Origin of the sequence: Pseudomonas sp. HPB0071, from assembly GCF_000478505.2 — a bacterium.
GTDB lineage: Bacteria > Pseudomonadota > Gammaproteobacteria > Pseudomonadales > Pseudomonadaceae > Chryseomonas > Chryseomonas luteola.
In genome coordinates, this window is record NZ_KI517367.1 from 249,528 (window position 1) to 299,392 (window position 49,865).

The 49,865-nt window shown below is 54.3% G+C and carries 43 protein-coding genes, 1 other RNA gene and 2 pseudogenes; 21 read left to right on the forward strand and 25 right to left on the reverse strand.

The genetic code is table 11. From position 1 onward, the window contains the following. The first annotated feature begins 166 nt into the window (after positions 1–166). The gene (locus tag HMPREF1487_RS27665; protein WP_162842011.1) at positions 167–334 is read left to right on the forward strand and encodes a PA1571 family protein; all 168 of its coding nucleotides are present in this window, start codon (positions 167–169) and stop codon (positions 332–334) included. Here the strand turns inward: HMPREF1487_RS27665 and pdxB are convergent, their stop codons facing one another. Then, positions 335–1,474, reverse strand: a complete 1,140-nt coding sequence (gene pdxB / locus HMPREF1487_RS01315; protein WP_010794790.1) for a 4-phosphoerythronate dehydrogenase PdxB — start codon at positions 1,472–1,474, stop codon at positions 335–337. A gap of 50 nt (positions 1,475–1,524) precedes the next feature. On the opposite strand from pdxB, the gene HMPREF1487_RS01320 reads away from it, so the two are divergent. After that, on the forward strand, positions 1,525–2,967 hold the full coding sequence (locus tag HMPREF1487_RS01320; protein ID WP_010794791.1) for an MATE family efflux transporter: 1,443 nt from the start codon (positions 1,525–1,527) through the stop codon (positions 2,965–2,967). 1 nt (position 2,968) lies between these two features. Here HMPREF1487_RS01320 and tusA read toward each other — a convergent pair whose 3' ends face one another. Further along, on the reverse strand, positions 2,969–3,208 hold the full coding sequence (gene tusA / locus HMPREF1487_RS01325) for a sulfurtransferase TusA (RefSeq protein WP_010794792.1): 240 nt from the start codon (positions 3,206–3,208) through the stop codon (positions 2,969–2,971). Between the two features lie 86 nt (positions 3,209–3,294). After that, on the reverse strand, positions 3,295–4,350 hold the full coding sequence (rlmM, locus tag HMPREF1487_RS01330; RefSeq protein ID WP_010794793.1) for a 23S rRNA (cytidine(2498)-2'-O)-methyltransferase RlmM: 1,056 nt from the start codon (positions 4,348–4,350) through the stop codon (positions 3,295–3,297). Positions 4,351–4,692: 342 nt separating this feature from the next. Here rlmM and acnA point away from each other — a divergent pair, with 342 nt between their 5' ends. Beyond that, entirely contained in the window at positions 4,693–7,431 is a 2,739-nt protein-coding gene (gene acnA, locus HMPREF1487_RS01335; RefSeq protein WP_010794794.1) for an aconitate hydratase AcnA, read from the forward strand. 38 nt (positions 7,432–7,469) lie between these two features. Here acnA and HMPREF1487_RS01340 read toward each other — a convergent pair whose 3' ends face one another. Next, entirely contained in the window at positions 7,470–8,126 is a 657-nt protein-coding gene (locus tag HMPREF1487_RS01340) for an alpha/beta family hydrolase (protein ID WP_010794795.1), read from the reverse strand. Between the two features lie 185 nt (positions 8,127–8,311). On the opposite strand from HMPREF1487_RS01340, the gene hemN reads away from it, so the two are divergent. Both hemN and fnr read left to right on the forward strand, forming a co-directional pair. Further along, a complete protein-coding gene (gene hemN, locus HMPREF1487_RS01345; protein ID WP_010794796.1) occupies positions 8,312–9,694 on the forward strand; it encodes an oxygen-independent coproporphyrinogen III oxidase in 1,383 nt (460 codons plus the stop codon). 74 nt (positions 9,695–9,768) lie between these two features. Beyond that, on the forward strand, positions 9,769–10,506 hold the full coding sequence (gene fnr, locus HMPREF1487_RS01350) for a fumarate/nitrate reduction transcriptional regulator Fnr (RefSeq protein ID WP_026003866.1): 738 nt from the start codon (positions 9,769–9,771) through the stop codon (positions 10,504–10,506). A 61-nt stretch (positions 10,507–10,567) separates the two neighbouring features. Here fnr and HMPREF1487_RS01355 read toward each other — a convergent pair whose 3' ends face one another. From HMPREF1487_RS01355 to smc, 17 genes and pseudogenes are all read right to left on the reverse strand, one after another. Beyond that, a complete protein-coding gene (locus HMPREF1487_RS01355) occupies positions 10,568–13,027 on the reverse strand; it encodes a TonB-dependent siderophore receptor (protein WP_010794798.1) in 2,460 nt (819 codons plus the stop codon). Between the two features lie 109 nt (positions 13,028–13,136). Continuing rightward, on the reverse strand, positions 13,137–14,111 hold the full coding sequence (locus tag HMPREF1487_RS01360) for a FecR domain-containing protein (protein ID WP_010794799.1): 975 nt from the start codon (positions 14,109–14,111) through the stop codon (positions 13,137–13,139). Positions 14,112–14,114: 3 nt separating this feature from the next. Further along, the gene (locus HMPREF1487_RS01365) at positions 14,115–14,627 is read right to left on the reverse strand and encodes a sigma-70 family RNA polymerase sigma factor (protein ID WP_010794800.1); all 513 of its coding nucleotides are present in this window, start codon (positions 14,625–14,627) and stop codon (positions 14,115–14,117) included. 95 nt (positions 14,628–14,722) lie between these two features. Continuing rightward, a complete protein-coding gene (gene recR, locus HMPREF1487_RS01370; protein ID WP_026003868.1) occupies positions 14,723–15,322 on the reverse strand; it encodes a recombination mediator RecR in 600 nt (199 codons plus the stop codon). Positions 15,323–15,435: 113 nt separating this feature from the next. Next, a complete protein-coding gene (locus tag HMPREF1487_RS01375; protein ID WP_010794802.1) occupies positions 15,436–15,762 on the reverse strand; it encodes a YbaB/EbfC family nucleoid-associated protein in 327 nt (108 codons plus the stop codon). 32 nt (positions 15,763–15,794) lie between these two features. Continuing rightward, positions 15,795–17,810 carry a DNA polymerase III subunit gamma/tau gene (gene dnaX / locus HMPREF1487_RS01380; protein ID WP_010794803.1) on the reverse strand — a complete coding sequence of 672 codons (2,016 nt, stop codon included), beginning with the start codon at positions 17,808–17,810 and terminating at the stop codon, positions 15,795–15,797. A 214-nt stretch (positions 17,811–18,024) separates the two neighbouring features. Continuing rightward, on the reverse strand, positions 18,025–19,764 hold the full coding sequence (locus HMPREF1487_RS01385) for an IlvD/Edd family dehydratase (RefSeq protein ID WP_010794804.1): 1,740 nt from the start codon (positions 19,762–19,764) through the stop codon (positions 18,025–18,027). A 97-nt stretch (positions 19,765–19,861) separates the two neighbouring features. Further along, complete coding sequence (gene araH / locus HMPREF1487_RS01390) at positions 19,862–20,830, reverse strand: L-arabinose ABC transporter permease AraH (RefSeq protein WP_010794805.1); 969 nt, start codon at positions 20,828–20,830, stop codon at positions 19,862–19,864. Positions 20,831–20,890: 60 nt separating this feature from the next. Next, positions 20,891–22,411, reverse strand: coding sequence for an L-arabinose ABC transporter ATP-binding protein AraG (gene araG, locus HMPREF1487_RS01395; RefSeq protein ID WP_010794806.1), 1,521 nt, complete (start codon positions 22,409–22,411; stop codon positions 20,891–20,893). Between the two features lie 81 nt (positions 22,412–22,492). After that, a complete protein-coding gene (locus tag HMPREF1487_RS01400; RefSeq protein WP_010794807.1) occupies positions 22,493–23,506 on the reverse strand; it encodes a substrate-binding domain-containing protein in 1,014 nt (337 codons plus the stop codon). 189 nt (positions 23,507–23,695) lie between these two features. Next, a pseudogene (locus HMPREF1487_RS01405) lies at positions 23,696–24,561 on the reverse strand (SMP-30/gluconolactonase/LRE family protein). A 39-nt stretch (positions 24,562–24,600) separates the two neighbouring features. Beyond that, entirely contained in the window at positions 24,601–25,296 is a 696-nt protein-coding gene (locus HMPREF1487_RS01410; protein WP_010794810.1) for a FadR/GntR family transcriptional regulator, read from the reverse strand. Between the two features lie 212 nt (positions 25,297–25,508). Then, positions 25,509–25,700 carry a hypothetical protein gene (locus HMPREF1487_RS01415; protein ID WP_010794811.1) on the reverse strand — a complete coding sequence of 64 codons (192 nt, stop codon included), beginning with the start codon at positions 25,698–25,700 and terminating at the stop codon, positions 25,509–25,511. A gap of 341 nt (positions 25,701–26,041) precedes the next feature. Next, positions 26,042–26,138: signal recognition particle sRNA small type (gene ffs, locus HMPREF1487_RS26640), an RNA gene on the reverse strand. A gap of 135 nt (positions 26,139–26,273) precedes the next feature. Continuing rightward, entirely contained in the window at positions 26,274–28,661 is a 2,388-nt protein-coding gene (gene ligA / locus HMPREF1487_RS01420; protein WP_010794812.1) for an NAD-dependent DNA ligase LigA, read from the reverse strand. Between the two features lie 100 nt (positions 28,662–28,761). Next, entirely contained in the window at positions 28,762–29,628 is an 867-nt protein-coding gene (gene zipA, locus HMPREF1487_RS01425) for a cell division protein ZipA (RefSeq protein WP_010794813.1), read from the reverse strand. A gap of 128 nt (positions 29,629–29,756) precedes the next feature. Next, positions 29,757–33,245, reverse strand: a complete 3,489-nt coding sequence (smc, locus tag HMPREF1487_RS01430; RefSeq protein ID WP_010794814.1) for a chromosome segregation protein SMC — start codon at positions 33,243–33,245, stop codon at positions 29,757–29,759. Between the two features lie 83 nt (positions 33,246–33,328). Here smc and HMPREF1487_RS01435 point away from each other — a divergent pair, with 83 nt between their 5' ends. Continuing rightward, on the forward strand, positions 33,329–34,165 hold the full coding sequence (locus HMPREF1487_RS01435) for an ion transporter (RefSeq protein WP_010794815.1): 837 nt from the start codon (positions 33,329–33,331) through the stop codon (positions 34,163–34,165). Positions 34,166–34,221: 56 nt separating this feature from the next. Continuing rightward, entirely contained in the window at positions 34,222–35,214 is a 993-nt protein-coding gene (locus tag HMPREF1487_RS01440) for a sulfate ABC transporter substrate-binding protein (protein ID WP_037030361.1), read from the forward strand. A gap of 58 nt (positions 35,215–35,272) precedes the next feature. Here HMPREF1487_RS01440 and nfuA read toward each other — a convergent pair whose 3' ends face one another. After that, the gene (gene nfuA / locus HMPREF1487_RS01445) at positions 35,273–35,857 is read right to left on the reverse strand and encodes a Fe-S biogenesis protein NfuA (RefSeq protein WP_010794817.1); all 585 of its coding nucleotides are present in this window, start codon (positions 35,855–35,857) and stop codon (positions 35,273–35,275) included. Between the two features lie 219 nt (positions 35,858–36,076). Here nfuA and HMPREF1487_RS01450 point away from each other — a divergent pair, with 219 nt between their 5' ends. After that, positions 36,077–36,616, forward strand: a complete 540-nt coding sequence (locus HMPREF1487_RS01450; protein WP_010794818.1) for a ferritin-like domain-containing protein — start codon at positions 36,077–36,079, stop codon at positions 36,614–36,616. 54 nt (positions 36,617–36,670) lie between these two features. Here HMPREF1487_RS01450 and HMPREF1487_RS01455 read toward each other — a convergent pair whose 3' ends face one another. After that, on the reverse strand, positions 36,671–37,624 hold the full coding sequence (locus HMPREF1487_RS01455; RefSeq protein ID WP_010794819.1) for a GGDEF domain-containing protein: 954 nt from the start codon (positions 37,622–37,624) through the stop codon (positions 36,671–36,673). A gap of 3 nt (positions 37,625–37,627) precedes the next feature. Continuing rightward, positions 37,628–38,590: a response regulator gene (locus HMPREF1487_RS01460; protein WP_037029572.1), complete on the reverse strand. Its 963-nt coding sequence runs from the start codon at positions 38,588–38,590 to the stop codon at positions 37,628–37,630. A 173-nt stretch (positions 38,591–38,763) separates the two neighbouring features. Between HMPREF1487_RS01460 and metH the strand changes: the two genes are divergently transcribed. Continuing rightward, positions 38,764–42,474, forward strand: a complete 3,711-nt coding sequence (metH, locus tag HMPREF1487_RS01465) for a methionine synthase (protein ID WP_010794821.1) — start codon at positions 38,764–38,766, stop codon at positions 42,472–42,474. A gap of 70 nt (positions 42,475–42,544) precedes the next feature. Next, complete coding sequence (locus tag HMPREF1487_RS01470) at positions 42,545–42,868, forward strand: DUF5629 family protein (protein WP_010794822.1); 324 nt, start codon at positions 42,545–42,547, stop codon at positions 42,866–42,868. A 9-nt stretch (positions 42,869–42,877) separates the two neighbouring features. Here the strand turns inward: HMPREF1487_RS01470 and HMPREF1487_RS28230 are convergent. Further along, positions 42,878–43,841, reverse strand: a pseudogene (locus HMPREF1487_RS28230) (integron integrase). A 531-nt stretch (positions 43,842–44,372) separates the two neighbouring features. Between HMPREF1487_RS28230 and HMPREF1487_RS01485 the strand changes: the two are divergent. From HMPREF1487_RS01485 to HMPREF1487_RS01535, 11 genes are all read left to right on the forward strand, one after another. Continuing rightward, positions 44,373–44,807, forward strand: coding sequence for a hypothetical protein (locus HMPREF1487_RS01485; protein ID WP_256205435.1), 435 nt, complete (start codon positions 44,373–44,375; stop codon positions 44,805–44,807). A gap of 83 nt (positions 44,808–44,890) precedes the next feature. Next, positions 44,891–45,307: a hypothetical protein gene (locus tag HMPREF1487_RS01490; protein WP_010794827.1), complete on the forward strand. Its 417-nt coding sequence runs from the start codon at positions 44,891–44,893 to the stop codon at positions 45,305–45,307. A 78-nt stretch (positions 45,308–45,385) separates the two neighbouring features. Then, on the forward strand, positions 45,386–45,778 hold the full coding sequence (locus HMPREF1487_RS01495) for a hypothetical protein (RefSeq protein ID WP_010794828.1): 393 nt from the start codon (positions 45,386–45,388) through the stop codon (positions 45,776–45,778). Positions 45,779–45,856: 78 nt separating this feature from the next. Further along, positions 45,857–46,210: a hypothetical protein gene (locus HMPREF1487_RS01500; RefSeq protein ID WP_010794829.1), complete on the forward strand. Its 354-nt coding sequence runs from the start codon at positions 45,857–45,859 to the stop codon at positions 46,208–46,210. 203 nt (positions 46,211–46,413) lie between these two features. After that, positions 46,414–46,668, forward strand: coding sequence for a hypothetical protein (locus HMPREF1487_RS26645; RefSeq protein WP_073449301.1), 255 nt, complete (start codon positions 46,414–46,416; stop codon positions 46,666–46,668). A 75-nt stretch (positions 46,669–46,743) separates the two neighbouring features. After that, positions 46,744–47,010, forward strand: a complete 267-nt coding sequence (locus tag HMPREF1487_RS01505; protein ID WP_010794830.1) for a hypothetical protein — start codon at positions 46,744–46,746, stop codon at positions 47,008–47,010. A gap of 73 nt (positions 47,011–47,083) precedes the next feature. Next, entirely contained in the window at positions 47,084–47,395 is a 312-nt protein-coding gene (locus tag HMPREF1487_RS01510) for a hypothetical protein (protein WP_010794831.1), read from the forward strand. Positions 47,396–47,489: 94 nt separating this feature from the next. Continuing rightward, a complete protein-coding gene (locus HMPREF1487_RS01515) occupies positions 47,490–47,945 on the forward strand; it encodes a hypothetical protein (RefSeq protein ID WP_010794832.1) in 456 nt (151 codons plus the stop codon). A 38-nt stretch (positions 47,946–47,983) separates the two neighbouring features. Then, positions 47,984–48,307 carry a barstar family protein gene (locus tag HMPREF1487_RS01520; RefSeq protein ID WP_268867259.1) on the forward strand — a complete coding sequence of 108 codons (324 nt, stop codon included), beginning with the start codon at positions 47,984–47,986 and terminating at the stop codon, positions 48,305–48,307. 152 nt (positions 48,308–48,459) lie between these two features. Next, complete coding sequence (locus tag HMPREF1487_RS01525) at positions 48,460–48,930, forward strand: hypothetical protein (protein WP_010794833.1); 471 nt, start codon at positions 48,460–48,462, stop codon at positions 48,928–48,930. Between the two features lie 562 nt (positions 48,931–49,492). Beyond that, complete coding sequence (locus HMPREF1487_RS01535; protein WP_010794835.1) at positions 49,493–49,798, forward strand: hypothetical protein; 306 nt, start codon at positions 49,493–49,495, stop codon at positions 49,796–49,798. The last annotated feature ends 67 nt before the right edge of the window (positions 49,799–49,865 follow it).

Here is a 49,865-nt window from a genome sequence, read left to right on the forward strand (position 1 = left end):
GGCGTACTCGGCGTCGGCGAAGGTCATCTGCTTCATGGAAAAACTCGGCTGGCGGGATCGGCGTATTTCACCAGATTCGGGAAGTCTTTTTCAGACCTTCCCTAGGTTGTCATATCTTCTTAACCTGTCTTGGCTAGGTTGGACTCATATGGCAAAGGAGACTGAAATGACCGTTCAGAACACTTCTCAGCACACAACCTCCGATCATGCTCAACGCCTGGGTGGCGCCCTCATCGATGAAAAGGGTCGCGAGATCCCGATTACCGAGGCCATGATTCAAAAGGCATGTCGTGAGCCAGACGACTCTCTCAAGACGCCTACATGCCCTGAGTAATCACAGACGTGTAGCGCCTAATGCCTCTACGATTCGGGAAGTTGCCGGGCTTGCATCGGTATAAACGCGAAGTCCGGTAATTTCCCGACGCTGGGGATAATGCTTTCTAAGTAGATCAAACCCGTTACGCCGCGCTTGAGTACCACCTTTGAGTGATAATCGAAAGGCGGCGTCATCATTGCGCGGATCATAAACGGCCCGACACAAAAGTCTCAGTGCCTGTTCAGGCGTAGCACTGGCCGAAAGCTCGATCTTTGATAGCCACTGTTCAGGTAGAAAGTCCTCCAAGGCTTTTTCTGGCCTCTGTTCCTGCCAGGCGCAAAAGGCAGCGTAAATCATTGCAGTACCGCGCCACTTGCCTTCAAGGCTATGGCCAGCAATATGAGGTGTCGCCAGGCGGCATCGCTTGGCCAGCTCTACATCGACCTCAGGCTCACTCTCCCAAACATCCAGAACAACCTCCAGATCGGCACCTTCAACCAAGCATTCACGAAGTGCCTTGTTGTCGATAACTTCTCCGCGGCATGCATTGATCAGCCATGTTCCAGCCTTCAACCCAGCCAGGCGCTCAGCATCAAAAAGGTGATACGTCGCGTCAGGCCCGGAACGTACCAGCGGTGCGTGCAGGGAAATGACATCACATTTCTCCATCACGGTTTCAAGCGAGACAAAATCATCTGGCGCGGAGAGCGCACGTGGTGGATCACACACCAGAACATTCAGGTTCAACCCTTTCAGCACCTCCACCAGACGGCCACCAACCTGTCCGGCGCCTACAACCCCATAGGTGCGCTCACTCAGCGAGACTCCGCGGGCGTCGCTCAAGGCAAGAAGCGCACCCAGAACGTAATCGACAACGCCGCGTGCATTGCACCCCGGCGCACTGCTCCAGGCAATGCCAGCCGATTCCAGATAATCAATGTCCAGATGGTCCGTACCGATGGTGCACGTTCCCACAAAGCGGACCGGTGAGCCCTCCAGCAATGCCCGAGTGACCGGTGTTATGGACCGTACGATGAGAATATCAGCTTCGCCCACGGCAGCCCTGTCCATGGCACGGCCCGGCATTCGCCTGATCGATCCAAAGGCACCAAAGAATTCATCCAGAAGGGGAATATTTTCGTCTGCAAGGATGCGCATCTTGAACTCCAATCAGCGAGACATGCATTTTATCAGGCTCAAGAGGTGTGATGGATTTCTCGGCATCCGAAAAGCGTCGTACACTGTCCAACTTTTCCTTACCTGATAATCTCGTGGACACAAGACCTACCCGGCGGCAGCGGATCCGTCATGAGCTAACGGCCCTGCTCGCACTGGCAGCGCCTATTATCATTGCTCAGTTATCGCACTCTGCCATGGGGTTCGTCGATGCCGTCATGGCCGGGCGTGTCGGTCCGTTGGACCTGGCAGCCGTTGCGCTAGGCAATTCCGTCTGGGTGCCGGTCTTTCTTCTGATGACCGGAACGCTGCTGGCCACTACGCCAAACGTGGCGCAGCATCATGGCGCCAGGCAACCGGAGAAGATTGGTCCGCTTGTTCGACAGGCGCTCTGGTTGGCCGTGGTCATCGGCTTGATAGCCAGCGCTCTTTTATGCTCAGCGAAGCCTTTACTGATTGCCATGCATGTCAGTCCGGAGCTGATTCAGCCAACCATGACCTATCTGCATGGCATCGCCATGGGTATCCCCGCGGTTGCACTGTATTACGTGCTGCGCTGCTTCAGCGACGGGCTTGGACGCACCCGGCCCAGCATGATCATTGGTCTGGTTGGTCTGACACTCAACGTTCCGCTAAATGATCTGTTCATCCATGGTCGCCTTGGCTTGCCAGCGATGGGCGGTCCAGGTTGCGGATTTGCCAGTGGCGTGGCGATGTGGTTGATGTTCCTGGGCATGTTCGCATGGGTGCGACGCGCCAAGATCTACCAGGCATGCGGTATCTTCAGCCGCTTCGACGCTCCCCAATGGCCAGTGATTCGTCGCCTGCTCTCTGTGGGTGCGCCTATTGGAATCGCGGTATTTGCGGAGTCCAGCATCTTCTCGGTCATTGCCCTGTTGATCGGTGAGCTAGGCGCAACGGTGGTAGCAGGCCATCAGATTGCTCTCAACTTTGCCTCACTCACCTTCATGATCCCCTTGTCGATCGGCATGGCCATCACTGTACGGGTTGGACAGTCCCTAGGACGCGGCGAGCCTCGGCAAGCGCGGTTTTCGGCAGGCACGGGAGTGGCCGTTGGCCTATCCTGGGCCTGTATTTCTGCCAGTATCATGCTGCTTTTCCGCGCACCGATCGCAACGCTTTATACACAGGACCCGGCTGTGGTGAGCCTGGCGGCATCGCTGATTGTATTTGCCGCTCTCTTCCAGTTTTCAGATGCGGTACAGGTGACAGCGGCCGGGGGACTCAGGGGGTATCAGGATACACGGGCCACAATGGTGATCACACTGCTCGCCTATTGGGGTATCGGTCTGCCAGTAGGTTATGTACTAGGCCTGACCGATTGGATTGGGCAGGCCCGCGGACCGGCGGGCCTTTGGCAAGGTCTGGTGGTGGGGCTTACCTGTGCAGCGGTATTGCTTGCCATACGCCTTGCACGTAGCGCACGCCGCAGGATAAGAAATGCAGCCCACTAGGTTATTCGACTTTCTTGCGTATCCAATAAAGGTACTTGCCGCCCTCTTCCTCCTTCTGCACCAGCTCATGTCCTAGAAACATGCAGAATTTGGGGATGTCCCGCTGCGTAGAGGGATCAGTTGCAATGACCTTGAGCAGGCTACCACCTGCCATGTCTCGCACCTTGTTATGCAGCATCATGACAGGCTCAGGGCAATTCAGCCCGCTGGCGTCAAGTGTCGCGTCAACGGTAAGAGTCATGCTTTTCTCCATTCGGTAGCAGCCGTGCCTTTGACATAGGTACTGGCTGCATCAGTACGTTTCGAACCGTAAATGTTCTACTTTGGTTATTTCAAGCGACGGAGGTGACAGGTGACCTCTTCGCGATCGTGGTAGAGCTGTTTGCAAGCGATCGCAACCGACATTCCTTTGCTATCGAAATAGCTTCTCAATCGATCCAGAATGCGCCTGACTTCAGCATAGCGCTGCTTCATTGGCAGCTTCAGATTTACGACTGCCTCCTTGCACCAGCGCTCGCCGATCCAACTTTCCATGAGCGCGGCCGTACGAGCCGGCTTCTCAACGATATCGCATACCATCCAGTCGACTTCCTTACGTGGACGAAAGGCATAGCCATCGACCTGCAGGTGCTCGATAAGGCCTGACTCCATCAGGGACTCTGCCATCGGACCGTTATCCACGGCGATCACGAGCATATCCCGGTTGACCAGTTGCCATGTCCAGCCCCCAGGTGCTGCCCCCAGGTCTACGGCGTGCATACCCGAGGCAAGGCGCTCATCCCACTGCGCACGAGGAATAAACTGATGCCAGGCCTCTTCCAGTTTAAGCGTAGAGCGGCTGGGCGCTTCACGGGGAAACTTGAGTCGGGGTATACCCATCGGCCAAAACGCAGCGTTACGTGGCTCGGCCACGCCAATGAACACATCCGTTCCTGTTCGAAAGGTCAATTGCAGCCGTGGCAAGGCAGGGTCTTCCTTGAGACGGCCCGCCTTGGTCAGTGCAGCCCTCAGGGGCTTTTCGAATTTCTTGCAGAATGTCGACAGCGCTTTGCCGTCGTTAGTATCCAATACCTCGAACCACAGGCTCCCGCAGACCGGATAGCTCTGTAGCTCCTGCAGGATGGCTCCTACACGGTCCTGCTCAGGTAACGTGACAAAGCCTGTGCCTCGCGCCCATTGGCGCGGAAAGATCAGGTCGGCAAAGCGCAGGCGCTTCATGAGGCGATCCGCACCCTCTGCCTCACTGCAAATGAATTCGGCAAAGGCGCTGGCTGGCTTGCCCCGCGCGTAGCCTGAAATTTCCAGCTGTGCAGCCAGATCGCTAAGCTCGGCACACACCTCGCCTTCAAAACCAGGTCGGCAATGTAACAACAACGTATTCATCAAAACTCCAGCCCTGTAATGCGCCTTGCAATAAGCCGCGCACTATACCCGAGCCAGGCGGATTGAGCGGAACAGGGAACGTAAAAGCCGTCAATCGGTCCAGTATTGGAGAACAAGCGCAAGACGACGCTTGGTCGACAGGCTGGCGCCGGATGTCCGCCGCTGTTGATACCGATCAGGCCCCATTGATGCTCGGCTCAAAATCTTCGTACCGAGAGGCAGTGTTGGCAGGCTTTTCGGTATTTCCTCGGAGTGGGCCTGAGCCGGGATTAGCGAAGGTCACGTCGTCTTGCACAAGGCCGAACCGTCGTGCCGTCCCAAGCCGAGAGGAGATTCATCGTCATGCCTGCACTGGATAGTCTGAAATGTCGTCGTACCCTAGAGGTCGATGGCCGTACGTATCACTACTATAGCCTTCCCGAAGCCGCCAAGAGCCTGGGTGATATTTCGCGCTTGCCTGTATCGCTAAAGGTCCTGCTCGAAAATCTGCTGCGCTGGGAAGACAATAAAACCGTTTACCGTGAAGACCTGCAGGCACTGGTTGACTGGCTCAAGGAACGCACCTCCGACCGCGAGATTCAATACCGTCCGGCGCGCGTTCTGATGCAGGACTTTACCGGGGTACCCGCAGTCGTGGACTTGGCAGCCATGCGTGATGCCATGGCCAAGGCAGGAGGCGATCCTGAAAAAATCAATCCCCTCTCTCCTGTCGATCTAGTGATTGACCACTCGGTAATGGTCGACCGTTACGCCTCCGAACACGCCTATGAGGAAAACGTAGCCATTGAAATGCAGCGCAACGGTGAACGTTACGAATTCTTGCGCTGGGGTCAACAAGCTTTCGACAACTTCAGCGTAGTGCCACCGGGCACCGGCATCTGTCACCAGGTAAACCTTGAATACCTGGGCCGTACAGTTTGGACTCGCGAAGAAAACGGCGAGACTTACGCTTTCCCGGATACCCTGGTAGGCACCGACTCGCATACGACGATGATCAACGGCCTGGGTGTACTAGGCTGGGGCGTAGGCGGCATTGAAGCTGAGGCCGCCATGCTGGGCCAGCCGGTATCCATGCTCATACCTGAGGTCATCGGCTTCAAGCTGACAGGCAAGCTGCGCGAAGGCATTACCGCTACTGACTTGGTGTTGACCGTAACCCAGATGCTACGCAAGAAAGGCGTAGTGGGTAAGTTCGTTGAGTTCTATGGAGACGGCTTGGCTGATCTGCCACTGGCGGACCGCGCTACCATCGGCAATATGGCTCCGGAATACGGCGCCACTTGCGGCTTCTTTCCGGTTGACCAGGTCACTGTGGACTTTCTGCGCTTCTCGGGCCGCCCCGAAGAAACAGTCAAGCTGGTTGAGGCCTACGCCAAAGCTCAGGGTATGTGGCGTGAGGCCGGTGACGAACCAAGCTTCACCGACACCCTGCATCTGGACTTGGGCGATGTCGAATCCAGCCTGGCAGGCCCCAAGCGTCCGCAGGATCGCGTTTCGCTATCCAAGGTCAGCGAAGCATTCGATCAATTCATGAATCTGCAACTCAAGCCTACTGCGCCTAAGGGTAATGGACATCCCGTTACACCCGGTGGGCTGGACGACTCGATTAAAGGCGAACCCAAGGCGGACGGCATTGAGTATGAACTTGATGGCCAGAAATACCGCTTACAAAACGGCGCAGTTGTAATTGCCGCCATTACCTCCTGTACCAACACCTCCAACCCCAGCGTCATGATGGCTGCCGGTCTACTGGCGAAAAAAGCCGTTGAAAAAGGGCTGGAGCGCAAACCCTGGGTCAAGAGTTCATTGGCGCCTGGCTCCAAGGTCGTAACCGAATACTATAAGGCTGCTGGCCTTATGACTTCGCTAGACAAGTTGGGCTTTAACCTTGTGGGATACGGTTGCACCACCTGCATCGGCAATTCCGGGCCGCTGCTCGAACCAATTGAAAAAGCAATTCAGGAAGGCGATCTGACCGTGGCATCAGTGCTCTCGGGCAACCGCAACTTCGAAGGCCGCGTACATCCCTTTGTCAAAACGAACTGGCTGGCTTCACCACCACTGGTAGTCGCTTATGCCTTGGCAGGCAGCGTCAAGGTTGATCTGTCTAAAGATCCTTTGGGTACAGACAAGAACGGCCAACCGGTCTATCTGAAGGATATCTGGCCCACCCAACAGGAAGTGGCTGACGCCATCGAGAAAGTCAACTCGGCGATGTTCCGCAAGGAATACGCAGCGGTCTTCGAGGGCGATGAGAACTGGAAGGCCATTCAGGTTCCAGCTTCCAAAACCTATACTTGGAGAAACGATTCGACCTATATCCAGAATCCCTCCTTCTTCGAGAACATTGGCGGCAACCCACCTCGTGTATCAGATATTCATGATGCGCGAATTCTCGCCTTACTGGGCGACTCAGTCACAACAGACCATATCTCCCCGGCTGGTAACATCAAAAAGGATAGCCCGGCGGGTCGCTACCTTACCGAACATGGTGTTGCCTATGAGGACTTCAACTCGTACGGCTCCCGCCGTGGCAACCATGAAGTCATGATGCGCGGCACTTTTGCTAACATTCGTATCCGTAACGAAATGCTGGGTGGCGAGGAAGGTGGCAATACGCTGCATGTTCCAACCGGCGAGAAAATGGCCATCTATGACGCTGCCATGCGGTATCAGATAGATAGCACTCCACTGGTCATTATTGCAGGCAAGGAATATGGCACAGGCTCATCCCGTGACTGGGCAGCCAAGGGAACCAACCTGCTCGGTGTCAAGGCAGTGATTACCGAAAGCTTCGAGCGTATCCACCGCTCCAACCTGGTAGGCATGGGCGTCCTTCCGCTTCAGTTCCAGAACGGAGTGGATCGCAAGTCGCTAGGTCTAACCGGTAAGGAGAAAATCAGCATTTTCGGACTGGATGGCGTCGAACTGCGGCCACGTATGCCTCTGACCATGGAAATCACTCGTGAAGATGGCAGCATGGAAACGGTAGAGCTTCTCTGCCGAATCGATACCCTCAACGAAGTGGAATACTTCAAGGCGGGTGGCATTCTGCACTATGTATTGCGCAGCCTGATGTAAGCGCTCCCACAAAAAAGCCCGCCGCAGTGCGGGCTTTTTTATGCCCGATGGGCGGTCAAAAAGCGCACTATCGATAACGCACTCTTCTCAATGCTTTGTGAATGACTCAAGCCTGAGCGTTTGAGTGGCTTAAGGTCATGGTTGGCTGTCGGTACCCACTCGATTCGGACCTGGTCAGACAGTGTGTAATGCTCAACCGTCTCCCGATCTCCCAGAGCATCACGCTCGCCCTGGATGATCAACGTAGGCGTTTGCAGATCAACGAGATGGTCGACCCGCGGCTTTTCCGGGCGGCCTGCCGCATAGAATGGATACCCCAGGCATACCAATGCGCTGACCCGCGCCTCATCAACGACCAGGCTGGCCATTCGGCCTCCCATTGATTTGCCGCCAATGGCAAGCGGTCCTGGGGTTGTTTGCCTGACCAGATCAATGACCTGCTTCCAGGTAGCAAGCAACTGCGCCTTAGGAGAAGGAGGCCTTTTCTTTCCTGAGATTCGTCGCTCAGCCATATAAGGAAATTCAAATCGTACTACTTCGATACGCTGGGCTACCAGCGCCTCGGTCATTTGATCCATGAACGGACTGTCCATGGGTGCCCCTGCTCCATGCGCCAGAACAAGCGTGGCAATTTTTTGATCACACCTGCTCCAAAGAAGCGAAACTTCCTTCTGATTGACGTGGTTGTCTTGCACGAATCCTCCTAACGAATCTAATGACACTATTTATGGGCTGGTATTACATACAAAATTAGCTCAACAGAATCCATCGTACCTTTTATCGCCTCTCTAGCCTTCACGTTATTGCTATTGATGTAGGTCAAGATGCCACTACCTACTTGCTTCTAGACTTTGCTTTATAGTTTTACGGGAGTATGGTCATGCTCGACGCCATCGATTGGAAACCAGAATTAATCCAGCGCTACGACATGGCAGGGCCTCGCTATACCTCTTATCCAACTGCAGTGCAGTTTCATGATCAGATAGGCGCGTTCGATCTGATGCATGCACTAAGGGATAGCCGCACTGCCAAGCGGCCGCTGTCGCTGTATGTCCATGTACCCTTCTGCGCACATATTTGCTACTACTGCGCCTGTAATAAAGTCATTACCAAGGACCGCAGCCGGAGCGTGCCTTATCTGGCCAGCCTGACAAGGGAAATTCAGCTGATCAGTCGTCATGTAGGCGCAGACCAGAGGGTAGAGCAATTGCATTTTGGCGGCGGCACGCCGACCTTTCTCAACCCTGAACAGCTACGGCAGCTGATGTCCGAGCTGCGTCAGCGCTTCAGCCTGCTGGATGATGACTCTGGAGATTATTCGATCGAGATCGATCCACGCGAAGCGGACTGGGCCACGATGGGCCTGTTGCGTGAGCTGGGTTTCAACCGGGTCAGCCTCGGTGTCCAAGACATCGATACGAATGTGCAGTTGGCTGTGAATCGCCTGCAAAGCCTCAACGAGACGCGGGCCATCATCGATGCGGCCCGTACGCTCAGTTATCGCTCAATCAATATCGACCTGATTTATGGACTCCCCCGCCAAACGCCGGAAAGCTTCGCCAAAACCGTCGAGGCAGTAATTGATCTGCAACCGCATCGCTTGTCTGTATTCAATTACGCACACCTCCCCACCCGTTTTCCACCACAGCGGCGGATTGAGGCCGCTGAGCTGCCAAGCCCCGCACAAAAGCTGGAGATGCTCCAAAGGACAACTGAGCAGCTAATGGCTGCCGGTTATCGTTACATCGGGATGGACCACTTCGCCCTGCCCGACGACGAATTGGCAATTGCTCAGGAAGATGGTTCATTGCAGCGTAACTTTCAGGGCTATACGACCCATGGCCATTGTGACTTGATTGGGCTGGGGGTATCGGCCATTAGCCAGATAAATGAGCTTTACTCTCAAAACGCAGTGGATATTTCCGAATACCAGACTAGTCTGGATAACGGTCAACTTGCTGTACGCCGGGGTTTGCACTGTGAACGGGACGACTTGATTCGTCGCGCGGTAATCCAGCAGCTAATTTGTCACTTCCAGCTCGACTTTGCTGAAACAGGCCGAGCACTGGGAATTGATTTCAAGGATTACTTTGCCGATGTCATGCCTGACCTTGAGCGTATGGCAACTGATGAGCTTATTCGCCTGGATGAAAAAGGCATTGATATCTTGCCGGCCGGGAGGTTACTCGTGCGATCAGTTTGTATGTTGTTTGATCGTTATTTGCCCCAACAGAACACACAACGGTTTTCACGGGTCATCTAATAAATTCACTAACAGCTTTCATCATTATGCGTGCAGTAATACCCTTGGCTTACTAATGGAATAAATCGAAAGCCATGTCCGAGACTTTGAAAATGCGTGTCACCTCGCCGCAAGCCCACTGTAAAGATTGCAGCCTGGCACCCTTATGCTTGCCATTGTCGTTGAACCTTGAGGATCTGGATGAGCTTGATCGGATCGTCAAGCGCGGCCGTCCACTCAAGAAAGGCGACTATCTGTTCCGACAGGGTGACAGTTTTGGCTCCGTCTTTGCCGTCCGTTCAGGTGCGCTTAAAACCTTTAGCGTGACCGATAACGGTGAAGAGCAAATTACCGGCTTTCACCTACCCAGCGAGCTGGTTGGCTTGTCCGGTATGGATACGGAGCTGCATCCGGTTTCTGCACAGGCGCTGGAAACCACATCGGTATGCGAGATCCCCTTCGAGCATCTTGATGAGCTGGCCGATCAGCTTCCCCAGCTGCGTCGCCAGCTGATGCGTGTGATGAGCCGCGAGATTCGGGATGATCAGCAGATGATGCTGCTCTTGTCCAAAAAAAGCGCAGACGAGCGTATCGCGACGTTTCTTGTGAATCTGTCTGCACGTTTCCGCGCTCGTGGCTTCTCCGCCCAGCAGTTCCGCCTGTCCATGTCCCGTAATGAGATCGGTAACTATCTGGGCCTTGCAGTGGAGACAGTTTCTCGTGTATTCACGCGCTTCCAGCAGAGCGGCATCATCGAGGCCGAAGGCAAGGAAGTGCATATCCTCGACTCGATTCAGCTCTGCGCCCTGGCGGGCGGCCAGCTGGAAGGTTGAAACAAAACGGGCGGCCCTGAAGCCGCCCGTTTTGCTTGAAAAGCTTTATCGCTTTTGATCGTTAGAATTTGTAACTGACCGTGGCGGTGACGTTACGCTCTTCGCCGTAATAGCAATACAACAGGCTATTACATGCAGCGACGTATTTTTTATCGGTTAGGTTATTGGCGTTGACACGTACATCTACACCTTTGAGTCCCACATTACTCAAGTCATAACCCACTGACGCATCAAACAGGGTGTATCCAGGAACGCGTTCGGTATTAGCTGGATCTGCCCAACTCTTACTAACTGCCCGTACCCCCGCTCCCAGGCTCAAGCCCTGGAGCGATCCCTCCTTGAATGAGTAGTCTCCCCAGACAGATGCCATATGACGAGGGGCCACGTTAGGCGTATTGCCTTCTGTACCGTCATCCGACTTAATGTATTCGACATCAGCAAACGTATAGCTCCCTAGTACACGGAAGCTATCAGTCACCTGCATGTGAGCTTCCAACTCTACGCCTTGGGAGCGTACCTTTCCTACCGGGCGATAATATTGTTCATTCGCCAGTTTAGTTGCCAGGTTTTCTTGGGTAATGTGGAAGACTGATGCCGTAAAGATATTGTCCGTACCCGGCGGCTGATACTTGATACCAGCCTCCCACTGCTTGCCCTCAGTAGCCTTGAGCGGATCGCCGTTCTGGTCAGTAAAAGAGTTGGGATTGAAAGACTCTGAATAGCTAATGTAGGGCGCGATACCATTGTCGAAAAGATACAGTCCACCCACCCGCGGAGTAACCTTATTCTCCTTGTAAGTGTTTTTGCCTGCACCGTATAGCTCATCCTCGGAAGAGGTCTCTACCCAATCCTTGCGCAGACCGAGTGAAAACCGCCATTTATCCAGGTCAATCAAGTCCTGCATGTACAGGCCAGTCTGCTCCATCCGACGCAGATCGCTGGTTTGCCATGTTTCCGTGACGCCCGGATTACCATAGACAGGGTCGAACGCATCAATGTTAGAAGCGGACCCGCCTGCGTAGTCGACCTTGGCCTTACGACGCTGATAATCCAACCCCATCAAAAGCGTATGTTTGGCTGACCCGGTATTAAATTCAGCCTGTGCCATGTTATCTACAATCCAGGCATGCAGACGCTCCTTGCCTTCAGTGGTTGCGCGCGCCAACTCGTTGGATCCTATGCTGGCCCAACCCGCAGCATAAGCCTGCCGCATATCCACCTTGCCATCCAGATAGCGGAAGTTCTGTCGTGCCGACCAGACATCATTGAAACGATGCTCAAACTGATAACCCACCATCTGCTGGGTACGTTCGAACTTGTCGAAATCGGAGTCGCCCTCAAAGAAATGCTTTGAGATGTATTGTCCATTGTGGCGATAGAGTGTGCCGTCTGCCGGGAGACCGCCGTGGTAACCGCCTTCGGGGTCATGTTGCATATACGCCTGCAGGGTTAGCGTTGTATTTTCATCAAAGTCGATGGCTACCGTGGGCGCAATCGCGTAGCGCTTCTCCTCGTTGTGATCAAACTGCGTATCGGACTTGTCCGCCAGACCTACCAGCCGATAGGCAATCGTCTGGTCTTCGTTGACCGGCCCACTAAAATCGAACCCCATACCCCGCTGGCCCTGGGTACCCACCGTGGCCTGGATTTCATGATAGGGCTCATATAGTGGCTTCTTGCTGGTAAGCGCTACTAGGCCGCCAGGATTACTCCGTCCGTAGAGCACCGAAGACGGGCCTTTCAGGATATCAATGCGCTCAAGGAAATACGGATCTACCTGCATGCTGCTATAGGTACCGCTATCTCCCATGGTCTTGAGACCATCAAGATAGATGTTATCTACCGAGCCGTCATTGAAACCACGCATGGCAACATAGTCATACCGGTGAGTTGCACCATATGGGTTGGTCATGACACCTGGGGTATAACGCAACGCCTGAGAAACTGTTTGCGAGCCCTGATCATCGATCTGGTCGCGCGTTACCACGGATACCGATTGAGAGGTCTCCAGGATCGACTTACTTGTCTTGGTTGCAATCTGGCTATGGGTGGCGTTATAGCCTTCCATGGTTCCAAGCGCATTGCCCAGTGCGAAATCAGTAACGGTAGTCGCAGAAAGCTCGGAAACATCACTGCCAACGCTTGCTGTTCCAGCCGCCAGCGAATAGCTGCCGTTACCGGTGCTGACGATCTGCAAGCCGCTTCCTTTTAGCAGCGCTGCAAAACCTTCTTCAACACTGTACTGCCCCTTGAGACCTGGGCTCTGCTTGCCCTCCGTCAGTGCGCCATCGGCAGATAGCATGACATTCGCTTCGCCAGCAAAACGACTCAATGCCGTCGACAGCGGGCCAGCCGGTATATCGTAACTGCGTACTGCCTGGGCCGCGGCAGCCGCTTCGGCGGCATTACCTGCAAGCGGCACAAGGGCGAGGCTCATCGGTATAGCAAGTGCAGCAGCATGTACAGCCTGACGCAGAGGGCTCCGCTTGAAAAAAGCCTGATACGAACGACGCGAATCCATTACTCATCCCTTTTTGTGTTCAACAGTGATGGCTTTCAGCCTGTTTGAGACTAAAGCCAGTCGAAACCAAGAAAAGGGAACCGCTAATGATAATATTTTTTATTAAGATTCAGGCAGAACGCGCTGAAATAGACGTCCACCAAGGCAGCGGGCGATTGATGCGAATGGGCAGGCTTTGCTCCAAGGCTGTCAGCACCCGCTCCGTATCCTTCAGCGGGTATGCACCGACCAGACGCAGATTCGCTACATCCGGATCACAGGCCAGATACCCGGAGCGATAACGCGATAACTCATCAACAAAGTCGCTCAATCGCATATCATCAGCCAGAATCATCCCTTTGATCCAAGCCTGACGGCGTTGCTCACTCACCCGAGCAGTAGAAACCTCGTCAGTGCTAAAGCGCACCTGTTGTCCTGCCTTTACTGTGACGGACGCCGACGCCACAGGAGCAACCTGCACACTGCCGTTGAAAACTGCCAACTCGCCAAAGCCTCCTCGATCAAAAACACTAAACTGGGCTTCTTTGGCCAGTAACGCACCGAATGTCGTATCAAGCGTCAACGGGTAGTGAGCATCCTTGCCTCGAGACAGCATGGCCTCACCCTTGTAGAGTGCCAAATGCAAGCGGTCCGGTTCGTTCGAGACGTCCATTGCCGTATCGGTGTTCAGCCAGAGATGCGAGCCATCAGCAAGCTGAAAATCCTTGATCTCTCCCACACGTGTTCGGTAGCTGGCATACCATTGTCTCCAGGACAACTGTGAAGAGGTAGTCCAGGCCAGAACACCGGTACTGCAAAGTACGGTCATCAGTTTTAATGTCTGACGCCGCGTTTGCCCTTTTTTCTGTAGCGCTTGTGTAGCGCCATGGCGTTGCTCGCAGGGTATGCGCTGAAAATGACGACTGATCAGCTCGACACGCTGCCACGCCTGGACATGTTGCGGATTTTCTGCCAGCCAGAGCTGCCACTGCACACGCTCCTGATCGCTGACATCATCAGCACTGAGCACGGCAAACCATTCGGCCGCCTGCTCAAGCACCGCAAAGTCGCACTCTGTCTCGGACATCTGCTGGGCGGCCTGCATGGTCTATTCCACCTCAAGGGTCAGGCAGTGCAGCATGGCTTGGGCCATGTACTTTTTGACCATTCGCTCGGACACCCCTAGCACCTCACTAATGGCTGCATACGTCTGCCCTTCCAGTTGAGACATCAGGAAGGCTGAGCGCACCTTTTCAGGTAGACGGTCCAGCATGGCGTCGATTTGAACGAGACTTTCAATAATGATTTCACGCGCTTCTGGAGATGGCGCGTAATACTCGGAACGATTAGCCAGCGCCTCGAGATAGGTCCGTTCGATATCCTGACGCCGCCAGTGATTGACGAGTAATGAATGGGCGATGGTCGATAAGTAAGCGCGCGGCTCTCGAACGGACGGAAGATCGCGTCCTTTGGCTAACAGGCGAAGGAATGTATCCTGGGCCAGATCGGCTGCATTGAACGAGCATCCCAACCGTTTGCTCAGCCAGCCGTACAGCCAGCCATGATGTTCGCTATACCAGTCATGCAAGGCGTTGGGTGATGACACTTCAGCCGCGCACATGTCAGAACCTATCGAGATGGCATTGAGATATCGCTAATGATAATGCTTCTCAAGAATAGATCTATGCTTTTTTACGTCAATTTGCGTACCGCCGATCAAAGCGTGATCGGCTTACGGCCTGCAAAGGCATGCGTAAGGGTGCCGTTGTCTACCAGATCAAGCTCACCACCCAAGGGGACACCATGGGCAATCCGGGAAATAGTTAAACCGCGCGGTTTCAATAGCTGCGCAATGTAATGGGACGTCGCCTCGCCTTCCACTGTCGGGTTGGTTGCAATAATGACTTCCTGGAAGGCACCTTGCTCGATACGCTCCATCAGCTCTGGAATGCCGATCGCCTCCGGGCCGAGACCATCCAGAGGAGACAGGTGCCCTTTCAGCACGAAATAACGCCCACGAAAGCCCGTCTGGTCAACGGCAAAGACGTCCATCGGTGACTCAACCACGCAAAGCAGTTGATCATCCCGATCCGGATCAGCGCACTGAGGGCACAGTTCGTTTTCCGTCAGGGTACGACAATGCTTGCAATGCCCTACTCCCTCCATGGCTGCCTGCAAGGCACTCGACAAGCGCAGGCCCCCGCTCCGGTCACGCTCAAGCATCTGCATGGCCATACGCTGGGCTGATTTCTGGCCCACCCCAGGCAAAATGCGTAGCGCGTCGATCAACTGTCGAATGAGAGGACTAAAACTCATGAAGAAATCTCGAATGGAGATAGATAAAAGTATAGACAGGCTATCGTCTGTTAACGTGCCTGGATCGCCGCCAGCCAGAACGGCCAACGGCGTGACCATAAGCCTCTAGATGCTTAGAAAGGCATCTTGAATCCAGGCGGCAGCTGCATGCCTGCAGTCATACCAGACATCTTTTCCTGGCTGTTCTGCTCGATCTTGCGAACGGCATCGTTCACCGCAGCCGCGATGAGGTCTTCCAGAATCTCCTTGTCTTCCTGCATCAGGCTGTCATCCAGCGATACACGCTTGACATCGTGGCGACCTGTCATGACGACGCTGACCAGCCCGGCGCCGGACTGACCGGTCACTTCGGCATTTGCCAGCTCTTCCTGCATCTTCTGCATTTTTTCCTGCATTTGCTGAGCCTGCTTCATCAGGCCGGCCATGCCACCTTTTAACATGTCTGTTTACCTCGTCTGGTTTGAGAACCCGGTCAGTCCTTGGAATTGACCGGCTCGATAGTGTCCGCGCGGACTACAGCCGCGAACTGTTCCATCATTTGCTGGATCAGCGGATCATTCTGTATGGACGCCTCAGCTTCCCGCTGACGCTCCGCACGTTTGCGAGCGGCAGCCTGTGCTGGCGTCTCCTGCTCGGGCGTCTGGAGTGTGATATCCAGCTTGATCGTACGCCCTTGGTATTGATTCAAGGCATCATTCAAACGGCGATGCTGGTTCGTGTTGAATAATGCGCTCTGATTTGGATCCAGATGAAGGTGCCATGCATCATTTTCAACCGACACCAGCGTACAGTTTGCCGCAATGCTTGCAGTCATGCCTCCTAAGCCTAGCTTAGGTAGCAATTCGATCCACTCGGCGGCAAGTCCGGTTGCAGGTTTGGCTGCCGGTACGGGCTCTGGGGCCGTCGCCGGCGCCTCGGCCAGTACGCCTTCGGTCAGCTCGTCCAAATAGCCGTAATCGGACTCGGCATTGTAATAATCATCGGCAGGCGGTGGCTCGTCGTCTGCCAAGCCTTCATTGTCCTGCTCGTCAACGACCCGCTCAATTACAGTGGCCTCCGACGTTTCGGTTGCCATCGGAACCACATGGGTTGGCTCTACCGGCGTTTTGATGGCCGTTGTAGGTTCATCCCAGGGTAGATCGACAGGCTCGCTTGTCTGAGAGGCCTCTGGCTCTTTCGCAACAGGGGATGCAGAAGCCGTTACCGGTTCCGGCCGAGGCTCGGACTTAACCGGAGCGGGACTGGGTTTCGCCACGGGCGCTGGGCGAGTGACTGGCGCAACAGGCAACTGAGCCGGCGTGGATGGTGCAGACGGAGCGGCCACCGGTTCTGGCTTGGAGTCAGTCGTGGCCTGACTGGCTCCCAACGTCTTTAACGCAGCCTTGGGTGTACTGCCGCCGCCCTCAGCCGGTCGGAAGGCCAGCATCCTCAGCAATACCATTTCAAAGCCTCCACGAGGATCAGGCGCCAACGGCAGATCTCGACGCCCAATCAACCCCATCTGGTAATAATATTGCACATCTTCGGCGGGTAGCGCCTGAGCCAAGGCCAAAACCTGCTCACGATCACCCTGACCGTTATCCACAGCCTCAGGCAACGCCTGGGCAATCGCCACACGGTGCAAAACATTCAGCATCTCGCCCAGCACACCTGCCCAATCAGGACCTTGCTCGGCAAGATGACGTACGGCCTCGAGCAGTGCGCGGGCATCGCCTTCCAGCAGGGCTTGCAATACACCATATACCTGTCCTTGATCCAACGTACCCAGCATGGCGCGTACATCGGCAGCCAGAACATGCCCTTCGCCAAAGGCAATCGCCTGATCGGTCAGGCTCATCGCATCGCGCATCGAGCCATCGGCAGCACGCCCCAGCAACCATAGGGCATCCTGTTCGAAAGGAATCTGCTCAGCGGTCAACACGTGGGTCAGGTGCTCAACCACACGCTCAGGCGGCATGTTCTTCAGCGAAAACTGCAGGCAGCGCGACAGAATGGTAACGGGGAGCTTTTGCGGATCGGTCGTTGCCAGCAGGAATTTAACGTGAGGCGGCGGCTCTTCCAATGTTTTCAACAGTGCGTTGAAACTATGGGTCGAGAGCATGTGGACTTCGTCGATGAGGTAAACCTTGTAACGACCACGCGTAGGGGCGTACTGCACGTTATCCAGTAGCTCCCGGGTATCCTCTACCTTAGTGCGGCTGGCAGCATCCACTTCGATCAGATCGACGAAACGACCTTCATCGATTTCCCGGCAGACCGAACACTCCCCGCAGGGGGTCGAGCTGATGCCGGTCTCGCAATTCAGGCACTTCGCCAGAATACGCGCAATGGTGGTTTTACCCACCCCACGCGTGCCGGTAAAGAGATAAGCGTGATGAAGGCGCTGGTTATCCAGGGCATTGATCAGGGCTTTAAGCACATGGGTCTGTCCGACCATTTCACGGAAAGAGCGCGGACGCCATTTGCGAGCGAGAACCTGATAACTCATCGATACCTGACACGGCGAAGAAAAAGAAGTCGGCTAATGCTAGCGAAGCAAGGGGTAAATTGCATCCAAAAGCCTATGACTCGCCTCATATTCCTATATCGAGTCATGTACGGGACACCCTTTAGCCAGACTCAAGAGATGGGGTCTAGGCCAGAGAAATCAAGGCATTCAGAAGATAACCCAGCCTGAAATGGCCGGGCTACCTTAAAGAAGATCAGTGCGAGTGCCTCGGCACCTCGGAGCCACGGCAGCCGACGAGGAAGTCAAAATCACAGCCCTCATCGGCCTGCAGCACGTGGTCCACGTACAGCTTGCGGTAACCACCACCGAGCAGGTTGGCGTTCGGGTCCTGCCAGTCCGCCAAGCGGGCCTGCAGCTCTTCATCGCTGATATCCAGATGCAGGCGGCCGTTCTCGCAGTCCAGCTCGATCATGTCACCGTCACGCACCACCGCCAGCGGACCACCTGCCGAAGCCTCCGGCGCTACGTGCAGCACCACCGTCCCGTAGGCCGTCCCACTCATGCGCGCATCGGAAATACGCACCATGTCGGTAATGCCCTTGGCCAGCAGCTTGGGTGGCAGACCCATGTTGCCCACCTCAGCCATGCCCGGATACCCTTTTGGTCCGCAGTTCTTGAGCACCATGACGCAGGTCTCGTCGATATCCAGGTCCGGGTCGAGCACACGCTCCTTGTAATGCTCCAGGTTCTCGAACACCACCGCACGGCCCCGGTGCTGCATCAGCTCCGGTGTGGCAGCAGAGGGTTTGAGCACTGCTCCCTTGGGTGCCAGGTTGCCCCGTAACACGCAGATGCCGCCGTCCTTGCGGATGGGGTTGTCCAGCGTACGGATGACTTCATCCTGCCCGTAGATCGGCGCCTCGGCACAGTTCTGCCAGATCGACTGGCCATTGGCGGTCAGGGCATCAGGGTGCGGCAGCAGGTTTGCCTCACCCATCCGGCGAATCACTGCCGGCAGGCCACCGGAGTAGTAGAACTCTTCCATCAGGAAGCGACCGGACGGCTGCAGGTCGACGATGGTAGGCGTACCGCGACCGACCCGCGTCCAGTCGTCCAGCTCAAGGTCTACGCCCATACGCCCGGCGATGGCCTTGAGGTGAATCACGGCATTGGTCGAACCGCCGATGGCAGCATTGACGCGGATGGCATTCTCGAAGGCTTCCTTGGTCAGGATCTTCGACAGGCGAAGGTCCTCATGCACCATGTCCACGATACGCATGCCAGAGAGGTGCGCTAGAACATAGCGACGCGAATCCACGGCTGGGATCGCAGCGTTATGCGGGAGCGAGGTGCCCAGGGCTTCAGCCATGCAGGCCATGGTGGAGGCAGTACCCATGGTGTTACAGGTACCGGCCGAGCGGGACATGCCAGCTTCAGCAGAAAGGAACTCGTTCAGGTCGATCAGCCCACCCTTATAGGCCTCGTGCATCTGCCAGACGATGGTACCGGCACCGATGTCGCGACCGTGGTGCTTGCCGTTAAGCATCGGCCCGCCGGTTACCACGATGGCGGGTACGTCGCAGCTGGCAGCGCCCATCAATAGCGCAGGGGTGGTCTTGTCGCAGCCGGTCAGCAGCACCACAGCATCGACCGGGTTGCCGCGGATGGCTTCCTCCACGTCCATGCTGGCCAGGTTGCGGGTCAGCATGGCGGTGGGGCGCAGGTTGGACTCGCCATTGGAGAAGACGGGAAACTCGACGGGAAAACCGCCGGCTTCGTAGACGCCGCGCTTGACGTGCTCGGCAATCTTGCGGAAGTGGGCGTTGCAAGGGGTAAGTTCGGACCAGGTGTTGCAGATCCCGATGATGGGTTTGCCCTGGAACTCATGGTCCGGGATGCCCTGGTTCTTCATCCAGCTGCGATACATGAAGCCGTTCTTGTCGGCATTGCCAAACCACTGGGCCGAGCGCAGGGTGGTCTTTTTTGTGGACATGGTGGATGTCTCTTATCTATGGGATAGGCCGGGTCACAGGCAAAAGCGGCCTCATCGGCACGTGTCAGCACGCGTGCCGTGAGGTCTCCATTAGGTATCAGCGCTGCTTGAAGCGGTCGATTACAACGGCCAGCAGCAGAATCGTTCCACGGATGACGTATTGGTAGAACGTGTCGATATTTTTGAGGTTCATGGCGTTCTCGATCACTGCCAGGATCAGCACGCCAGCAATGACGTGACGAATCATGCCGATACCACCGGCCAGCGACACCCCTCCCAACACACATGCCGAGATCACGGTCAGCTCGAACCCCTGCCCTATCATCGGCTGGCCGGAGGTCATACGCGAAGCCAGAACCACGCCCGCTAACGCACCGATCACACCCTGCATAGCAAAGATGATGATCTTGGTACGATCAACGTGTACACCCGCCAGTAAGGCGGCTTCTTCGTTACCACCGATAGCCAGCGTGTTGCGTCCAAACGTGGTGTAGTTGAGCAGCCAGCCAAAGAACAGGATGCATACCAGTGTGATCAAAATCGGCACCGGAACACCAAACATCTGACCATTACCAAAGATAAAGAACTTTTCTTCCATTACGCCTACGGCCTTGCCGTTGGAAAAGATGTAACCCAGACCGCGTACAATCTGCATGGTCGCCAAGGTTGTGATCAAGGCATTGATCTTGAGTTTGGCAATGACCAGCCCATTGATGAGTCCTACGCACAACCCCATTGCCAGTGCAGCGGTTACCCCTAGCGCCACGCTATTGAATTCGCGCATTACTACCGCTGCGACGACGCCCGCACAGGCAATGACCGAGCCTACAGACAGGTCAAAATGCCCAGATGCCAGACAGAACAACATGGTGCAGGCGACGATCCCCGTTGTGGAGATTGCCAGCCCTAGCCCTCGCATGTTGAGCGGCGAAAGAAAGTTATCGATAAACAAGGTACAGAGAACAAAGATCGCCAGGGCCGCCAGCATCATCGCCCAGTCATCAATAAAACGGCGAGTATCAAAGCTACGGCGCGGTGCCGCCAAGGCGTTGTTTTGCGTGGACATGGAACACCTCAATTGTTTTTGTATTTCGAAGCCTTCAAGGCAACGCAGGCTTGTTACATATCAGGCGCGCGTACGGGGCAATGCGAGCTCCAGCAAACGCTCTTCGGTCGCCTCGGCACGTGCCAGCTCACCCGTTACAGCACCTTCACTCATGACCATGATGCGGTCCGCAACCCCCATGACTTCCATGAGATCGCTCGACACCACAATCACTGCAATGCCTTTGGCCGCCAGCGAGTGAATGATCTGGTAGATTTCGGATTTCGCACCGATATCGATGCCGCGTGTAGGTTCGTCCAGCAGCAACACCTTCATGGGCATGGACAGCCAGCGCCCCAGGATGGCCTTCTGCTGGTTACCGCCCGAAAGGTTTTTGATCTTCTGATAAGGCGTAGGTGTTTTTACATTCAATGCGCGGATCTGCTTTTCAGCGTTTTCCTTTTCCCAGCGGCTTTGAAGCAGGCAGCTCCAGGTTGCATGCCGCGGACGTGCGCTGATATTGATGTTTTCGGCCACGCTGCCCAGCGGAACGATGCCTTCTTTCTTGCGATCCTCGGGACAGAGCAGAATGCCAGCAGCGATGGCATCACGTGGGTTGCGAAGCGTCAGCGCCTCGCCCTTGAACTTGAGCACGCCCGCACTGTGCCGTTCAAGACCTGATAGCAGGCGGAGCAACTCGGTACGCCCTGCTCCAACCAGCCCGAAGAGCCCAAGGATTTCACCCTGGCAAACCTCAAAGCTGACTGGCTGCTGCAGACCACGCCCCATCAAGCCGGATACGTTCAAACAACCTTCGCCCTTTTCACGGGGACGATAGTCATAGATATCGTCCAGACTACGTCCTACCATGCAGGTGATCAGCTGATCCGGCGTGGTTTCACTCATGCGCTCGAATGTGCGCACATGACGTCCATCCTTGAAGATCGTGACGGCATCGCAGATATGGAAGACTTCTTCCATTCGGTGCGAAACATAAAGAATGACTTTTCCCTCATCGCGCAAACGCGCAATGATTGCCATCAGCCGCTCGGTTTCACGGGCAGACAGGCTGCTGGTGGGCTCATCGAATGCAATTACATGGGCGCCACGAGACAAGGACTTGGCAATTTCCACCAACTGCCGTTGCCCCAGGGACAGACGCCCGACGCGCGTATTCGGATCGATTTCCTCCGCTAGGCCTTTCAGCAATTGCAGAGCCTGTTGACGAAGACGCCCACGGTTAACAATGCCGTAGCGGGCCGGCAAGTGACCCAGAAACAGGTTCTCAGCCACAGTCATTTCCGGAACGAGTTGAAGTTCCTGGTGAATCACGGCTACGCCATTACGGATACTGTCCGCCGTGTTCTTGAAGACCATATCACGATCACCAATGCGCAGATGACCGCTACTGGGCTGGTAATAGCCACCCAGAATCTTGAGCAATGTTGACTTGCCTGCACCGTTTTCCCCCATCAGGGCATGTACGGAGCCGGGGCGAGCCGTGAAGTTGATGTCGGACAGCGCCTTGACGCCAGGAAACGTCTTACCAATGCCCTGGAACGCAAGGCTTTCGCCCTGCACCGACTGCTGTAATGCTTCCATATCACCTCCTAAAGCGACGCCATACAGGCGTCGCAAGGTTGCAAGGAGTCCGTCAGGCGGACCGGATAATGCAGGAGACGGTTATTTCCAGAGCCCGATCTTTTCGAGTTCCTGTTGGAAGTTTTCGCGTGTGATCAGCGTAACCTTGTCCATGGCGGTGTACTTGGGCGGCTCTTTGCCGGTAGTCACCCATTCGTACATCATGGTGGCGGTCTGGTAGCCCTCTTCGTGTGGGCTGGGAAGCATCGAGCCGAAAAAGCCGCTGTTGGGCTTTTTCAACTCACCGATAGCATCTGTACCGTTGATGCCGATTCCGATCACGTTTTCAGCACTGAAACCGGCACTTTCAGTCGCCCTCACACCACCCAGCACTGTGTTGTCATTCATACCACCTACGATCAGGTGCTTGGCGCTACCCGGTAGCTTGACGAGTGCGGAGCTGGTGGCATCCATGCTGCCGGGGACATCCAGCGTCTTTTGCGGAGCATAAATGATGTGGTCCTCTGGCAGACCGGCGTCACGCAACGCCTTTACAGAGCCGTCGGTACGCTGCTTTCCGGTATCTAGCTCATTGAAGGTGTTGATGACCGCGTAGGTTTCATCCCACTTCCAGTTGCGCTTCTTGGCTTCAGCGGCCATTGCCTCGCCCTGTTGACGCCCTACATCAAAAGCGGCCATGCCCAGGTAAGGCACGTCTTCCATGAACTTTCCATCGGAGCCGACAAAGCGATCATCCACAGCCATGACTTTCAAGCCATTGATCTTGGACTTGGCCACGATGGCTGGGCCGAGGGAAACATCAGGCGGACAAATGACAAAGCCTTTAGCACCGTTAGCCGCCAGGCTATCGATAGCGGAAAGCGTTTTTTCACCATCAGGTACAGCAATCTTGAGGAGGGTAAAGCCTTTGTCTTTCGCAGCTTTTTCCGCAAAAGCCCATTCGGTTTGGAACCAAGGCTCTTCAGGTTGCTTGACGAGAAAACCGATCTTTACTTCTTCGGCATGGGCGACCGAAGCCGCAGATAACGAAAGGCCCAGCGCACCAGCTGCCAAGGCAGATTTCACCAGGGAAGAAATCCCACGGCCACGAAACATAGCTACCTCCTTATTTTTATTGAATAGCTAGCGTGTACTGCATCAAATTGTGCTGACACCTGACTGATGTAATAAGACAGGCCAGGTGAAACAGTCATATCATAATATGATTGGACTCGATCGACTGCAACTCTTCCTTGAGCAATCAAAAAAAGAGAAGCGCTGGATCACAAATCGAGTCGCTTAACGTCAACCCATGAAGCGATGGCACGGCATCCCGGCCACATCCACACGCGCATAAAGCACAGAACCATCCAGAGGCTGATCACCTGCCGCACTCGTGACATAGAGCGTCTTGAGGTCGTGTCCGCCAAACACACAACTGGTGGGCCGGGACACAGGTAGCTCTATAATCGTGTCGACACAACCGTCTGGAGCAAATCGAATCAGACAGTGGCCATCCCAGCGCGCATTCCAGACATATCCCTGCGAATCCATGGCAGACCCATCCGGATGACCACGCTCATGGGCCTGCGCCCAAACTGTTCTTTCGCCAAGCCCTTTGGCACCAATAGTATGACGGTAGATCACGCTTTCCAGCGTATCGGCGGTGTAAACGCAATCCCCCTCTGTACTCCAGAGTAGCGTGTTGGCAATGCCGATATCGCTGGCCAGACGAGTGACCTTCGCATCAGGACCGATATGAAACAATCCACCTGAACGACGGGTGATCGGCAGGTCTTCGCCCTGCTCACCTATATTGTTCTGCATGCTGCCCAACCACAGATTCCCTGCCGCGTCGCAGCGCGCCTCATTGGCGCGGTTCCCCTCAGTAGGATCCGGTACGCAGAACAGTGAAAGTGAAGGTGCATGCGGTGGTGATTCCAGATCCAGGCGGTGAACACCACTGACCATAGTCAGCAACGCATCTCCGCGTATCGTGGGAATAAAGGCCGAAACAGGCTCGGTCACCAGCCATTCAGAGTAATGCCCCCCTCCAGTCGACAGGCTTTCTTACCTACGATATCCACCCAGTACAACGCCTGGGTGAGCTCATCCCAAAAAGGACCTTCCGCTAATTTAAAGCGATGGGATATAACCGGTTGCCACTCCATAAAGCATCCTTATTTGTAGTTATGAATGCACAGCTCACGCTAACTACTAGCCTGAGCATATTTAGAAATCGTGACAGCAGCCTTGTCGATCAACGTCATGCATGCCCAAACGCCCCGAGAGGAATCTCGCGCAGCAATGGCATCCGCCAGCTCCTTGTGCAAGGGCAGCGTTCGTTGCAACTCTGAAGGATCGACAGACGAAATCTGAAAGGAAACGGCAAGCAAGGCGCCTAGCGCGGGCACCATTTGCTCGATGAACTGGTTGTGACTGGCCGCCAGGACGCACTCATGGAAGTGCTGGTCGGCACTGTTGTAATCTCCACCTGAAAGCGAAGCTTCCAACGCTGTATAGGCTGCCTGGACGCGCCTGATCTGCTCAGGTGTTGCACGCTCGCAAGCCCAGCGCACAGCCACTGGCTCAATAGCACGCCGTAAATCAAGCAGATCCTTGACGAAATTCTCGGGCAAGCCGCCACGACTCAACCATGCCACCACCTGGGGATCGAAGAGATTCCACCGATTTAGGGGTAATACACGGCTTCCCACCTTGGGGCCCACCTCGATCATGCCCTTGGCGACCAGTGTCTTGATGGCCTCCCGCACGACCGTTCGACTGACACCCAACTCCTCACCAAGATCCGCCTCGACTTTCAGCGCATCCCCAGGCTTGAATTGCCCGGAAGCGATCAAGCTACCCAGTTTATCTACGGCTGATGCGTGAAAATTATTCGACATTCAGACCTCGCCCTCGCCCGCTCTGACCTACAAGCATCTTAACGACTGTTGAAGGCCGTTGCTCGATCAGCGCAAAGACGTATTGTTATTGATAGAAAGCGCTCTAATCATCATATGATTAGACGAGGCAACTGAAAAGAAAAATAAGGAGGGCGGTTATTGCGCACAGCTGTGCAGCTGCCAATCAGCCGCACAGATGCTAGAGAAAACTATCAGACGTTAAGACGGAACCACACCCCGCCCCATTGCTCTGCTTCGCATTTAGCTTCCTGCTCGTTGTTGAACTCCGAAATGATTCCTCCATGTGCATAAACCACAGCCCATGCCTCCTGCACAGTTTTCTGAATGATAGATACGAATGAAACAGGCTCTTCTGGGGATACTGATGTCTGGATGCTTTCCATTTTTTGCTCATCCTTTGAATTTTATTATTGCAGCCCTTTCCTCATCCTTTTGTAGAAAGGACTACTGGATGCACGCTGAACAATATTCTTTGACAAGCAGGTCAGAACAACACATACAGACAAGCGCTGCAGTACAACTAGGACCTACGTCACGCTGTAGAAATGAAATACGTTAATTAATTCAATCTTAAGCGTGAAAAATTGTGACAGACAGACGAGCGGTAGCAAAGTGCCTTCATGGCAAAAGACTATTGCTAAACGCGAGAATATCTGCCCGCAAAAGCAGCAAATCCGCGAAGTTGATTAGAGAGTCAAGCTGAACGCTTTAAGAATGGAGGTGGCCCCACCAGCCACACCCCGGCACACGATGTCACCGCTACGGCTGCTTCCTTCCGGACCTGACCGGGTTCACGGCTGATCGTTGCGGGGGGACCGGCAGGACCACCATAACGAACGTCACCAATAGGTGAGGCGCATCATTCTACTCACTTGAGCAGAAGTTACAAGCTTTTCAGTCATTTAGCGGATAATTAATAAGATGGCGCCTTCTGGATGGAGGGCGCCGTCTTATTTTCAGCTCACCTCGAAGCTGGCCAGACGATCAAGCAGAGCCTGCTCATCCAGTACCGTAACACCTAGCTCGGTTGCCTTGGTCAGCTTTGATCCAGCGCCCGGACCTGCTACGACACATGTGGTTTTGGCAGATACCGATCCGGAAACCTTAGCACCAAGCGCCTCTAGCTTTTCCTTGGCTACATCTCGACTCATCGCCTCTAGCGTTCCTGTCAGCACCCACGTCTGACCTGCTAGCGGCAACCCTTCCACTTGTGTCCTTTCGCTTTCCCAATGCATGCCAAATTCGCGCAGCTGTGCCTCGATCATTCGCGCGCGCTCTGCATATTCAGCCTGACTGAAGAAATCGCGCACGGCATTCTTGGCTCTTTCGTTCAAGCCCTTCATGGCGCTCAGGTCCAGCCAGTCGGCAGTAATCAACGCTTCCAGCGTCTTGAAGTGACCGGCGAGGTTTTTAGCGCCGGTTGCCGCTACATAGGGAATACCCAGCTTCTCGATGAAATCGGCAAACGTGGCGTAGCCAGCGAACTCAGGATGAAGCTCACCCTCCTCCTGAACCTGCACGCCATTACGCAACAAATCACCAATGACATTCTGGTTGTGCTCTTCCTCGAAGAAGTTATGGATCTCATACGCGACCTCATAACCAATATCGGGTAAGTAGATCAGCACTTCCGGCAAGGCCCGCTGAATACGCTCCAGACTCCCGAACGTACGTGCCAGCAGCTTGGCAGTTTCCTCGCCGACATCGGGGATGCCCAAGGCAAAAATGAAACGTGCCAGCACAGGCGTTCGGCTGTTCGCAATAGCGCTGAGCAGGTTTCTGGTCGAGATTTCCGCAAACCCCTCCAGCTGGATAACCTGCTCAAAGGTCAACGCATACAGATCCGCCGGTGACTTGACCATACACCGGTCTACCAGCTGCTCGATAATCTTGTCGCCCAACCCATCGATATCCATCGCACGGCGTGACGCAAAATGAATGATGGACTGCTTGAGCTGCGCCTGACAGACCAGGCGACCTACGCAGCGATAGACAGCGCCCACGCTGACCGACTCTCGTCCCTTGCCTCGCTTGACGAGCTGTGTCCGTTCCACTTCCGAGCCGCAGACGGGACAATGGGTCGGCACCGCCACAGGCCGAGCATCTGCCGGCCGACGCTCGAGCACCACCTGCATGACCTGAGGAATAACATCGCCTGCACGGCGGATGATGACAGTATCGCCAATCATCACGCCCAGCCTTTCGACCTCATCCATATTATGAAGGGTTGCATTAGTGACCGTAACGCCGCCCACCTGAACCGGCTTGAGACGAGCAACAGGCGTGATGGCGCCCGTACGACCCACTTGAAACTCGACGTTAGTAAGCTCCGTCAGCTCTTCACGGGCTGGAAACTTGTGGGCAATCGCCCAGCGCGGCTCCCTGGCCCGGAAGCCCAGCTCTTTCTGCCAGTCGATACGGTTGACCTTGAAAACGACGCCATCGATTTCATAAGCGAGCCCATCACGTCGCTCGCCAATATCATGGTAGTAATCACGGCACGCCTGAGCACCTTTGGCTAGCTTCAGCTCCTTGCTGATTGGAATGCCCCACTTGCGAACCGACTGCAAAATCTCGTATTGAGTATTTGGCAGCGTTCCGCCCTCTACCCGCCCGTAGCCGTAACAGCAGAATTCGAGCGGGCGCTTGGCAGTAATACTGGAGTCGAGCTGGCGCAAACTGCCTGCGGCGGCATTACGTGGGTTCGCAAAGGTCTTCCCACCGGCCTCCATCGCGCGCTCATTCAAGGCTTCGAAACCGGCCTTGGACATAAAGACTTCGCCCCGCACCTCGAGCACATCCGGCCAACCACGGCCCTGAAGCTTGAGGGGGACGTTGCGGATAGTACGCACGTTGGCAGTGATGTCCTCGCCTGTCGTGCCGTCACCACGGGTCGCCCCGCGAACAAGCACGCCCCGCTCATACAGCAGGCTTACCGCCAGGCCGTCGAGCTTGGGCTCACAGGTGTATTCAATTTCTGCCGTCTGGCTGAAAAGATCATTACCGTTATGACTGACAAGCTCATCAGCCAGCCCGTCCCGTACGCGGCGATCAAATTCGAGCAAATCCTTTTCTTCAAAGGCATTCCCCAAACTTAGCATGGGGACTTCATGGCGAATCGTCCCGAAAGCCGACAGGGCGGAGCCACTCACCCGCTGCGTGGGAGAGTCAGGCGTAATCAGCTCAGGGTGCTCGGCCTCAAGCGCCTTGAGCTCACGAAATAGCCGATCGTATTCGGCATCCGGAACACTGGGTTCATCCAGAACATAGTAACGGTAATTATGCGCATCGATTTCGCTGCGCAAAGAAGCGATCCGCTCGGCGGCATCTTGGGCTTGGGTCATGCTGTTCTCTCTCTAGCACCAAGGCTGGACGTCATGTCCAGCAACAGGCAGAAACAAAAAGAGCAGCATAAGCTGCTCTTTAGTCGACTCTGAAATCGGCTCAGCGTTTCTGAGTCAGGCTCTTGCGTTCGAAGTCGATGATACGCTGGCGGTAGTGTTCGATGGTCTGTGCCGTCATGACGCTACGCTGCTCGTCCTTCAACTCACCGTTGAGCTCGGAGGCCAGCTTGCGAGCGGCAGCCACCATCACTTCAAACGCCTGCTTGGGATGCCGCGGGCCTGGAAGGCCTAAAAAGAAGCTTACGGCCGGCGTGCGGAAGCTATCGATGTTGTCCAGATCAAACGTACCTGGCCGTACGGCATTGGCCATGGAAAAAAGCACTTCGCCGTTGCCGGACATACTCTCGTGACGATGGAAGATATCCATGTCACCGAAGCGCAGGCCACTTTCCAGAATATTCTGCAACAGAGCCGGACCGCGAAAGCCGTTCTCATCACGTGAAATCACGTTGATGACCAACACCTCTTCTACGGGCGGCAGCTCCTTGCGCTCTTTGCGCGGCTCTTCCATCGCAGACAGGTCCGGCTCGGCGTCGACGATGTCCTTGCGGGCCTTACCCTTGCCACGAGCCGGTGCCTCATCGTCATCAGCCAGGGCACTGAACTGGGGCTCGGCGCCACCCAGCTCCAACTCTTCCGCAACAGGTTCTTCGCGGCGCTTGCGAGCGGCACGACTTGGGCGAGGCGCTTCTTCCTCGCTATCAAAAGACGGCTCCTTATGTTCGACCACACGAGACGGCCCTAGTAGTTCTGAACTACCGCCCTCATCGGACTGGCCGGAGAGATTGTTGTCCAGGCGAAACTTGAGTTTCCCTTTCCCGCTCATCCGTCGCCAGCCATCGAAAAGTATGCCGGCGATTACGATAATGCCGATGATGATCAGCCATTCGCGCAGACCGATATCCATGTAAGACGCATACCTCTGTCAAAAATCAACTTCGCGCTCGCCACTTGCCCATGCATAGCAAAATGCCAAACGCCCAAAAACGGGCATAAACTAGCACGCCCGCCACCAACTTTACACCGTCTGTCGTATCAAGCTTCAGCCAAAGCAACAGCTTCTTCGACATCGACGGCCACCAAACGCGAACAGCCCGGTTCGTGCATCGTCACGCCCATCAGCTGATCGGCCATTTCCATGGCGATCTTGTTGTGTGTGATATAGATGAACTGCACTTTTTCGGACATTTCCTTCACCAGCCGCGCGTAGCGGCCAACGTTGGCATCGTCCAGAGGCGCATCCACTTCGTCAAGCATGCAGAATGGCGCCGGATTGAGCTGGAAAATCGCAAAAACCAACGCGATCGCCGTCAATGCCTTCTCACCACCTGACAAAAGATGAATGGTGCTGTTCTTCTTGCCTGGCGGACGCGCCATGATCGCAACCCCGGTATCGAGTAAATCTTCTCCCGTAAGTTCCAGATAGGCGTGTCCGCCGCCAAAAACTTTTGGAAACAAGGCCTGAAGGCCATTATTGATCTGATCGAATGTTTCCTTGAAACGATTGCGCGTTTCACGGTCGATCTTGCGAATCACGTTTTCGAGCGTTTCCAAGGCCTCAACAAGATCATCGTTTTGCGCATCCAGATAGCGCTTGCGCTCGGATTGCTGCTGATACTCCTCGATGGCTGCCAGGTTAATGGCACCCAGGCGTTGAATACGCGCATTCAGCGCCTCCAATCGGGTCTCCCATGCCGATTCGGTGGCATCCTCAGGCAATGTAGCCACTACGGTCTGCAGGTCATACCCCTCTTCATGCAGCTGCTCCTGAAGGGTTTTACGGCGCACGGACAGTCCCTGCCACTCAAGCCGCTGCTGCTCCACCTGACTGCGCACCACCTGCGCCTGCTGCTCGGCCTGGGTACGACGGCGCTCGGACTCACGCAGCTCACGATCTGCCTCCTCCAGAGCCATGCGCGCGCCTCGTAGCTCCTCATCGACACTCATGCGGCGCTCAAGCAATTCTTCGAGTTTCAACCTGAGCTCCTCAATCGGTGCAGAGCCCTCTTCCAGGTTGAGACTAAGCTGCTCACGTCGCTCGTCGAGCCGAGCCGCCTGCAGCAGCAGACGCTCCAGTGCCTGCTGTGTAGAGTCATGCTGGGCTTTGAGCGACCCCAGCCTTACAGCCAGCTGATGAGCCTGCTCCTTATGCTGCCTCGCCTCCTGACGAGCCCGATCCTGCCGCTCGCGTAGCGTCTCGCGCTGAGCAATCAACAGGTCGCGACGCTCGGTATCGGCAGCCATGGCATCCAATGCATCCTGAAGGCTCAGTCGTGCCTCACCAATCTGCTCGATCTCGATAGCGCGTTGCTCTGCCATTTCAACCCGCTCTTCTTCAAGCCGCTTTCGGCGCAGTCCAAGCTGCTCGGCCTTGGCCTGCCGCGCCGACAGCTGAGCCCTGACTTCACCCTGGCGGCGGCTCTCCTCCTGAGATCGACGGCGGACCGTTTCGCGGCTGCGCTCTAGCTCTGCCAACTGCTCCTGCGCCTGCTCAAACGCCTTCTGCCCCTCACTCAGCCGGTGTTCCAGCTGAGTACGCTCAGCGTGTAAACGCTCAAGCTCCTGGCCGCGCGCCAGCACACCGCTTTCCGCCTCGCTGGAGCGCTGTATTCGCAAAAAGTGACGGGATACCCAATACCCGTCTCGACTGACAAGGCTCTGCCCGTCAGCAAGCCTCTGCCGCTGCGCCAGTGCGTTCTCAAGGGTCTCCACTGGAAATACATTGCCCAGCCAGGGCGACAGATCATGTGGGGCTTCGACTTTATCCAACAAGCTCCCTGGCGTTGCAGGCGCTACATGCCCAGGTGTTACCAGGCGCAGCTCGCCCTGCTCGAATGCAGCCAGGTCGAGACCGGAGAGATCATCCAGGCAAACCGCCTGCAAATCAGCGCCCAACACCGTTTCAACGGCTCTCTCCCAGCCTGACTCAACCCGAACACCCTCGGCCAGGCGGCTACGCTCATGCAGATCATGCAGACGCATCCAGTCATCCGCCCCTTTTCCAGGATCGAGCGCAGCCTGCTGCAAGGCCTCCAGCGAGACAATACGACCTTCCAGACGCTGCAGCTCACCTTGCGCCGTGGTCTGTTGAGTGGTTACAGCCTGAAGCTGCTCTCGACTGATAGCCAGCTGCTCGTTGGCCTCTATTTCTTCCTGGGCGAGGTCCTCGAGAATCAACTCGATTCCAGCGAGCTCTTCGCTGAGCTCGAGCAACGCTGCGTCTTCAGGATCCGCTGCCAGTTGCGTCAGCTCATCACGCAGTCGTCGCTCGCGCTCCATGAGCCGTTCCAGGCTTTTTTCCAAGTGACGGATACGGGACTGTTGAACATCAGCCTCACGTTGAGGCGCTGCACTGTGCTGGTTGAAGCTGTCCCACTGCGGCTGCCACGCTTGCATGGCCTGCTCGGACGCCTCCAGCGCCAGGGCAGATTCTTCAGCAGAAGCTGCGCTCATTTCCTGCTCGGGCTCCAGCATGGCCAGCTCTTCGGCCAAGGTAGCAAGAAGCGCCTGGTCATTACCCAGATGTGCGGCAGCTTCTTCCCGAGAGCGCTCGGCTTCACGCAGATCATCCTGCAGCTGACGCAAGCGCTGCTGGCCGTGCTGAATGCTCTGCTCGACCCGCGCAATGTCTCCACCAACCGAATAGAAGCGCCCCTGCACCTGATTGAACCGCTCGGACAAATCATGATGGCTGTCTCGCAGTCGCTCAATACTGGCATCAGCGCTGCGCTGCTCAGCAACCAACGCTTCGAGCGCTACCTCCTGATTGCCAATGACGCGCTCACGCTGCTGCACCAGCTCATCCAGATCGCGCCAACGAAGTGCTCCCAGTTGGGCACGAAGCTGGCGCTCTTCCGCCTTGTACTCCTGATATTTCTCGGCAGCCTGCGCCTGTCGGTGCAACCGTTCGAGTTGCCGTTCAAGCTCTTCACGAAGGTCCGTCAGGCGCGCAAGGTTTTCCTGGGTACGGCGAATACGGCTTTCCGTTTCACGACGGCGCTCCTTGTACTTGGAGATCCCCGCCGCTTCTTCGATGTAATTGCGCAAATCCTCTGGACGAGCCTCGATCAGCTTGGAAATCATCCCCTGCTCGATGATCGAATAACTGCGCGGGCCAAGCCCTGTGCCCAAAAAGATATCAGTGATGTCGCGACGACGGCATTTGGTACCGTTGAGAAAATAGGTATTCTGCCCGTCCCGAGTTACCCGTCGGCGAATGGAAATTTCCGCATAGCTGGCATACTCACCGACTAGGGAGTTGTCCGAATTATCGAAAATCAGCTCGATTGAAGCCTGGGTAACCGGTTTGCGGCTGTTCGAGCCGTTGAAGATGACATCGGTCATCGACTCGCCGCGCAAGTTCTTTGCCGAGCTTTCGCCCATGACCCAGCGCACGGCGTCGATGATATTCGATTTGCCGCATCCGTTCGGCCCTACGACTGCCGACATATTGCTGGGGAAATTAACGGTTGTCGGGTCTACAAATGATTTGAAGCCCGCCAACTTGATGGATTTTAGCCGCATGCGCCCTTCCTTCGCGTGCCTTCATTACCGGCATGGCGAGAAGACACAAGGGTGCGATTTTAACATTAGAAGGAGTCTATGCCATGGCCGACGCTCAGCGCCTGCGCCGACGTCTGGAGATCATCATCTTCCACTCCAACACCGCTCCGGGACGTTGGTTCGATGAAGCCCTCCTGTTTACCATCCTAGCCAGCCTGGTGGTGGTCATGCTTGATAGCGTGGCGGAGATCCATGCTAAATATGACGAAATATTGTCCCTGTGTGAATGGGCGTTTACCGTCCTGTTCACCATCGAATACCTGCTAAGGCTATACAGCGCACGAAAACCTGCGAAGTATGCCTTCAGCTTTTTCGGCATCGTGGACTTGCTGGCGATACTGCCCAGCTTTATTGCACTCTTTGTGCCTAGCGCTCAATACCTGCTGGTGATCCGTATCCTGCGCCTGCTCAGGATATTCAGGATTCTAAAGCTGCGTCAGTACCTGAATCAGGCCAACTTTCTGGTGACGGCATTAAGAGGTAGTCGGCAAAAGATCATTGTCTTCCTGCTCAGTGTTCTGACGATGGTGACGCTATTCGGCTCACTGATGTACGTAGTGGAAGGACCGGAAAATGGCTACACCAGCATTCCCAAAAGTATCTATTGGGCGATCGTGACGCTGACAACGGTAGGATTTGGCGACATGGTTCCGCAAACTGCTCTAGGTCAAGCCATCGCCAGCATCGTCATGATCAGTGGCTACTCGATCATTGCAGTACCCACCGGTATCTTTACCGCTGAGCTATCCAATGCCATTCGAGGCGAGAACAGTATCCACAAGCCGTGCGGGGCGTGTGGCAAGGAACTCCACGAAGCACAGGCCTCGTTTTGCAGCCGCTGTGGAAACTCGCTTTATAAACGAACGGTAATACCGGAATAATGTGGCCTTTCCAGAGCGGGACGCTCTGATAACAACCGATAAGAGACATCACCATGATAAAAAAGCTCTTCGCTCCGCTACTGGCGGCCGGCCTGCTCCTGGGAGGTGCTGCGAATGCAGCGCCCCTGCTGAACGTTTCCTATGACGTGATGCGAGACTTCTACAAGGAATACAACCCGGCTTTCCAAAAGCACTGGAAAGAGACCCATGACCAGAATATAACCATTCAGATGTCTCATGGTGGCTCCAGCAAACAGGCCCGCGCCGTCATTGATGGCCTACCGGCGGATGTCATCACCATGAACCAGGCCACCGACATTAACGCCCTGGCCGACAATGGCGGGCTGATCCCCAAGAACTGGGCCGAGCGCCTACCGAATAACAGCGCCCCATTCACCTCCGCTACCGTCTTTATCGTTCGCAAAGGCAACCCAAAGGGCATCAAGGACTGGCCTGACTTGGTCAAGGAGGGTACGGAAGTCATCATTCCAAACCCCAAGGTCACAGGTAACGGACGTTACTCCTACCTGTCCGCCTGGGGATACGTCTTGAAAACCGGAGGCGACGAGGCCAAGGCCAAAGCATTTGTGGGCGAGCTGTTCAAGCATGTTCCGGTTCTGGATACAGGCGGTCGCGCTGCTACCACAACCTTCATGCAAAATCAGATTGGCGATGTGCTGCTGACCTTTGAAAACGAGGCCGAAATGATTGCGCGCGAATTTGGTCGCGGTAACTTCGAGGTGATCTATCCCAGCGTATCGGCTGAAGCCGAGCCACCCGTCACGGTGGTCGACAAGGTCGTTGACAAGAAAGGCTCACGCGAAGTGGCTGAGGGATATCTCAAGTATCTCTGGTCGGAAGAAGGTCAGCGTATCGCAGCCGACAACTATCTGCGTCCACGCAACGTAGAGATTCTGGCGCAGTATCAGGACCGCTTCCCGAAAGTGGACTTCTTCTCAGTCGAGCAATTGTTTGGTGACTGGCGGACCGTACAGAAAACGCACTTTGCCGATGGCGGCGTCTTCGACCAGATCTATACCCCGCACTAACTAACAGGCGGCATAGAAAAGGCGGCTCGTAGCCGCCTTTTCTTTTCGCAAAACCCTATCAGTAATAGGCGTTTTCGCGATTGCTATGATCGGTTACGTCACGAACGCCTTTCAGGTCCGGGATACGCTCGATCAAGGTACGCTCGACGCCATCCTTGAGCGTCAGGTCAACCTGACCGCAGCCCTGGCAGCCGCCACCAAAACGCAACACGGCAACCCCGTCTTCTACCACCTCAACCAGACTCACCATACCGCCGTGGCTGGCCAGACCGGGATTGATTTCAGTCTGCAGATAATAATTGATGCGCTCGCTGATCGGGCTGTCTTCGCTGATCATCGGTACCTTGGCGTTGGGCGCCTTGATGGTCAGCTGACCCCCCATGCGATCCTGGGCATAGTCGACGATGGCATCTTCCAGGAAGGGCTCGCTGATCGCATCGATCCAGGCGGTAAAGTCCTTCAGACCAAACGACGTATCTTCAGGCTTCTGCTCGCCCGGCTTGCAGTAGGCAATACAGGTCTCGGCGTACTGGGTTCCCGGCTGCGTGATAAAAATGCGAATGCCGATACCGGGAGTGTTTTGCTTTTCAAGCAGGCCAGCCAGGTAATCCTGGGCGGCTTCAGTAATGGTGATAGCGCTCATTTCTACTCCTCGCTTACCTGGGCGCAGTGTACGCCAGAGCGGCCTACGGTTAAAGACTTACTAGTTTAGTAGGATAAATGGCACCTGTGCTTGATTCTTTCAAGCCCGACCCGCCGATAAATCTTGGACAAAACTTTTACCAGACGTGGGAATCACATCTGGACAGGCCCCGACAGAGGGCCATCCCAGATGGACCGTGAAGCCTAAGAGGAATGCCCCATGCTGACCAACCACCCCTTTCTGACCGATATCGAAACCATTCGCCAACGAGCCCGCCAACATATTGAAGACGGCCCCATCACCGAGGGCTATAGCGCCGATCGCGAAACTGTTATCAAGCTCCTTAACGACTCACTTGCGACCGAGATCGTATGCACGCTGCGCTACAAGCGTCACTACTTCATGGCTACCGGTATCAAGGCTAGCGTTGCGGCTGCCGAATTTCAGGAGCATGCCGACCAGGAACAGGAGCACGCCGACCGCCTGGCCAAGCGTATCGTGCAGCTGGGCGGCGAGCCTGATTTCAACCCTGAGGGTCTGCTCACCCGCTCGCATGCCCAATATGCCGAAGGTCACGACCTGCGTGACATGATCAAGGAAGACCTGATTGCCGAGCGCATCGCCATCGATACCTATCGCGAGATCGTGCAGTACATCGGTGACAAGGACCCAACCACACGGCGCATCTTTGAAGACATCCTGGCCCAGGAAGAAGAACACGCCGATGACATGGCTGGCTTACTGCAAGGCCTGGATTGATCAGCACCGCACATCAAAAGCCCGCTTGAAACAGCGGGCTTTTTTATCGCTTACTCATGCGCCCGAATAGACCGTAACCTGATTGCGGCCATTATGCTTGGACTGGTAGAGCGCCTGATCGGCACGCTCCAGCAACACCTCATGGCTCTCTACGGGCAGGCTCAGGTCGGCAATGCCCAGGCTGATCGTAAACGCAATCTGCTTACCTTCGTGCTCCACCTTCAGATGCTCAGCCTGCTGGCGCAAGCGTTCTGCAAAGATCTGGGCGCCACTGCATGGCGTATCAGGCATCAGGATGACGAACTCCTCACCGCCATAGCGCCCCGCCCTGTCGGTTGCCCGAATATGGCCGTTAATCAGGTTAGCCAGAGCCTGGATGACCTTGTCGCCTCCCGGATGACCGTAGGTGTCGTTGATCTTCTTGAAATGATCGATATCAAGAATCACCAGCCCGACATTGCAGCGGTAGCGCAAATGACGCGCGAATTCATGCTTCAGGCATTCATCCCAGAAGCCACGATTGAACAGTCCGGTCAGCCGGTCGGTTCGTGACAACTGCTCCAGCTGACCATTGACCGATTGCAGCTGACGCGTGTTGGTCGCAACCCGTGTCACATCATAGATAATGATACCGATGTAACCCACTCCGCCTCGCGTGTCACGCAGCGGCAGAATAGTGACATTCTGGTACATGTAATCTTCCAGCCCTGTAATAGGCTGATAGTTCTTGAACTTGACCAGATAAGGCCGCTGCTCCCAGATGGTGAACATCGGCGTGCCCAGCATGGCCACACCTTCGACCTTGTAACGGAACCAGTCCTCGTCCATTTCAGGGAAAAGCGAGAATAGTAGCTTGCCCTGCGCATCACTCGGGACGATTCCCGAATGGTTTTCCATGAAGCTGTTCCAGACTTCCACTTCATACTTGCGATTGATCACCAGCACACCGACATCGATGTGCTGCACGATATCCAGCATCCAGTGAAGATCGTCGAGTTCGATCGCCATGTATCAATCCATCATGTAATTGATTTTATTAGTAAGCCGCTTGACTGAGTCTTCGGTAAACAGCAGCAGCAAATCAAAATGTATGTCATGCCCTTCGAGGCTATAGCTCACCTCGACAGCCAGGGTCTTCTTCCAGCGCTGGCGATTGACCTGAATCAGATTCTCAAGCGCCGTGTGTTGCCCCAGGATCATCGGGTGCCCCTGCGAGAAGCGCACATCGATCTGCTCCGACAAACCGCTCAGGCATGCCCCAATCAGGATGCTAGCCAAGTCGAGCAGCATCTCCATCTGATCATTGTTTTGCGTGCTGCCACTGCGGAGCAGCGTTACCATGTCCTTGACTTCCGAATCATGGAAAATCAGCAAGGCCTCGCCCGCAATGCCATTACCGATAAACCCCTGACAGACCGCTGTGACACGGCTGCCGCGCTGCACATCAGCCAACGCCATATGCAGCTCGCCTACCTCAAGGATGTTGACGTTGGGAATCGGAAGCTGCACGAAAACATTGAGCACCTTGGCCAACAACGCTGCCGCGCGACCAATGGATACGTTGACCACTTCGCGGAAGGCATCACGAAAGCTGACATCAGGATCAGGACGATCCTCCATGACGGCTTCCTTGTTGGGTGCAAATCCAAGCAAGCCATGCTGAAGCAGCAGTGCCTTGAGCTGCTCAGCGTCGGCTGGCTTTTTCAGAAACGCCAGTGCACCCAACTCCAGCACACGCCGTATGGCCTCTTCCTGGACGTCGCCAGAAACCACGATCACGTTGCACGTGATGTTTTCAGCCCGCATCGCCTCCAGCGTCTGATAGCCATCCATGACCGGCATGGTCAGGTCCAGTAACATGACCTGAACCTTGCCCTGACGCAGCACGTTAAGCGCCTCACTCCCATTGGTCGCCTGTGTAATGTCCACAGACCACTCGGGAGGCAAGGCACGAATCAGCTGCTTTCGTGCCATGGCAGAATCATCACAAACCAGTAGCGGAGTCGCAGTCACAATCGATACTCGTTAAAAATGGAAGCGTTATTACTTGAAGATAGCTCATATATCAGATGACCAAAGCAGTCTTCGTGCCATCTGACAGCTTTGCTATCATCCCTTTTTTGTCGCTGTAATCTGGATACCTGCCCATGATCGATCGCGCCGCACGCTTCTCCGCCCTGCAAACCGCACTCAAGGAGCGCATCCTTATTCTGGACGGCGGTATGGGTACAATGATCCAGAGCTACAGACTGGAAGAGGCCGATTACCGGGGTGAACGCTTCGCTGACTGGCCTAGCGATGTCAAAGGCAATAACGACCTCCTGCTTCTGACTCGTCCTGATGTCATTCAGGCGATCGAAAAAGCCTATCTGGATGCGGGCGCCGATATCCTCGAGACCAATACATTCAACGCCACGCGCGTTTCCCAAGCCGACTACGGTATGGAAGCGCTGGTGTATGAGCTGAACGTGGAAGGTGCACGGCTGGCGCGTCAAGTTGCTGACACAAAGACAGCCGAAACGCCAGATAAACCACGGTTTGTTGCAGGCGTCCTTGGTCCAACCAGCCGCACCTGCTCCATCTCGCCAGACGTAAACAATCCCGGCTACCGGAATGTGACATTCGATGAGCTGGTGGAAAATTACACCGAGGCCACGCGAGGTCTGATCGAAGGTGGCGCGGATCTGATTCTGATCGAAACAATCTTCGACACCTTGAACGCCAAGGCAGCGATCTTTGCAGTACAGGGCGTATTCGAGGAAGTCGGCTTTGAATTGCCGATCATGATCTCCGGTACGATCACCGATGCCTCCGGTCGCACCTTGTCCGGCCAGACCACTGAGGCCTTCTGGAACTCGGTCCGCCATGCCAAGCCCATCTCGGTCGGCCTCAACTGCGCGCTGGGTGCAAAAGAGCTGCGCCCCTATATAGAAGAATTGTCCGCCAAGGCCGAAACCCACGTTTCAGCCCACCCGAACGCTGGCTTGCCTAACGCCTTTGGCGAGTACGACGAAACGCCTGCACAAATGGCTGAGGTGGTTGAAGAGTTCGCGGCCAGTGGCTTTTTGAATATCGTAGGCGGTTGCTGCGGCACCACGCCCGGCCATATCCAGGCGATTGCCGAGGCGGTAGCCAAATACCCACCGCGCGCCCTACCAGAGATCCCGCGTGCTTGCCGCCTGTCCGGCCTTGAGCCATTCACCATTGATCGCACGTCCCTCTTTGTAAACGTGGGCGAGCGAACCAACATCACCGGGTCTGCCAAGTTTGCCCGCCTGATCCGTGAAGAGAACTATGCAGAAGCTCTGGATGTTGCCCGCCAGCAGGTAGAAGCTGGCGCTCAGGTCATCGATATCAACATGGACGAAGGCATGTTGGACTCGAAGGCGGCCATGGTTACTTTCCTGAACCTGATTGCCTCTGAACCGGACATCTCCCGTGTGCCGATCATGATTGACTCCTCCAAGTGGGATGTCATCGAGGCTGGCCTTAAGTGCATCCAGGGCAAGGGCATCGTCAACTCCATCTCCATGAAGGAAGGGGTCGACGCATTCATCCACCACGCCAAGCTTTGCAAGCGCTACGGTGCGGCGGTGGTCGTCATGGCCTTCGATGAAGCGGGCCAGGCCGATACCGAAGCGCGCAAGAATGAAATCTGCGCCCGTTCCTATGACATTCTGGTCAACCAGGTAGGCTTCCCGCCGGAAGATATCATTTTCGACCCGAACATCTTTGCGGTCGCAACCGGCATCGAAGAGCACAACAACTACGCGGTGGATTTCATCAACGCGTGCGCCTTCATCCGGGACAACCTGCCCTACGCCCTCTCCTCCGGCGGCGTCTCTAACGTGTCCTTCTCGTTCCGTGGCAACAACCCGGTGCGTGAGGCCATCCACTCTGTCTTTCTGTATTACGCCATCAAGAACGGCCTGACGATGGGTATCGTCAACGCCGGTCAGCTGGAAATCTATGACGAGATTCCCAAGGAACTGCGTGATCGAGTCGAAGACGTTGTGCTTAACCGCACCCCCAATGGCACCGAAGCGCTACTGGCCATTGCCGACAAGTACAAGGGTGACGGCTCCGTCAAGGAAGTCGAAACAGAAGAATGGCGCAGCTACCCAGTAGACAAGCGTCTTGAGCATGCACTGGTCAAAGGCATCACGACCTTTATCGTCGAAGATACTGAAGAAGCCCGCCAGCAATGTGCCCGCCCTATCGAGGTTATCGAAGGCCCGTTGATGTCCGGCATGAACGTCGTTGGTGACCTGTTCGGCTCCGGCAAAATGTTCCTGCCTCAGGTAGTCAAGTCCGCTCGCGTGATGAAGCAGGCTGTGGCTCATTTGATCCCCTTCATCGAAGCAGAAAAAGGTGACAAGCCCGAGGCCAAGGGCAAGATCCTCATGGCGACAGTAAAAGGCGACGTTCACGACATTGGCAAGAACATCGTGGGCGTGGTGCTGAGCTGTAACGGCTACGACATTGTTGATCTGGGCGTGATGGTGCCGGCAGAAAAAATCCTGCAAACCGCTATCGAACAGAAATGCGACATCATTGGCCTCTCCGGACTGATTACGCCATCGCTGGACGAAATGGTCCACGTCGCCAAGGAAATGCAGCGTCAGGGCTTCAAACTACCACTCATGATTGGCGGTGCCACGACCTCTAAGGCGCACACGGCCGTCAAGATCGAGCCGCAGTACAGCAACGACGCGGTGGTCTATGTAACCGACGCCTCTCGCGCCGTAGGTGTCGCCACCCAGCTGCTCTCTAAGGAACTCAAGGCAGGCTTCGTCGAGAAAACCCGTACCGAATACGCTGAAGTCCGCGAGCGCACCGCCAACCGCAGCGCACGCATTGAGCGCCTGAGTTATGAGAAGGCAGTCGCCAACAAGCCTCAATTCAACTGGCTTGGCTATCAAGCCCCCAAACCCAGCTTTACCGGCGTCAAGGTGCTGGATGATATTGACCTTGCTGTGCTTGCCGAATACATCGACTGGACACCCTTCTTCATCTCCTGGGATCTCGCCGGCAAATATCCGCGCATCCTGACCGACGAAGTAGTGGGCGAAGCCGCCACTGCCCTATTCAATGACGCCCAGGCCATGCTGAAAAAGCTGATCGATGAAAAGCTTATCAAGGCGCGTGCCGTGTTCGGCTTCTGGCCAGCCAATCAAGTACGCGATGATGACCTGGAGGTCTACAGCGACTCGGGTGAAACTCTGGCAACACTGCATCACCTGCGCCAGCAGACCATCAAGCCGGACGGCAAACCCAACTTCTCCCTGGCCGACTTCGTGGCGCCCAAGGAAAGCGGCGTAACCGACTACATGGGCGGTTTTATTACTACTGCCGGTATCGGTGCTGAGGAGCTGGCAAAGAGCTACGAAGCCAAGGGTGATGATTACAACGCCATCATGGTCAAGGCGCTGGCCGACCGTTTGGCCGAAGCCTGTGCCGAGTGGCTCCATGAGCGTGTACGCAAGGAACATTGGGGGTACGCACGTGATGAGCAACTTTCCAACGAGGAACTCATCAAGGAGCGCTACAAGGGCATCCGCCCTGCCCCCGGCTACCCGGCCTGCCCGGATCACACCGAAAAAGCCACGCTCTTCGCCCTGCTCGACCCAGAAGCACAGTTCAACCAGGCGGGCCGCAGCGGTGTATTCCTGACCGAACACTACGCCATGTTCCCCGCCGCAGCTGTGAGCGGCTGGTACTTCGCCCATCCGGAAGCGCAATACTTTGCCGTTGGCAAGATCGACAAGGATCAGGTGGAAAGCTACACGCAGCGTAAAGGCCAGGATCTCGCCGTCACCGAACGTTGGCTAGCCCCCAACCTGGGCTACGATAATTAACTAACCTGTAGGGTGGGTTACGCCGCTGGCTGGCCCACCTCTTCTCTCTTCAGATTCTACGTACCTGCCCATGACCACCGAAACGCCCTACCTGCTCGACCAACTCGAACTCGCCGACATGCTCGAAATCGACGGGCTCCATGCGGCCAACTTTACCTTGAATGATGATCTTCTCGACCAGGCCGATGCCGCTGCAGAGGCGGACGAGTCCTTTGAAAGCGAAGAGATCGTCCTGACCATCGAGGCGCTGGACGGGCGTGAACGCAAGCGCTGGCAGTTCAGCTACAACAGCGTAATGGAAGCCGAGCACGACGCCGCAGCCAACAGCTGGCTAATCGAAGGGCATCGTCTCGTCTGTTTCGAAGCCATTGGTGCCGACTCCGAAGACGAGTAAAGAAGCCGCTTAAACTCGATCCAATGGACTCAAGACGGCCAGCCCACCGCGATTAAGTACGTGGGTATAAATCATGGTGGTTTTTACATCGGCGTGGCCCAGCAGCTCCTGCACTGTCCAAATATCCTGGCCACTCTCCAGCAGATGCGTGGCAAAGCTGTGGCGCAACGTATGGGGCGTAGCCAGCTTAACAATGCCTGCCACCTGAACAGCGCGTTTGAAGCCACGCTGAAGCCTCTGCTCATTGAAGTGATGACGCCTGACGGCACCACTGCGGGGATCAACCGATAAACCAGAAGCTGGAAACACGTATTGCCAGCCCCACTCCCAAGGTGCTCTAGGGTATTTGCGCGCCAGGGCATCGGGCAGATACACATCACCGCGCCCTTGTGCCACCTCATGCTGATGAAGATGTTTCACATGAGAAAGTTGCACCTTGAGCGGCTCAATCAAGCGCAGGGGTAACACCGTAACCCTGTCCTTCTGGCCTTTTCCGTCACGAATAAGGATTTCTCGCCGACCAAAGTCGATATCTTTAACGCGCAGCCTGACAGCCTCCATCAACCGCATCCCTGTGCCGTACAGCGAGTTTGAAATAAGCCACGGCTCGTCCTTGATTCGCCAGAATCTTCTGCACTTCCTCTATAGATAACACTACAGGTAAACGACTTGGCTTTTTAGCGCGCACAACTTCACCCAGCCAGGGCAAGTCCTGCCGTAATACTTCTTTATAAAGAAACAGAAGCGCAGCCAGCGCCTGATTCTGGGTCGACGCAGCCACGTCTTTATTGACAGCCAGATGAGATAAAAAAGACTCAACCTCCGGTGCTCCCATTTCGACCGGATGTCGATAATCATGAAAACGAATGAATCGCTTGACCCACTCGCAATAGACGCGTTCCGTTCGGATCGAGTAATGTTTGAGCCTGATTTGCTCTCGCACTTGATCCAGCAGCCGTGGCTTCCTTTCCATGACGTATAACTCCTTTATACCGTCAGTGCTCCTCGGAAACGTCCACCCTAGACAGGAAGAATGAAGATGACAAGGAAGGTTATCCGTCAAACGCGTCCAGCGTGTTATCCGTCACATGACGTCTAATAATAGTTATGCAGTAAGGAGAAGTTATGCCGCACCCGCAAGGAAGTAATGGGAACCCAGTATATGTCGCATTGAACTTTGATGAGGTCTACGAGTTTGTTGGGCAAAGCGGTGTCAATTTCCGATCTACCACCGACGAAAATATGGTCGCACGCAGAGGGCATGCAGGCGATGGCGTTACGCCTGTAATCGTTCTCGAGGGCGAACGGAATGTACATGGCAGAGTCTGCTCTTCCTGCTGGGGGCACCAAACGAGCTGTACCGGAGAGCGTATAAGCCAAGCGATCGTTGGTCTTGATAATGCGGCGAATGCATAACAATGCGTTCAAGAACGTTCGCTTTGCTCACTGGGACTGGCGTACCGCCAGCCCCTTAACTTCGCGTTAGAGAATTATGCATACAACTATGCTCAGCCACCAATCTCTCTTTCGTGCTGGAAGTGAATCCAACGGATGTACGGTTGCAGAGGGAACCTCATCAGATTTTTTAATCAATGGTGAGTCTCTACTTCATGCCATAGTTAAAGCAGATGGAGGGCATGATGACTTTATGGGCTGTTTTGTAAAAGGCTTTAATGCTCAAAACGAAACCACTGCCAGAAAGTTAAAATTGCTTACTGAGCCTAAAAACCGTGTACTGCTTTATATATGTCCCGAGTGTGGTGACATCGGCTGTGGCGCTTACTCCGCACAAATAGTTAAAACCGATTCCGGCTATATTTGGGAAAATTTCGCATACGAAAACGGTTATGAAGAACCACGCATCATTGAAAACATCGGGCCTTTTTTATTCGAACCTCGTGCTTATGAAGCTGCAATTGATCGAGCAGCTGTTCTCTAACAACTGGTTCAAATCGTTCGCTCCGCTCACTGGGACGCGCTAAAGCCCGCCCCTTAACCAAACGTTATACCTCGGAGGCTATCGTGTTTCATCTCAAAGATAGATCATTTGAAATCTACGAGGCAAATGTGCATGGGAAGTTCTTGGAAAACGAACTCCATTGTTACTTGGAAATCACCACAAAAGAAATTGAATTCGAAGAATCTAACTGGGCACCATCACTAAGCCATCAGGGGTTAATTCTAAAAGCGAAGTCGCTGGAAGATCTAGATGGGCTTGTGAGTGAGTGGTCATCGGAAAACAATCCTCACCCAGAAGTAGGAATACTGAGCGTGTTCGGCCACGTCGAAACAAATAATAATAGAATTACTTTTGGCAATGCATCGGGGCAAGAATTCGGCTTTAGTTGGTCAGGCACGGGAGATGTAATGTGGAATTCAGAATTTGGAAGCGATGTCCAGTTTAATGTTTCAGGGGTGCTCAAAGTCACAATCGTATAACAATTGGTTCAAGTCGTTCGCTTCGCTCACTCGGGACCGGCTAAAGCCGGCCCCTTAACCAAACGTTAGGCATCACAGATGAATTCGCGGCTATCTACAATCGACGCAGATATTGAAGAAATATTGAATGCTATGTCTGCTCCAGAGCGGATAGCTTTGATTTCTAAGGCTGTGTTGTGGGCGGCGAGCGAGGTTGGCCTTGATGGCGTTGATATAGAAAAATCAATCCAAGAGATGCATCACGAACGGTTACATGAGATCGCTCAAAAATTCGATGACCGATATTTTGAACTTCAAGAGTTAGACGATCCGGAGCATTTAACCTGTTTCTCTAAAGCGCGTGGCTATAGCGCGGCAGCATTCTTGGCTCAGGGTAATATTCACGAGGCAATGTACGAAGCAATTGCAGCCACTGATGCGCCACAAGATATTCTGCGCATCATAAAAATTACCCGGGGTGGTGAAGCCTAACAAGTGGTTCAAGCCGCTCACTTCGTTCGCTGGGACGGGCTAAAGCCCGCCTCTTAACCAGACGTTATGTGTAATCAAATGGATAAGCCACTTACATTACTATTTAATAATCAAAAAGTCGCAACACTTTCTGGCTTTAGCTTCGAGACCCCATGGGCTTATGCGACGGCTGAATTTGATGATGTTTCGTTAGAAGCCAAGCTTGAGAGGCTGGCCAATTTTCGAGCATTTGGTGCTGAGCTTGAACAAAAAGAGCTACCTGAAGATAAGGAAGAAATATTATGGAAAGAAAAGTTAGTCGAGCTTAAATTGAGTCATTCAGATTTAAAATTAGACAGAGATGAAGATTTTTCGGTTGAATGGAGCGATGACTCTGTTAGAGAGGCGCGATCTCTGTCATACGGAAATAAAATATTAATGTGGAGACCTTAAGTCAAACACATAACAAGTACATCAAAAATCGCCCTGCGGGCTGGACGCGCTCACGCGCGCCTTTTATGTAGGCGTTAGGTTGCAAAGGGAATATGCACCAGATCAAATCTAACCTATATCCCTGCGCTCACTGCTCTGGCGTAGGAACTTGCAAAAACGGCACTAACGAATCTTCTTGTGCTGTTTGCGTAAAAGAACATGAGTTGAAAGGCAAAGAGTTCGCTGGGCTTCCATGTGGTGTCTGCGGCGGTATCGGACAAGCAGAACCCCGAACCGAGAGAATTAATAAGCGCATGCCAGCGATATTAGGCTTTATGGTGGTTTTTCTTCTAATGTTTGGTGTGTTTTTAAGTGCAGTGCTGAAAAGTCCATACTTTAGCGAAGTGTTAGCCTTTTCCGGCACACTCATAGGTACAGTTTTAGGCTTCTACTACTCAGACCGTAGCAAGGCAACCTAACTAGCGGTTCAAGCCGCTCGCTTCGCTCACTGGGACCGGCTAAAGCCGGCCCCTTAACCAAGCGTTAGGGTTCCCATGTCGCCATTCGCAAACCTAGCCACCGAGCTTAAATCTGCCGGAATCCGCATGGGGCAAATCCGCATCAACGAAACACCCCAAGACTGTTGCTTTTGCATTCTCAACTATGGTGATGAGATCGAGTGCTTCTACTTTGAGCGTGGTGGAAAATTCGACCTGGTGTCTTTCGCTTCGCAACCCGAGGCGATTGAGCACTTTAAGAATTGGGTACTATCCAATAAAACGCTATATGCAAACTGGGGAGGCACTGTTGGGCAACCCTAACAATAGGCTCAAACCGTTCGCTTCGCTCACTGGGACGGGCTAAAGCCCGCCCCTTAACCAAACGTTAGCTGCCATGAAGCACCTCCTTGGTCCAACCCTTCTCAACACGCTCTCGCTGTTTTCAGTAGAAGTCGGGCTGGCAGATGAGGCTGCGTTTCGCGTGGCTGATTTAAATCTAGACAATCCGGCCTCACTATTAGCACTCAAGAGTGAGCTTTTAAATACCCTATCAGATCGTAATTTTTCTTGGGTACAAGCACTTGATGATGGATGCAATTTAACGGTATATCCTGCCGACTCCGAAGAAGAGGCGCGCGCTTATGTTATTGAACTCCTCTGGAAGCGATATTTCCCGAATGAAGCTATCCCGCCGTTCGGCAGCTAACCTTTCGGTCAACGTGACAACCCAAAGCGACGCTTTGGGTTCCCTTCGCTGCTTCGCAACTCCGGCTGCACGTTACTTCCAACGTTAAATGTCTATGAGTAAGTTTGAAGGATTAGTTCCAGAGCTACCGAAGTGGAACAATGGCAACGGAATCTCCTTGGGAGATTGGATCACCTGTATAGGTAGGTACGATCATTTTCTCGGATATTTGGAGCTTGTTTGGCCAAGCTTCATCATGGTTGATGATACGGTATTTATTGAAAGCCTTTGGCAGAAGAATAGATACGAGACAATTATTTCTAATTGCACGAATAAGGCTGAGGCTCAAAAATATTTAAACCTGATCGACTTGGCAAATCTCTTCTTAGGTGCCGAAGAAGAGGTCACGGATGAATTTCTTCTTTACCTCGCAAACGCCATTGTGCAGGCGTGGGAAGCCAAGCTATGCACGCAGTTTCCGGAAAGAAAATTTAAGGTTGTGTTGGAAAACTTCCTAAGTGATCCAGACGATTGTGAGTTAAACATATATTTTTTTGAGCCCGAGATTTAACAAGGTGGTCAACGGGACGCCAACTACGCTGCGCTCCGTTGGCGCCCATTACCACTAGCGTTAGGCAAAAACATATTGCCCGCGTACAGCTAGTAGAGATTGATCTCCGAGCTATCACTAGCGCAGAAGAACTGCACTCTTTACTGATGGAGTCGCTGAATTTTCCAGGCTGGTATGGTGCTAACTGGGATGCTTTCTGGGACGCCATAACTGGCTTGGTTGAAATGCCATACACAGTTAGGTTCTTAGGCTGGGCGCAGTTCTCACAACACCTACCTCGTGAGGCGGTGCTACTAAAAGAATGCCTTACTGAAATGCAAAGTGAATATCCGCAGTTCGCAAGCGAGGTGGTTTATGCCTAACAAGGCGCTCAAGTCGCTCACTTCGTTCGCTGGGACGGCGTGCCGCCGCCCCTTAGCTTAATCGTTAGGCTTAAGAGCAAAACCGAGTGGAATCAAATATGTGTTTTATAACCCCTCTTTCCAGCAGATAATCTTGAGCCTATGGAGAAAACGTGATCTGGAATGAATTAAGGAAACATTTAGGAAAAGGAATTAGCACATTACCCGAAATGCCAGTAAAAGTTACTGATCGCATATATCAGGCAGGCCCGGCATTTCTAATGACATCTAATACACTGAAGGACTTTTCCCCGTCCGATGAACCCATTATTACGCTAATCATCTGGGCACCATCAGCGGGCGCGCTTAAAAGAGCCTTCAATGGTGATATAGAAAGTGATGATGGAATCTCAGGAATCCCCCCAAATGAAATGTTAATATCCCCAACTGCAAATACCTGGGGAACAATTAAAGAGCAAGCAAAGGAGCTTGGTATAAAATTTCTTGAATCAGCTAGCTATCGCATCATGACTGATGGTGCTTTCATTCAAAAACAACTTCAGTCTCGGACATATCGGGCTTATTTTCGTTCTCGAAATACAAAATTCAACGAACACCCATATGTCATTGCCGTTACCGCCTAACAACTGGTTCAAACCGTTCGCTTTGCTCACTGGGACGGGCTAAAGCCCGCCCCTTAACCAAACGTTAGGTTGAATATGGTTCGTGCACGTCTGATTTCGACAGAAGGTCCATATCTCGAAGCCGTAATAGAAACTTGTGGGCAGCAACTACATGTAATGGATGAATTTAGTGTCTGTGAAGATACGTGCCCAAAGATTGGTGAAGAGTTTGACTTTGAGTTCTACCCGCTCATAGGCGATGGCCAAGAGTGGGAGGCTATTTTTACTGGTAACCCATCTGGGCACTCGGGTCTGGAACATCTTGGCGGTTGGCGTTATCGCGCTTTTGGTAAGGTTATCGGCGTTAACCTTGTCCTCGTAGACTGCGGCCTATTTACTGTCGAAGACGTGGTGAGCTCCAGTGATCCTAGATTGGTCGGCGAGTCGGTCGCATTCACAATTTCCAGGTTAGGCGGTTACGCGTGCAAAACCTAACACCTGGTTCAAATCACTCGCTTCGCTCGCTGGGACGGGCTAAAGCCCGCCCCTTAACCAAACGTTATAAGCTCAAAGGAGCACCGTAATGCCTGTAGCCGAATCCTTTGCAGCAATTGTTGCACTTATCGGACAATTTAGATCAGAAAAAGCATCACAAGAACAGGCCGGATTTGGTGAGTTCATGGAGTGGCTTACAAAAATCAATCACGAAGAAATTAAAGATCTACTGCTCCTAAATACAAAAGCCACGATCGGAATAAAGGCAATTTTAAATCAAGATCGAAATATAGTACTCGATCAACTACAGCGTATAGATGGTGCGCTAGCGTCATTTTCTAGCAAATTCGATGGATTTAGGGAAGGTCTGAAAAAGACTTCCCGAATCTGGTGAAATACGCCGATCCCGCCAGCCGAGTTTTTCCATGAAGCAGATGACCTTCGCCGACGCCGAGTACGCC

What these genes read in the sequence shown, in the direction of transcription:
- HMPREF1487_RS27665 (WP_162842011.1), top strand. Translation starts at nt 167, where the DNA reads ATGACCGTTCAGAACACTTCTCAGCACACAACCTCCGATCATGCTCAA.
- pdxB (WP_010794790.1), bottom strand. Translation starts at nt 1,474, where the DNA reads ATGCGCATCCTTGCAGACGAAAATATTCCCCTTCTGGATGAATTCTTT.
- HMPREF1487_RS01320 (WP_010794791.1), top strand. Translation starts at nt 1,525, where the DNA reads ATGGATTTCTCGGCATCCGAAAAGCGTCGTACACTGTCCAACTTTTCC.
- tusA (WP_010794792.1), bottom strand. Translation starts at nt 3,208, where the DNA reads ATGACTCTTACCGTTGACGCGACACTTGACGCCAGCGGGCTGAATTGC.
- rlmM (WP_010794793.1), bottom strand. Translation starts at nt 4,350, where the DNA reads ATGAATACGTTGTTGTTACATTGCCGACCTGGTTTTGAAGGCGAGGTG.
- acnA (WP_010794794.1), top strand. Translation starts at nt 4,693, where the DNA reads ATGCCTGCACTGGATAGTCTGAAATGTCGTCGTACCCTAGAGGTCGAT.
- hemN (WP_010794796.1), top strand. Translation starts at nt 8,312, where the DNA reads ATGCTCGACGCCATCGATTGGAAACCAGAATTAATCCAGCGCTACGAC.
- fnr (WP_026003866.1), top strand. Translation starts at nt 9,769, where the DNA reads ATGTCCGAGACTTTGAAAATGCGTGTCACCTCGCCGCAAGCCCACTGT.
- HMPREF1487_RS01355 (WP_010794798.1), bottom strand. Translation starts at nt 13,027, where the DNA reads ATGGATTCGCGTCGTTCGTATCAGGCTTTTTTCAAGCGGAGCCCTCTG.
- HMPREF1487_RS01360 (WP_010794799.1), bottom strand. Translation starts at nt 14,111, where the DNA reads ATGCAGGCCGCCCAGCAGATGTCCGAGACAGAGTGCGACTTTGCGGTG.
- HMPREF1487_RS01365 (WP_010794800.1), bottom strand. Translation starts at nt 14,627, where the DNA reads ATGTGCGCGGCTGAAGTGTCATCACCCAACGCCTTGCATGACTGGTAT.
- recR (WP_026003868.1), bottom strand. Translation starts at nt 15,322, where the DNA reads ATGAGTTTTAGTCCTCTCATTCGACAGTTGATCGACGCGCTACGCATT.
- HMPREF1487_RS01375 (WP_010794802.1), bottom strand. Translation starts at nt 15,762, where the DNA reads ATGTTAAAAGGTGGCATGGCCGGCCTGATGAAGCAGGCTCAGCAAATG.
- dnaX (WP_010794803.1), bottom strand. Translation starts at nt 17,810, where the DNA reads ATGAGTTATCAGGTTCTCGCTCGCAAATGGCGTCCGCGCTCTTTCCGT.
- HMPREF1487_RS01385 (WP_010794804.1), bottom strand. Translation starts at nt 19,764, where the DNA reads ATGTCCACAAAAAAGACCACCCTGCGCTCGGCCCAGTGGTTTGGCAAT.
- araH (WP_010794805.1), bottom strand. Translation starts at nt 20,830, where the DNA reads ATGTCCACGCAAAACAACGCCTTGGCGGCACCGCGCCGTAGCTTTGAT.
- araG (WP_010794806.1), bottom strand. Translation starts at nt 22,411, where the DNA reads ATGGAAGCATTACAGCAGTCGGTGCAGGGCGAAAGCCTTGCGTTCCAG.
- HMPREF1487_RS01400 (WP_010794807.1), bottom strand. Translation starts at nt 23,506, where the DNA reads ATGTTTCGTGGCCGTGGGATTTCTTCCCTGGTGAAATCTGCCTTGGCA.
- HMPREF1487_RS01410 (WP_010794810.1), bottom strand. Translation starts at nt 25,296, where the DNA reads ATGTCGAATAATTTTCACGCATCAGCCGTAGATAAACTGGGTAGCTTG.
- HMPREF1487_RS01415 (WP_010794811.1), bottom strand. Translation starts at nt 25,700, where the DNA reads ATGGAAAGCATCCAGACATCAGTATCCCCAGAAGAGCCTGTTTCATTC.
- ligA (WP_010794812.1), bottom strand. Translation starts at nt 28,661, where the DNA reads ATGACCCAAGCCCAAGATGCCGCCGAGCGGATCGCTTCTTTGCGCAGC.
- zipA (WP_010794813.1), bottom strand. Translation starts at nt 29,628, where the DNA reads ATGGATATCGGTCTGCGCGAATGGCTGATCATCATCGGCATTATCGTA.
- smc (WP_010794814.1), bottom strand. Translation starts at nt 33,245, where the DNA reads ATGCGGCTAAAATCCATCAAGTTGGCGGGCTTCAAATCATTTGTAGAC.
- HMPREF1487_RS01435 (WP_010794815.1), top strand. Translation starts at nt 33,329, where the DNA reads ATGGCCGACGCTCAGCGCCTGCGCCGACGTCTGGAGATCATCATCTTC.
- nfuA (WP_010794817.1), bottom strand. Translation starts at nt 35,857, where the DNA reads ATGAGCGCTATCACCATTACTGAAGCCGCCCAGGATTACCTGGCTGGC.
- HMPREF1487_RS01450 (WP_010794818.1), top strand. Translation starts at nt 36,077, where the DNA reads ATGCTGACCAACCACCCCTTTCTGACCGATATCGAAACCATTCGCCAA.
- HMPREF1487_RS01455 (WP_010794819.1), bottom strand. Translation starts at nt 37,624, where the DNA reads ATGGCGATCGAACTCGACGATCTTCACTGGATGCTGGATATCGTGCAG.
- HMPREF1487_RS01460 (WP_037029572.1), bottom strand. Translation starts at nt 38,590, where the DNA reads ATGGCACGAAAGCAGCTGATTCGTGCCTTGCCTCCCGAGTGGTCTGTG.
- metH (WP_010794821.1), top strand. Translation starts at nt 38,764, where the DNA reads ATGATCGATCGCGCCGCACGCTTCTCCGCCCTGCAAACCGCACTCAAG.
- HMPREF1487_RS01470 (WP_010794822.1), top strand. Translation starts at nt 42,545, where the DNA reads ATGACCACCGAAACGCCCTACCTGCTCGACCAACTCGAACTCGCCGAC.
- HMPREF1487_RS01485 (WP_256205435.1), top strand. Translation starts at nt 44,373, where the DNA reads ATGCTCAGCCACCAATCTCTCTTTCGTGCTGGAAGTGAATCCAACGGA.
- HMPREF1487_RS01495 (WP_010794828.1), top strand. Translation starts at nt 45,386, where the DNA reads ATGAATTCGCGGCTATCTACAATCGACGCAGATATTGAAGAAATATTG.
- HMPREF1487_RS01500 (WP_010794829.1), top strand. Translation starts at nt 45,857, where the DNA reads ATGGATAAGCCACTTACATTACTATTTAATAATCAAAAAGTCGCAACA.
- HMPREF1487_RS01505 (WP_010794830.1), top strand. Translation starts at nt 46,744, where the DNA reads ATGTCGCCATTCGCAAACCTAGCCACCGAGCTTAAATCTGCCGGAATC.
- HMPREF1487_RS01510 (WP_010794831.1), top strand. Translation starts at nt 47,084, where the DNA reads ATGAAGCACCTCCTTGGTCCAACCCTTCTCAACACGCTCTCGCTGTTT.
- HMPREF1487_RS01515 (WP_010794832.1), top strand. Translation starts at nt 47,490, where the DNA reads ATGAGTAAGTTTGAAGGATTAGTTCCAGAGCTACCGAAGTGGAACAAT.
- HMPREF1487_RS01535 (WP_010794835.1), top strand. Translation starts at nt 49,493, where the DNA reads ATGCCTGTAGCCGAATCCTTTGCAGCAATTGTTGCACTTATCGGACAA.